Annotated in this window: 59 protein-coding genes (2 of these 59 only partly in view); 18 read left to right on the top strand and 41 right to left on the bottom strand. The window is 49.3% G+C overall.

The annotated features are described in order from the left end of the window. From C2M34_RS04525 to yacG, 5 genes are all read left to right on the top strand, one after another. A protein-coding gene (locus tag C2M34_RS04525; protein WP_105258170.1) for a type II secretion system F family protein crosses the window boundary here: on the top strand, positions 1–328 show its 3' portion. Its footprint begins 896 nt before the window's first position; 328 of the gene's 1224 nt are visible here — the last part of the coding sequence; its start codon lies beyond the left edge, outside the window; its stop codon occupies positions 326–328. Next, positions 329–1219: a prepilin peptidase gene (locus C2M34_RS04520; RefSeq protein ID WP_199878770.1), complete on the top strand. Its 891-nt coding sequence runs from the start codon at positions 329–331 to the stop codon at positions 1217–1219. Then, positions 1212–1847: a dephospho-CoA kinase gene (gene coaE / locus C2M34_RS04515; protein WP_105258169.1), complete on the top strand. Its 636-nt coding sequence runs from the start codon at positions 1212–1214 to the stop codon at positions 1845–1847. The genes C2M34_RS04520 and coaE overlap by 8 nt, the downstream gene beginning before the upstream one ends. Positions 1848–1921: 74 nt before the next feature. Next, positions 1922–3598, top strand: coding sequence for a type IV-A pilus assembly ATPase PilB (gene pilB / locus C2M34_RS04510; RefSeq protein WP_105258168.1), 1677 nt, complete (start codon positions 1922–1924; stop codon positions 3596–3598). 84 nt (positions 3599–3682) lie between these two features. Then, positions 3683–3922 carry a DNA gyrase inhibitor YacG gene (yacG, locus tag C2M34_RS04505; RefSeq protein WP_105258167.1) on the top strand — a complete coding sequence of 80 codons (240 nt, stop codon included), beginning with the start codon at positions 3683–3685 and terminating at the stop codon, positions 3920–3922. Between the two features lie 128 nt (positions 3923–4050). On the opposite strand, the gene C2M34_RS04500 is transcribed toward yacG, so the two are convergent. From C2M34_RS04500 to queA, 7 genes are all read right to left on the bottom strand, one after another. Next, positions 4051–4815, bottom strand: coding sequence for a YggN family protein (locus C2M34_RS04500; protein WP_105258234.1), 765 nt, complete (start codon positions 4813–4815; stop codon positions 4051–4053). 129 nt (positions 4816–4944) lie between these two features. Beyond that, positions 4945–6744 carry a bifunctional diguanylate cyclase/phosphodiesterase gene (locus tag C2M34_RS04495; protein ID WP_105258233.1) on the bottom strand — a complete coding sequence of 600 codons (1800 nt, stop codon included), beginning with the start codon at positions 6742–6744 and terminating at the stop codon, positions 4945–4947. Positions 6745–6962: 218 nt separating this feature from the next. After that, positions 6963–7907 carry a protein translocase subunit SecF gene (gene secF / locus C2M34_RS04490; protein WP_105200144.1) on the bottom strand — a complete coding sequence of 315 codons (945 nt, stop codon included), beginning with the start codon at positions 7905–7907 and terminating at the stop codon, positions 6963–6965. Between the two features lie 12 nt (positions 7908–7919). Further along, complete coding sequence (secD, locus tag C2M34_RS04485; protein WP_105200143.1) at positions 7920–9779, bottom strand: protein translocase subunit SecD; 1860 nt, start codon at positions 9777–9779, stop codon at positions 7920–7922. Positions 9780–9792: 13 nt separating this feature from the next. Then, on the bottom strand, positions 9793–10131 hold the full coding sequence (gene yajC, locus C2M34_RS04480; RefSeq protein WP_105200142.1) for a preprotein translocase subunit YajC: 339 nt from the start codon (positions 10129–10131) through the stop codon (positions 9793–9795). 79 nt (positions 10132–10210) lie between these two features. After that, entirely contained in the window at positions 10211–11335 is a 1125-nt protein-coding gene (tgt, locus tag C2M34_RS04475; RefSeq protein WP_105214796.1) for a tRNA guanosine(34) transglycosylase Tgt, read from the bottom strand. 346 nt (positions 11336–11681) lie between these two features. After that, a complete protein-coding gene (gene queA, locus C2M34_RS04470; protein WP_105214798.1) occupies positions 11682–12719 on the bottom strand; it encodes a tRNA preQ1(34) S-adenosylmethionine ribosyltransferase-isomerase QueA in 1038 nt (345 codons plus the stop codon). 468 nt (positions 12720–13187) lie between these two features. Here queA and C2M34_RS04465 point away from each other — a divergent pair, with 468 nt between their 5' ends. Then, entirely contained in the window at positions 13188–13391 is a 204-nt protein-coding gene (locus tag C2M34_RS04465; protein WP_105214800.1) for a hypothetical protein, read from the top strand. Between the two features lie 73 nt (positions 13392–13464). Here C2M34_RS04465 and C2M34_RS04460 read toward each other — a convergent pair whose 3' ends face one another. The 11 genes from C2M34_RS04460 to C2M34_RS04410 form a co-directional block, all read right to left on the bottom strand. After that, positions 13465–14346, bottom strand: a complete 882-nt coding sequence (locus C2M34_RS04460) for a hypothetical protein (protein WP_105258166.1) — start codon at positions 14344–14346, stop codon at positions 13465–13467. Beyond that, a complete protein-coding gene (locus C2M34_RS04455; RefSeq protein WP_158681388.1) occupies positions 14346–14954 on the bottom strand; it encodes a hypothetical protein in 609 nt (202 codons plus the stop codon). Before C2M34_RS04455 ends, C2M34_RS04460 begins: the two co-directional genes overlap by 1 nt. Continuing rightward, entirely contained in the window at positions 14935–15267 is a 333-nt protein-coding gene (locus C2M34_RS04450) for an RNA polymerase sigma factor (protein ID WP_105258164.1), read from the bottom strand. Before C2M34_RS04450 ends, C2M34_RS04455 begins: the two co-directional genes overlap by 20 nt. Further along, positions 15150–15413 (bottom strand): RNA polymerase sigma factor, encoded by a 264-nt coding sequence (locus tag C2M34_RS16075; protein WP_442792779.1) that lies wholly within the window; start codon positions 15411–15413, stop codon positions 15150–15152. Before C2M34_RS16075 ends, C2M34_RS04450 begins: the two co-directional genes overlap by 118 nt. Before the next feature lie 189 nt (positions 15414–15602). Continuing rightward, a complete protein-coding gene (locus tag C2M34_RS04440) occupies positions 15603–16517 on the bottom strand; it encodes a hydrogen peroxide-inducible genes activator (RefSeq protein WP_105200299.1) in 915 nt (304 codons plus the stop codon). A 99-nt stretch (positions 16518–16616) separates the two neighbouring features. Next, positions 16617–17885 carry an inorganic phosphate transporter gene (locus C2M34_RS04435; RefSeq protein WP_105200136.1) on the bottom strand — a complete coding sequence of 423 codons (1269 nt, stop codon included), beginning with the start codon at positions 17883–17885 and terminating at the stop codon, positions 16617–16619. Between the two features lie 72 nt (positions 17886–17957). Next, positions 17958–18635 carry a TIGR00153 family protein gene (locus tag C2M34_RS04430; protein WP_105200135.1) on the bottom strand — a complete coding sequence of 226 codons (678 nt, stop codon included), beginning with the start codon at positions 18633–18635 and terminating at the stop codon, positions 17958–17960. A 264-nt stretch (positions 18636–18899) separates the two neighbouring features. After that, complete coding sequence (phoU, locus tag C2M34_RS04425; RefSeq protein WP_105200134.1) at positions 18900–19601, bottom strand: phosphate signaling complex protein PhoU; 702 nt, start codon at positions 19599–19601, stop codon at positions 18900–18902. A gap of 59 nt (positions 19602–19660) precedes the next feature. Then, on the bottom strand, positions 19661–20485 hold the full coding sequence (gene pstB, locus C2M34_RS04420) for a phosphate ABC transporter ATP-binding protein PstB (protein ID WP_105200133.1): 825 nt from the start codon (positions 20483–20485) through the stop codon (positions 19661–19663). 29 nt (positions 20486–20514) lie between these two features. Then, entirely contained in the window at positions 20515–22164 is a 1650-nt protein-coding gene (gene pstA, locus C2M34_RS04415) for a phosphate ABC transporter permease PstA (protein ID WP_105200132.1), read from the bottom strand. Between the two features lie 16 nt (positions 22165–22180). Further along, entirely contained in the window at positions 22181–24412 is a 2232-nt protein-coding gene (locus C2M34_RS04410; RefSeq protein ID WP_105258162.1) for an ABC transporter permease subunit, read from the bottom strand. Between the two features lie 313 nt (positions 24413–24725). On the opposite strand from C2M34_RS04410, the gene C2M34_RS04405 reads away from it, so the two are divergent. The 3 genes from C2M34_RS04405 (at position 24726) to C2M34_RS04395 (ending at position 28888) form a co-directional block, all read left to right on the top strand. Continuing rightward, positions 24726–25226, top strand: a complete 501-nt coding sequence (locus C2M34_RS04405; RefSeq protein ID WP_105200130.1) for a glycine cleavage system protein R — start codon at positions 24726–24728, stop codon at positions 25224–25226. A gap of 109 nt (positions 25227–25335) precedes the next feature. After that, complete coding sequence (ppk1, locus tag C2M34_RS04400; RefSeq protein WP_105200129.1) at positions 25336–27414, top strand: polyphosphate kinase 1; 2079 nt, start codon at positions 25336–25338, stop codon at positions 27412–27414. Further along, positions 27401–28888 (top strand): Ppx/GppA phosphatase family protein, encoded by a 1488-nt coding sequence (locus C2M34_RS04395; protein ID WP_234398765.1) that lies wholly within the window; start codon positions 27401–27403, stop codon positions 28886–28888. Before ppk1 ends, C2M34_RS04395 begins: the two co-directional genes overlap by 14 nt. On the opposite strand, the gene C2M34_RS04390 is transcribed toward C2M34_RS04395, so the two are convergent. Further along, a complete protein-coding gene (locus C2M34_RS04390; protein ID WP_234398764.1) occupies positions 28885–29526 on the bottom strand; it encodes a paraquat-inducible protein A in 642 nt (213 codons plus the stop codon). The genes C2M34_RS04395 and C2M34_RS04390 overlap by 4 nt on opposite strands. Before the next feature lie 247 nt (positions 29527–29773). Here C2M34_RS04390 and C2M34_RS04385 point away from each other — a divergent pair, with 247 nt between their 5' ends. From C2M34_RS04385 to C2M34_RS04375, 3 genes are all read left to right on the top strand, one after another. Beyond that, positions 29774–30340: a PhnA domain-containing protein gene (locus tag C2M34_RS04385; protein WP_105187923.1), complete on the top strand. Its 567-nt coding sequence runs from the start codon at positions 29774–29776 to the stop codon at positions 30338–30340. 103 nt (positions 30341–30443) lie between these two features. After that, a complete protein-coding gene (locus tag C2M34_RS04380; RefSeq protein WP_105258159.1) occupies positions 30444–31229 on the top strand; it encodes an META domain-containing protein in 786 nt (261 codons plus the stop codon). A 187-nt stretch (positions 31230–31416) separates the two neighbouring features. Next, positions 31417–31983, top strand: coding sequence for an SRPBCC family protein (locus C2M34_RS04375; RefSeq protein ID WP_105258158.1), 567 nt, complete (start codon positions 31417–31419; stop codon positions 31981–31983). A 63-nt stretch (positions 31984–32046) separates the two neighbouring features. Here the strand turns inward: C2M34_RS04375 and C2M34_RS04370 are convergent, their stop codons facing one another. The 6 genes from C2M34_RS04370 to C2M34_RS04345 all read right to left on the bottom strand — a co-directional run bounded on the left by C2M34_RS04370 (position 32047) and on the right by C2M34_RS04345 (position 36488). Next, a complete protein-coding gene (locus tag C2M34_RS04370; RefSeq protein WP_105214824.1) occupies positions 32047–32823 on the bottom strand; it encodes a TIGR04219 family outer membrane beta-barrel protein in 777 nt (258 codons plus the stop codon). Between the two features lie 11 nt (positions 32824–32834). After that, positions 32835–33821 carry a DUF2333 family protein gene (locus C2M34_RS04365; protein WP_105200123.1) on the bottom strand — a complete coding sequence of 329 codons (987 nt, stop codon included), beginning with the start codon at positions 33819–33821 and terminating at the stop codon, positions 32835–32837. Between the two features lie 8 nt (positions 33822–33829). Next, the gene (locus C2M34_RS04360) at positions 33830–34318 is read right to left on the bottom strand and encodes a copper chaperone PCu(A)C (RefSeq protein ID WP_105200122.1); all 489 of its coding nucleotides are present in this window, start codon (positions 34316–34318) and stop codon (positions 33830–33832) included. A 101-nt stretch (positions 34319–34419) separates the two neighbouring features. Continuing rightward, on the bottom strand, positions 34420–34623 hold the full coding sequence (locus C2M34_RS04355) for a PspC domain-containing protein (RefSeq protein WP_105200121.1): 204 nt from the start codon (positions 34621–34623) through the stop codon (positions 34420–34422). 143 nt (positions 34624–34766) lie between these two features. Then, complete coding sequence (dusA, locus tag C2M34_RS04350) at positions 34767–35771, bottom strand: tRNA dihydrouridine(20/20a) synthase DusA (protein ID WP_105258157.1); 1005 nt, start codon at positions 35769–35771, stop codon at positions 34767–34769. A 108-nt stretch (positions 35772–35879) separates the two neighbouring features. Further along, positions 35880–36488, bottom strand: coding sequence for a MarC family protein (locus tag C2M34_RS04345; protein WP_105200119.1), 609 nt, complete (start codon positions 36486–36488; stop codon positions 35880–35882). Positions 36489–36601: 113 nt separating this feature from the next. Here C2M34_RS04345 and C2M34_RS04340 point away from each other — a divergent pair, with 113 nt between their 5' ends. The 3 genes from C2M34_RS04340 (at position 36602) to C2M34_RS04330 (ending at position 38156) form a co-directional block, all read left to right on the top strand. Next, a complete protein-coding gene (locus tag C2M34_RS04340; RefSeq protein ID WP_105200118.1) occupies positions 36602–37036 on the top strand; it encodes a transcriptional repressor in 435 nt (144 codons plus the stop codon). A 38-nt stretch (positions 37037–37074) separates the two neighbouring features. After that, a complete protein-coding gene (locus tag C2M34_RS04335) occupies positions 37075–37506 on the top strand; it encodes a secondary thiamine-phosphate synthase enzyme YjbQ (RefSeq protein WP_105214828.1) in 432 nt (143 codons plus the stop codon). A 101-nt stretch (positions 37507–37607) separates the two neighbouring features. After that, the gene (locus C2M34_RS04330; RefSeq protein ID WP_105258156.1) at positions 37608–38156 is read left to right on the top strand and encodes a hypothetical protein; all 549 of its coding nucleotides are present in this window, start codon (positions 37608–37610) and stop codon (positions 38154–38156) included. On the opposite strand, the gene C2M34_RS04325 is transcribed toward C2M34_RS04330, so the two are convergent. From C2M34_RS04325 to C2M34_RS04295, 7 genes are all read right to left on the bottom strand, one after another. After that, positions 38143–40791, bottom strand: coding sequence for a serine/threonine-protein kinase (locus C2M34_RS04325; protein ID WP_105258155.1), 2649 nt, complete (start codon positions 40789–40791; stop codon positions 38143–38145). The genes C2M34_RS04330 and C2M34_RS04325 overlap by 14 nt on opposite strands. Before the next feature lie 14 nt (positions 40792–40805). Next, entirely contained in the window at positions 40806–41786 is a 981-nt protein-coding gene (locus C2M34_RS04320; RefSeq protein ID WP_105258154.1) for an FHA domain-containing protein, read from the bottom strand. Positions 41787–41984: 198 nt separating this feature from the next. Beyond that, complete coding sequence (gene alr / locus C2M34_RS04315) at positions 41985–43064, bottom strand: alanine racemase (RefSeq protein WP_105200114.1); 1080 nt, start codon at positions 43062–43064, stop codon at positions 41985–41987. 5 nt (positions 43065–43069) lie between these two features. Continuing rightward, positions 43070–44449 (bottom strand): replicative DNA helicase, encoded by a 1380-nt coding sequence (dnaB, locus tag C2M34_RS04310; protein WP_105200113.1) that lies wholly within the window; start codon positions 44447–44449, stop codon positions 43070–43072. Between the two features lie 135 nt (positions 44450–44584). After that, on the bottom strand, positions 44585–45541 hold the full coding sequence (locus C2M34_RS04305; protein WP_105200112.1) for a DUF4097 family beta strand repeat-containing protein: 957 nt from the start codon (positions 45539–45541) through the stop codon (positions 44585–44587). Positions 45542–45550: 9 nt separating this feature from the next. Continuing rightward, complete coding sequence (locus C2M34_RS04300; RefSeq protein ID WP_199774396.1) at positions 45551–46060, bottom strand: hypothetical protein; 510 nt, start codon at positions 46058–46060, stop codon at positions 45551–45553. Then, positions 46047–46610, bottom strand: coding sequence for an RNA polymerase sigma factor (locus C2M34_RS04295; RefSeq protein WP_105258153.1), 564 nt, complete (start codon positions 46608–46610; stop codon positions 46047–46049). The genes C2M34_RS04300 and C2M34_RS04295 overlap by 14 nt, the downstream gene beginning before the upstream one ends. Before the next feature lie 1045 nt (positions 46611–47655). Here C2M34_RS04295 and yidD point away from each other — a divergent pair. The 3 genes from yidD (at position 47656) to C2M34_RS04275 (ending at position 49339) form a co-directional block, all read left to right on the top strand. Then, complete coding sequence (gene yidD / locus C2M34_RS04285) at positions 47656–48015, top strand: membrane protein insertion efficiency factor YidD (RefSeq protein WP_105258151.1); 360 nt, start codon at positions 47656–47658, stop codon at positions 48013–48015. Positions 48016–48034: 19 nt separating this feature from the next. Further along, positions 48035–48376, top strand: a complete 342-nt coding sequence (locus tag C2M34_RS04280) for a cupin domain-containing protein (RefSeq protein ID WP_105258150.1) — start codon at positions 48035–48037, stop codon at positions 48374–48376. A gap of 432 nt (positions 48377–48808) precedes the next feature. After that, entirely contained in the window at positions 48809–49339 is a 531-nt protein-coding gene (locus C2M34_RS04275; RefSeq protein WP_105200107.1) for an outer membrane beta-barrel protein, read from the top strand. 644 nt (positions 49340–49983) lie between these two features. Here C2M34_RS04275 and rplI read toward each other — a convergent pair. The 9 genes from rplI to hflC all read right to left on the bottom strand — a co-directional run. After that, entirely contained in the window at positions 49984–50436 is a 453-nt protein-coding gene (gene rplI, locus C2M34_RS04270; protein WP_105200106.1) for a 50S ribosomal protein L9, read from the bottom strand. A 35-nt stretch (positions 50437–50471) separates the two neighbouring features. Then, positions 50472–50699 carry a 30S ribosomal protein S18 gene (gene rpsR / locus C2M34_RS04265; protein WP_010386263.1) on the bottom strand — a complete coding sequence of 76 codons (228 nt, stop codon included), beginning with the start codon at positions 50697–50699 and terminating at the stop codon, positions 50472–50474. 11 nt (positions 50700–50710) lie between these two features. After that, positions 50711–51040 carry a primosomal replication protein N gene (priB, locus tag C2M34_RS04260; RefSeq protein ID WP_105200105.1) on the bottom strand — a complete coding sequence of 110 codons (330 nt, stop codon included), beginning with the start codon at positions 51038–51040 and terminating at the stop codon, positions 50711–50713. A gap of 18 nt (positions 51041–51058) precedes the next feature. After that, positions 51059–51403 carry a 30S ribosomal protein S6 gene (rpsF, locus tag C2M34_RS04255; protein ID WP_105200104.1) on the bottom strand — a complete coding sequence of 115 codons (345 nt, stop codon included), beginning with the start codon at positions 51401–51403 and terminating at the stop codon, positions 51059–51061. 187 nt (positions 51404–51590) lie between these two features. Next, a complete protein-coding gene (rlmB, locus tag C2M34_RS04250) occupies positions 51591–52325 on the bottom strand; it encodes a 23S rRNA (guanosine(2251)-2'-O)-methyltransferase RlmB (protein ID WP_105200296.1) in 735 nt (244 codons plus the stop codon). Positions 52326–52337: 12 nt separating this feature from the next. Then, positions 52338–54791, bottom strand: coding sequence for a ribonuclease R (gene rnr, locus C2M34_RS04245; RefSeq protein WP_105200103.1), 2454 nt, complete (start codon positions 54789–54791; stop codon positions 52338–52340). Between the two features lie 316 nt (positions 54792–55107). After that, entirely contained in the window at positions 55108–56424 is a 1317-nt protein-coding gene (locus C2M34_RS04240) for an adenylosuccinate synthase (protein WP_105200102.1), read from the bottom strand. A 125-nt stretch (positions 56425–56549) separates the two neighbouring features. Further along, the gene (locus C2M34_RS04235; protein ID WP_105200101.1) at positions 56550–56744 is read right to left on the bottom strand and encodes a DUF2065 domain-containing protein; all 195 of its coding nucleotides are present in this window, start codon (positions 56742–56744) and stop codon (positions 56550–56552) included. A gap of 75 nt (positions 56745–56819) precedes the next feature. Further along, positions 56820–57671, bottom strand: the 3' portion of a protein-coding gene (gene hflC / locus C2M34_RS04230; protein WP_105200100.1) for a protease modulator HflC. Its footprint extends 27 nt past the window's final position; only the last 852 of its 879 coding nucleotides appear in the window; its start codon lies beyond the right edge, outside the window; it ends in the stop codon at positions 56820–56822.

Raw genomic sequence — 57671 nt, 5'->3', positions numbered from 1 at the left:
GGGTGCCTCAGGTAACGCCGTATACCGCGACGCCATATTGGAAATTAAAGCGGAAGTGAGCTCGGGTAACCCAATGAACTGGGCCATGCGCAACTCCAATATCTTCCCGGATATGGTCATTCAAATGGTGGCCATAGGTGAAGAATCAGGTGCATTAGACGATATGCTTGCCAAGGTGGCTACCATCTATGAGCAGGAAGTAGACGATGCGGTTGATGGCCTTTCCAGCCTTCTTGAGCCCATGATTATGGCCGTGCTGGGCGTACTAGTAGGTGGCTTAATCATTGCCATGTATCTACCCATATTCCAACTAGGTTCCGTAATCTAAATGTTTTCAGAAGTACAAAGCTTAATGCAGGCACAGCCGTGGTTTTTTTATACCACGGCTTTTTTCGTGTCCCTAGCCATTGGCAGTTTTTTAAATGTAGTTATCTATCGCCTGCCGAAAATGATGCAAACCCAGTGGCAGGGCGAATGTCGACTTTTATTGGCGGATGAATTAGCGCAGAGCGATGCGCAGGAGCCCCAAGGTACCTTTAACCTGATCACTCCTAGTTCTACCTGCCCAAAATGTAAGAGCAAGATAAAGCCCTGGCAGAATATTCCCGTACTGAGTTGGCTTTTGCTCGGCGGTAAATGTGCCAATTGCAAAAACCCGATTTCGGTGCGTTATCCGGCCATTGAACTAATTACAGCAATGTTAGGTACAGTGGTTGCCTGGCAACTGGGTGCCAGCGAACTGGCACTCTTATACATTGCCGTAACCTGGTGTTTAGTGGCCCTGACCTTTATCGATATCGATCATATGCTACTGCCGGATCAAATTACCCTGCCGCTACTCTGGTTAGCGCTTTTGGCCAGCGTTTTAGGCATCACCATCCCCCCAGGCGAGGCAATTATAGGTGCCGCTGCCGGCTATTTAAGCCTGTGGAGCGTTTATTGGCTGTTTAAGCTGGTAACCGGCAAGGAAGGCATGGGATATGGCGACTTTAAGCTAATGGCAGTATTTGGCGCCTTGCTTGGCTGGCAAGCCCTGCCCATGATTATCCTGCTTTCCAGTGTGGTTGGGGCTGTGCTCGGCATTATCCTGCTGACAATTCAAGGACGGGATAAGGCTACCCCTATTCCCTTTGGCCCTTATATTGCCATCGCCGGCTGGATAGCCATGCTCTGGGGTGAGCAAATACAGGCAAGCTATATGAGTATGCTTCTTGGCTAACACACACCCTTGGGTCTTGGGTTTAACCGGTGGCATTGGTAGCGGTAAGTCCAGTGCCAGCAAGTTTTTTGCCGAGCTCGGCATCGAGGTTATCGATGCCGACTTAGTTGCCCGCCAGGTTGTTGAGCCCGGAAGCCCGGCCTTAAATGCCATAGTTAAGCGCCACGGGGAAAGCATACTCGATACCAATGGCGCCCTCGACAGATCTAAGCTAAGAGAAATAGTTTTTAGCGATAATAGCGAAAAACTCTGGCTTAATAACCTGCTTCATCCGCTTATCCGCACCGAGATGCTCGACCAATTGGCAAGAGCGCAAAGCCCCTATGTGATTTTAGAAGCGCCGCTGCTGTTTGAAAACGGACTGGAAAAATACTGTCAGCGCACATTATTGATTGATGTGCAATTAGAGCTACAATTAACGCGCACCTGCGAACGTGATAAACTGACATTGGACGCGGCACGAGCTATAGTTGCCGCGCAAATGAGCCGTAGCAATAAAGTGAAAAAAGCCGATGATATTATTAGTAATTCCGGCACATTAGCTGCACTTAAAAGCAAGGTGCAAGGCTACCATTACAGTTATTTAAAGCGAGTTAAGTTGCATTCTTGTGCAGATAAGCAACAATAACCATATAACCTGTAATAGCTTAGTTTGTCTAAGCTTATTATAATTACATCTAGCTTGCGTTATATCGGTATTTTATGAACATCAACTCTCCTCTGATCCGAAAGTTTATAACCTTGGGTCGCCTTGATAATGACAAGGTCAGGCTTGAGCAGGACCGTTGTCGCAGCGCCGCCGAACTGATTGTGCGCTGCAGCAATATGAGTCAAAACGAGCTATTAAGTCAGTGTGTCGAACTCTTTCGTGTCCCCTATTTTGATCTCAGTCAGTTTGATGAACAAAGCATAGATACAAACCTGCTAAAAGAGCGCTTGATCCGCCGTCACCACGTGCTGCCGCTGGCGAAAAAGGGCAACAGACTTATGTTGGCGGTGTCCGACCCCACGGATTACGGCGCACTTGAAAACTACGAGTTCAGTACCGGTTTGCAATGTGATGTGGTGCTTTGCGATTATCAGCATATAGATAAGCTTATTGAAAGCCTTTTCGATGCCACCCATGCCTTAAAAATCTCCGAGCAGGACGTTAAGGAACTGGGCCAAATTCAACATGATGACGGCCATGTGGCCGATGATCATGAAACCAGTGACGACGATGCCCCCATTATTGTCTATATCAATAAAATCCTCCGCGATGCCATTCATCGCGAGGCATCCGATTTACATTTTGAGCCCTATGATGGTGAATACCGTATTCGCTTTCGTATCGATGGCGTCTTGCATGAGATGGCCCACCCGCCGTTTAATTTAGCAAACCGCCTCGCCGCTCGTATTAAGGTGATGGCCAAGCTGGATATTTCCGAAAAGCGTAAGCCTCAGGACGGGCGTATTAAAATGAGCCTGTCACAGCATAGGAAAATCGACTTCCGTGTCAGCACCTTGCCGACATTGTGGGGTGAGAAAATCGTTATGCGTATTCTCGATGGCTCCACTACCCTGCTCGGCATAGACGTGTTGGGCTATGAGCCAGAGCAGAAGCTCCTCTATTTAGACGCATTAGCCCAACCTCAGGGCATGATACTGGTCACCGGCCCTACCGGCTCGGGTAAAACCGTGTCCTTGTATACCGGCCTCAGTATCTTAAATACCGCCGAGCGCAATATTTCCACCGCCGAAGATCCGGTGGAAATTAACGTTAAGGGTATTAACCAGGTACAGATTAACCCCAAGGCTGACCTTACCTTTGCCAACGCCCTGCGCGCCTTCCTGCGTCAGGACCCGGATGTGGTCATGGTAGGTGAGATACGTGACCTGGAAACCGCGGAAATCGCCATTAAGGCGTCACAAACAGGCCACTTGGTACTTTCTACCTTGCATACCAATTCAGCGCCGGAAACCATTACCCGACTGCTGAACATGGGCGTACCCGCCTATAACGTTGCCAGCTCGGTGACCTTGGTAATAGCACAGCGCCTGGCCAGAAAACTTTGCAAGCACTGCAAAGTACCTGAGCAGTTACCTGTGGACGAGCTACTAAAGCAAGGCTACAGCGAAGCCGAAGCCGCTAACTTGACCCTGTATAGGGCCGTTGGCTGCGATGAATGCACCGAAGGTTATAAAGGTCGTATCGGCCTTTATGAAATGTTACCGATTAGTCCGAAGATCTCTCAGGCAGTTATGAATGGCGCCACCTCTATAGAGATCGCCGCCATAGCCAAACAAGATGGCTTCACCACCCTAAGAGGCGCGGGCCTGCGTAAAGCGGCGGCTGGCATTACCTCTCTCACCGAGATCAACCGGGTTACCCTGATGTAGCCCGAGTTGAGGGTATATAACTTTCAATTAGCGTCCTGCTTAGATACACTTGCCCGCATCTAAGAAAATGCGGAGCGAGTGTAGATGCCTGCGAAAGTAAACTGCCCTACCTGTGAGCAAGGCGTTGAGTGGGGCCCCCAAAGCCCTTACCGACCATTTTGCAGCAAACGCTGCCAGCTTATTGATTTAGGCGAATGGTCATCGGAATCAAATAGTATTTCCACGCCCCTGAGCAATGAGCCGCAAGGCGCAGATGCCAGTGCCTTTATCGAAGAAATTGAGGCCATGCTGGCAAAAAGCGAAGATAGCTTTTTTAAAGATTAGTGTAGGTCGGTGCTCTGCGCCGACAAGATGCCAATAATGCCTTTTGTCGGGCGGAGCGACAATGTGCCCCTGCATTGCTCTCTTGTCAGGCTAAAGCCTGACCTACATGTATGGCGGCAAACCCCGACCTACATTTCAGATTTAATTTTTACCAGATCAAAGTCTGCTAATTCGGGGACCAGCTTTTGCAGCTTGGACTCTGTAGTATCAAGCATATTCAAGCAGTTGCAGTACTCTTCCGATTTCAGTGCCAACTGCTCGGCTTTCTTTTGCAGGGATTTGTCGATTTCTGCGGTAATAATTTCCATCCGGGTGCCCACATCACTGATGCGTTCCTCAATATTCCCCTCACGGGATTCGAGGGCATCTCCGAGTGCTATCAACATGGCTCCCAGCGATCCCTGAATTGCGGTATGAATCTTTTTCGATACTTCCTCAGCAAAGAAGTCATCAAGCTTAGAGAGGGACTGAGGGGCGATATAAAAGAAATCATCGCCTCGTTTGAATTTATTGCGCAGCGCCTGCTCCACATACTGGAGTTGCGCCTTAAGCACTTCGGGCTCTTTATCGGAAAGGCCTGTGACCACATTCTCAATGGCGCTCAGGCTGATATTGACCCCATCGGTAGCCAACTCCACCAATTCGGGAACGGTATCGCGGATCATTTGATTGTATTGCTCAAGAATTTCCGTTTCCTTGGCATCGAGTTCAATCCACTGACCTCGCACCAGCAGCTGATTGCCTTGGTTAATCTGCACCCGGGTTTGATTATTATCAACAATGCGAATGGTGTCCTGAGTGATGATCAGGCCATGGGTCAGCTCTACATCACAGTGCCCACGTGCCGCGCTGTGCTCGTCTGACACCTGTGCACTCACATCCATGGATGCCATTATTAACCCAACCGTAAACCCTAAAAAGCGCAGCTTCATAACAACCCTCGACTCAACTGCGGCACAGATTATCAAACGGCGGCTCATAAGCAAACAGCTAAATTTATGTACTAGGGACAGGTGAGCGCTTTAATTTCTCAAACTATGACGGTGGACACTCACATCTTGTTGATGCAAACGATACAGGGGCGCCGCGGGCTTGCGACGCTGGCAACAAAATACATAACTGCCCAGTTGGCACTTGGCTTCTTTTATCGCATCGGCAGCCAGAGCGGCAACCTGATGGCCGTTATGGCAGCAATTGATATCAGGGGAGACCAAACCAACGGCTAAAGACAGTAAAGGGATAAACTGACGCCTTCCCTGCCTGTCGCAACTCCAATAGCCTTTGGCCTTGATATGCTCGGTGCTGAAATAACCCGCGATCAGGCGATCAAAATCAGCGATAACCGCAGCACATATAGCCTGCGCCTTAGGGTCGTCGAAGACAACCATAAAGTCATCGCCACCTATATGACCAACAAAACAGGGTACTGTCTGAGTATGGCGACGAATAAGCTCGGCCACCAGCTTGATCACCCCATCGCCATTGTCATAACCATAGAGGTCGTTAAAGGGCTTAAAATGGTTGAGGTCAAAATAAGCCAGGGTAAAGGAGCTGCCTGTATGCAGACGCTGCTCAATGGCTTCATTGATGGCAATATTACCGGGCAACATGGTCAGCGGATTGGCATGTTGGGCATGACGCACCTTTTCCTCAGTTATATGCTTGAGGATAATTCTCAGTGGCACCACTCCCAGGTATTGCTGCTCGCGAGTGACAATGATATGACGACGAATATCAAGGTCGCCCTCGGTGATCTGATGACTGACGCTATCCAAGGTATCATTTTCATCAACCACAAGAAGCGAGCGTTCCATTACCGCACTGATAGCTTGCCTATCATAAAATGCATGCCCAGCGGGAGTCGAAAACAGCTCATTAAGCCGCTCTTTATAAAGCAGACCCACGGGGCGACGCTCGCTGTCTAACACCACCACACAAGAAGCATTATTGTCCTCGGCAAATACTTTTTGCGCCTCACTGCAGCTGGTCTGCTGGCACAACGCCTGTTTGGCCTGCGCTAAGTAACCTATATTTAAACCCTGCTCACGGCGAGCTGGGCCCGCTCTCCATGTCGATTCAGGCATATGATGATGCCGATAGTGACACTCGGGTTGTGCGCTTGGGCAGGCCAGCAAGTAGCCCTGAACATTGTCTATGCCCAGCCTGGTCAGCAGTTGAAATTCCTCAAAGCGCTCTATTCCTTCGGCGATCAATTGAGTATTGGTGGCCTTAGCCAAGTCGATAATGGATTTTAAGAACTCCCGTTTGACCGGGCTAAAATCACAATGGTCGATAAAATACCTGTCTATTTTGACTAGCTCGGGGCGTATTTCAGACCATTGCTTTAATCCGGAGTAGCCAGCCCCCAAATCATCAATGGCGATTTGAAAACCAAGCTCGCGATAATGCTCCACCGCTATTCGTAATAGCCTAGCATCCTCGACCTTATCCTGCTCGGTGAGCTCAATAACCACCTGCTCAGGTCCCAGGCTATATTTACGTAACAAGTGTAGCGTTTGCCCCTTTGGGTGGGCGGGATCAAGCAAAGTATTAGGGCTGACATTTAAAAACAGCTTACCTGTAAGTCCCAGCTTGGCAAAGGTGGCAATGGCCGTCTCGCGGCATAATAATTCTAATTCGGAGAGCCGACGCGCCTGTTGCGCACATTGAAACAACACGGCCGGAGCGTGCAAAGGACTGCCTTCAGGGCCTCGGCTCAAGGCCTCATAGCCAATTATTTGCTGGTGCGTAACATCGAAAATAGGCTGAAATAAGGTTGTGATCGACCGCTGCCGCAATATCAAGGTTAATTCTGCTATCAAGTCCGTATTCACCGGCCTACTACACTAAAAGCACAAACGGTGGCGCAGGGTATCACTTGAATATGACAAGTATATGAAAAGGTTTATTTTTCTCCTTTTTGATTTAAGTGTGGGTTAGTGCTCTCTTGTCGCTCTGAGAGGCTGACCTACAGGCGAAAAAAAATGCCGCTGAAAAGCGGCATTTTCTCTATATCGCACTACAATCGCAAGAAAGGCGATTAAGGCATGGCATCTAAGTCCGCACCTTCTTTTTCCACCTCTACCGGGATCAAATCCTCTTTACTTACACCCAGCGCCACGGCTACCGAGCTGGCAACGTACACTGAAGAGTAAGTACCGATGAACACACCAAATAGCAATGCCGTAGCAAAGCCGTGAATGGTCTGTCCACCCCATACGAACAAGGCAATCAATACCAAGATGGTGGTGATTGAGGTTACCAAGGTACGGTTCAGAGTTTGCGTCAATGAAATATCGATGATCTCTAAGGTGTCATCAGTACGCACTTTACGGAAGTTCTCACGAATACGGTCGGATACAACTATGGTATCGTTGAGTGAGTAACCTATTACCGCCAAGATTGCCGCTAAGATGGTTAAGTCAAACTCAAGACCGAGTAATGAGAACAAGCCCATGGTTAACACCACATCGTGGAAAAGCGCGAATACCGCACCCAGTGCGAAGCGCCACTCAAAGCGCATCGCCACATAAAGCAGGATACAGATAAGCGCGGTTAACATGGCCAAACCGCCCTGCTCTTTAAGGTCTTCCCCCACACTCGGGCCAACAAACTCGATACGACGCATTTGCGCATCGGCATCCGCTTGTTTCATTGCCGTCATCACCTGGTTACCAATCACCTCGGCCTTTACGCCTTCACCCTGAGGTGGCAAGCGCACCAAGACGTCTTTACTGGAGCCAAATAGCTGTACCGAGGCTTCGGCAAAGCCATTTTCGGCAAGTACTTTACGCACATTGCTTAGATCCGCCGGTTGTGAAAAACCTACCTCAACGGCGGTACCGCCGGTGAAATCCAAACCAAAGTTAAGGCCTTTAACGAAAAACGACGCGACAGAAGCAAAGATCAGCAAGATGGAGAAACCCATTGCCAATTTGCGTGCTTTCATAAATGGCAAGGTGCCTTTTACTTTTAATAATTGCATGCTTAGTTGCTCCTATATCGACAGCTTTTCAATGCGTTTGCCGCCAACGATCAGGTTGATCACCGCACGGGTACCGACAATGGCTGTAAACATTGATGTCAAAATACCAATGGCTAGAGTTACCGCGAAGCCGGCAATCGGACCTGTACCCACTGCAAACAGAATAACCGCGGCAATCAGGGTGGTAATATTGGCATCAAATATGGTGCTAAAGGCGCTGTCGTAACCGAAGTGAATCGCCTGCTGTGGGCTGCGGCCATCGGCCAGTTCTTCACGGATACGCTCGAAAATAAGTACGTTGGCATCAACCGCCATACCTACTGTCAGTACGATACCGGCAATACCAGGTAACGTCAGAGCGGCGCCAGGGATCATCGACATAACACCGACAATCATAATCAGGTTGGCAGCAAGCGCCAGGTTGGCAACCATGCCGAAACCCTTGTAGTACAGCAACATAAAGGCAAGCACAAAGGCAAAACCAAGCACAACCGCTGTCATACCCGCTTCGATGTTTTCCTGACCCAGGCTTGGACCCACAGTACGCTCTTCAACGATTTGAATCGGTGCAACCAGGGCACCAGCGCGAAGCAGCAAGCTTAGGTTATGAGCTTCAGCCGGGCTATCAAGACCGGTAATACGGAAGCTGCGGTTTAAACGCGCCTGGATGGTAGCCACGTTGATAACCTCTTCCACCTTGATCGGCGGCAGGGCTTTACCATTGGCATCCACTTCACCGGATGGCTTGTACTCAATAAATACCGTGGCCATAGGTTTGCCAATAGCGCGTTTAGTAAAGGCATCCATCTTGGCGCCGCCTTTGGAATCAAGCGAGATGTTTACCTGCGGACGCTGGTATTCATCCAGGCTCGATTGTGCACCGGTAATATGGCTCCCTTCTAAGATCACGCGCTTTTTAAGCACTACGGGACGACCCGTACGATCCATGATGATCTCTGTGCCCGGCGGCACACGACCCTGCATGGCAAGGCCTGGATCGGCATCTTGATCCACTTCGCGGAACTCAAGGGTAGCCGTAGCACCCAGGATTTCTTTGGCGCGCGCCGTGTCTTGTACGCCCGGAAGCTGGACAATAATGCGCTCAGCACCTTGGCGTTGTACGTTTGGCTCGGCCACACCGATTTGGTTAATACGGTTACGAATAATGGTTTCGTTTTGCTTGATGGCGTAATCGCGCAGCTCTTTGATACGCAGCTCGCTCATGGTTACCACAAAACCGCTGTCGTTGTTGCTATCGTCGCTAAACATATAGCCCTGATAACGGCCTTGCAGGAATTTCTCCGCCGCGCCTTTATCTTCTTCGCTGCGCATAACTACCTGCACCGAGTCGCTGCCAGCAACACGACGAATGGTACGATAACGTAACTTTTCTTCACGTAAATCCGAGCGGAAGTCCTGTTCCATCTGGTTCAGTGCATTGTCCATTGCGGTCACCATGTCAACTTCCATGGTGAAATGCACACCACCACTTAAGTCAAGACCCAGCTTCATTGGATTACCACCAATCGACTTCAACCACTCGGGCTGTGCCGGCGCCATATTAATGGCTGAGATGTAGTCTTCACTTAAGTTGTCGCGCAAGATGTCCTGAGCTTTTAGTTGTTCTTCTACGTTCTTAAAGCGAACCAGGATCTGCCCGTCTTCGAGCTTGCTCGATTTGGATTCAATTTTATTTTCGCTAAGGATGGTATTTACCGTATCTAGTGCGCTTAGGTCTGCGTCGGCACCTTTGGCGCCCGTTACCTGAATGGCAGGGTCGCGACCATAGATGTTAGGGGTGGCATATAGCACCCCTACCGCAAGCACTAAAAGCACGAGTAAATACTTCCATAAAGGATACTTATTTAACACGTATCTTTCCTTTTTATAGTGACTTCATGGTGCCTTTAGGTAGCACTGCAGAAATTGAGGCTTTCTGTACAGTCACTTCAGCTTGGTCGTTTAAGGCGATGGTTACGAAGTCTTTGTCTTCGGTTACCTTAGTGATTTTACCCACTAGGCCGCCTTGAGTAAGGACTTCATCACCCTTGGCTAGGGCGCTCATCAGGCTCTTATGCTCTTTTACACGCTTAGCCTGTGGACGGTAGATCAGGAAATAAAATACCAAGCCGAAAATGGCCAGCATGATTAGCATTTCATAACCGCCACCAGCAGGTGCGGCACCAGCTGTGCTGGCATGAGCGTTAGCAATAAATAAACTCATCAGGTGTTCCCCTTCAGTATGTAACTATTAATTTTAATGTCTTAATTTATACGCAAGCCCGCACAAGGCGGGCCAGCAGTTATTCTGTTTCAGCAAGTTCAGGAACCGGCAGATTACGGCGAGCATAAAAGTCCGCCACGAATGCGTCAAGCTCTCCTGCGGCAATGGCTTCACGCAACCCTTCCATAAGGCGTTGGTAATAACGCAAATTATGGATAGTGTTAAGGCGTGCTCCTAAGATCTCATTACACTTATCCAAATGATGCAGATACGCGCGTGAGAAGTTAGTACAGGTATGGCAATCACATTCGCTATCCAGTGGCGCAGTATCGGTTTTATGCACGGCGTTGCGGATTTTCACCACGCCATCGGTAATAAACAGGTGACCATTACGGGCATTTCGCGTCGGCATAACACAGTCAAACATATCGATACCACGGCGCACCGCCTCGACGATATCTTCCGGTTTACCCACCCCCATAAGGTAACGTGGCTTTTGCTCCGGCATCTTGTAGGCACAGTGATCCAGGATGTTGATCATGTCTTCTTTTGGTTCACCTACGGACAAACCACCTAGGGCATAACCGTCGAAACCAATTTCTTCCAACCCTGCTTGCGATTGCGCACGCAGCTCTGGATACATGCCGCCCTGGATAATACCGAATAAGGCCGACGGGTTGTCGCCATGACCTTCTTTAGAACGTTTTGCCCAGCGCAGCGACAGCTCCATAGAATCTTTAGCCTGCTTTTCGGTTGCAGGATACGGCGTACATTCATCGAAGATCATCACAATATCTGAACCTAGATCGCGCTGCACTTGCATCGCCTTTTCCGGGCTTAGCATGATTTTCTCGCCGTTCACCGGTGAGCTAAACAACACACCCTCTTCGGAGATTTTACGCATAGCACCCAGGCTAAATACCTGGAAGCCGCCTGAATCGGTCAGGATAGGCTTATCCCAGCCCATAAAGTCGTGCAGATCACCGTGCTGTTTGATGATCTCAGTGCCCGGGCGCAACATCAGGTGGAAAGTATTACCCAGACAAATATGCGCTCCCGTGCCTTTTAGCTCTTCAGGAGTCATGCCTTTTACCGTGCCGTAAGTACCCACGGGCATAAATGCCGGAGTTTCCACTACACCACGGTCAAAAATCAAGCGACCACGACGGGCTTTGCCATCGGTTGTATCTAATTCAAATTTCATATGAACCTCAATCGGTCGGAAAAACAGTCCAACTCTACTTAACTGTTGCGAACTTAGGCGCAATTTAACCGTCCGATTCTACCTTTTTTGGCACGGCAATACTATGAATTGGGGCAAATCGAAAAAATAAAAGGGGGGTGGGTTAGGTTATGCTCGCAGCTTCGCGTTTTGTAGGTTGGCCTTTAGGCCGACATGGTGGCAGTTGTGCATATTTGTCGGGCTGAAAGCCCGACCTACAGGCAGCAAGGGGTGTATGTTTGTAGGTCGGCCTTTAGGCCGACAAGGTGACAGTTTTGCATACTTGTCGGGCTAAAAGCCCGACCTGCAAGGAGTGAAAGACCTAGAGCTAACTTGTTTGCTTGGTTAAGAACATGGCATCGCCATAACTGAAAAAGCGATAACGCTCTTTGATGGCCTCGTGGTAGGCATCCATAATATGCGTTTGCCCCGAGAAGGCGCTGACCAGCATGATCAGGGTGGACTCTGGCAAGTGAAAGTTGGTGATCATGGCATCGACCACATTGAACTGGTAGCCGGGGAAGATAAAGATATCCGTGTCGCCAAAGTAGCTTTTAAGCTCGCCGCCACCGATTTTCGCTGCCGACTCCAAAGAACGCACCGAGGTTGTACCTACGGCGATAACTCGACCGCCACGCGCTTTAGCGGCCTGCACTGCGGCCACCACCTCTTCTGGCACTTCAATGTATTCCGAGTGCATATGGTGATCGGTAACGCTCTCTACGCGCACCGGCTGAAAGGTGCCAGCTCCCACATGCAGGGTGACAAAGGCCATCTCAACATTCTTGTCTTTTAGCTGCTGCATCAGGGCTTCATCAAAGTGCAAGCCAGCGGTCGGCGCCGCCACGGCACCGGGTTTTTCACCGTAAACGGTCTGATAACGCTGTTTATCTTCGTCGTTATCCGGACGGTCGATATAAGGCGGCAAAGGCATATGACCAATTTGTTCCAGGGTCTCCAGCACCGAACCCTCGCCTTTTAATTCCAGTTCGAATAACTCACCCTGACGGCCAAGCATTTCCATTTCTGCTTTGCCTTCAAGGAGCAGCATGGTGCCAGGCTTAGGTGACTTGCTCGAGCGTACATGAGCTAAAACCCGCTTATCATCCAATACGCGCTCAACTAGCACTTCCACCTTACCGCCGGAAGCCTTATTGCCGTGCATGCGCGCCGGGATCACCTTGGTATTGTTAAACACCAAAAGATCGCCAGGCTCGATAAAGTCGATAATGTCTTTGAAAATATGATGAGAGGTCGCACCGCTGTTACCATCCACCTTAAGCAAGCGGCTTTGGCTGCGCTCCTTTTGTGGAAAACGGGCAATTAACTCTTCGGGTAAATCAAAACTAAAATCGGCCACACGCATGTCGGGCTCTCCAGGGTGCTGAAAATCGCGCCAAGTCTAGTGATTCCCCAATCCGAAATCAAGCACACTAACCAGCCCGAGCTTTGGATTCGCTACAGACTAGAGTTCTGCCATAAAAGGGTGACCGCTTGATACCCCGAAGAAAATCAAAAAATATTTGCTGCAAAAACATCAAACTAACCACAAGTTGATTGTTTTTTAACTAGCGTGACTTTTGCTCTGCAACTGCTTGTCTATACTGAATAGTTCATGGTCTGTCTGAGCTTATCTGTGCCTTTGCCAAAGATACAAGCAAGACGGCTAATAGCAATTGGTATAAATGCGCTACCCGTGCCAACTAAGGTGGCACAACAAAAAAACTAATAATGGCCCAACAATGGAATGTGGCAAACCAGGTTACTGGTTCAGGAACTCCGCGTCACCGCCTGTGTTCAGGGGTGTGGAAGACTACAAATAAAGGAAATCGGCATGTTTTTTTTAGTTACTCTACTTTTGTGCGTCAACCTCTTTATAGCTGGGCAATGTTATATGCATGCCAAACGTAAAGGCTATCCGGTTAAGCTCTTTCTGGCCTTGGGTCTGGTGCCCTACTTTAATTTAGTGATCTGGGTGTACCTGCTGTTTCTACCAGCGCTGGAAAAACATCAGTTTGGCTCAAAAACAACCCTGTAGTGCACTACAGGGTGTTAAGCTTGGTACTGAGTCTGGGTGTACATCATTGATGTGTGCAACTCATACCCGCCTGCTATAAAGCGTATTGCTTCGCTCTGCTTAGCAAGTCTTTATGATCCAGCTTGCCACTTACGCAACGGTTGATATCCGATTTTTTAAACACCGCCATATGCTTATTACGCGCCTGACTAAATTGCACATTTACAAATTGCTCATCACTGATATCACGCATCCCGACACCATAATCGCAGAGACTGCGGGCTACACTGGTGAGTGCTTTTTGTAATTGCTCCTGCTGCTCTTGTTGTTGCTTTTCCTTTTGCTTTAAACGTTTCACCTTTACTTCTTTGACCAGCACCTTGTTTTTGGCATCGAGCGTGTCTTTTTCCTCGCGCAACTTGACGATTTCACGCTCTATTTTCTGCAATTGCTCGGTGAGCTCCTTATTGTCATCCTGAAGCTTGGATTGGATTCTCACTTCCCTTTGCTCGCGGTTAAGCTCGCGAAGACGATGCCGCAATTCCCTCTGCTGCTCAGCGCTGGCACGCATTTGCTCCGATTGCTCACGAATATCTTCCAACTCAATAATGATTTCCTTGGACTCTGTACCTACGACCTCACCATTTACAAATTCCATATGGCCATCATTCATGGTCACCGAATCTGCGGTGATCACGGCCTCAGGCGGCAGCGGCGGCAAGGGCATATCATCAAATTCGGTTACAAAGACAAAATGATTATCCAGACGAATTCGATACAGCACCCCCTGGTCGGCCAAATAGGTACTGGAAACCTGCACCGATTGACGCTCTAGATCCTGCTTTAACGCCGTGCTCAGAATATTTTCCACTATGCCAATTTGGCGCTGCACCTGGTCAAACTCACCGGCTTGCGCAACATTAGTAAAGGAAGCCACACCTAGCGCCACAGCGCTTGCTATAAAGTACTTTTTCATCATTGACTCTCTGTGTTGTAAGCCGTGCTATAAGGCGGCTGTTGTTCAATTTGTTCAGCAATATCATTGAGCTGCATGCGCAAATAAGCATTATCCTGGGCGCGCTGGGTATTGATGTAATCGACCAGAGTCGCCATCGCATCCTGGCGCTCACTGCGGGCGATATCCACAGTTTGTGTGGCTATATCCGCTAAGGCTTCCTTTTGCCACTGCGACTGTGCCACCAAGGCCTCGCTCAATTGCTGCATCTGCTGTTTTTGCTCGGCTAAGGTTTGCTCTTGCTGTTGAATTTGCGCCACCAGCTGCTGATTAGTGCCATACACCTGGTAACCGCCAAAGAGCATGGCAAAGCTCATAATGCTCGCAGCTACCCAGGGAAAATACTGGCTTGAGGCCGGCGTTGATGGAAATAATCGCTCAGCTTGCCAGCTTTGAGGGACATTCTGCGCAGCAAACTGCTCGGCAGCCCCTTGCCAATATTCGGCCTGTTTAAGCATGGGGCCAAACACAGGATCGCCGCTCAGCGCCGCCATTTCATCCGCACTCAACTGCTCGCCATCTAAAGCTCTGTCAAAAAGCGCTTCAAGATTATTTTGTTTGGCCATCATGAACCTCCAATTGCGGTTTTAATCGACCCAAAGCCGCATACAAACGTGTTTTTACCGTATTGGCCGATACCTCCAGCTGCTGCGCAATTTCTTCAAAGGTGCAGTGTTGGAAGAATTTCATCTCCACCACCACCCTTTGCTCAAAGGGTAACCTGGCAAGCTCGGCTAACAGCCGCTGATTTTGTTGCGCCTGCATTAAGGGGCGCTCCATATGCAAGACATTACTGCTTGGCTCTGCCACCTCATCCAGGCTCTGATGCTGGCGGTGGCGGCGAAAATGCTCCGCCGACTTGTTATAGGCGATACGAAACAACCAGGTATCAACTGACTTTGGCCATTAAACTGACCCAAACCCTGATAGGCACTGATAAAGGTTTCCTGCATCACATCCAGGGCATCGTCCGGGTGCTGAAGCAACCTTAGACACTGGTTATACAGCCTTTTCTCATGGCGTTTCACCAGGGTCAGCCAGGCTTTATTGCTGCCGCTTTGTGCTTTTGTTATTAGCCGTTGTTCTGAGTTAAAAATCACGTAATTAAGCAATCAATTGATTGTGTTATTAGGTTAGTTGCAAGGCAGTGGGAAAAAGTTTGGAAAAATTAAATTTATTTATAAAAAAAGCGGCCTAAGCCGCTTTCAACAAGACATTTATTCACTGCCAACCGTGCAGCAGGTGCGAAGGAATTCGCCGACCTTTTCACTGAACAAACGGAAGTCGCCGATACGCCCCGTGGTTTTACGCCAAACTAAGCCGACATCACGATGGGCATCCGAGTCCGAGCTCACCGCCAGCAAGGGCTTGGAGTCTAAAATCCCGGCATTGAGCGCCATTTGCGGTAAGAAGGTAACGCCCAGCTTGTACTCCACCATGGAAAGCAGGGTATGTAGGTTACTGGCCTCAAAAGGGTTAATACAGCTGGCTCGCTCTAGGTTACAGGCACTCAGGGCATGCCCCGTCATACAGTGCTCGCGCTCAAGCAAGAAGACACTGTGCTCCGGTAGCAGGTTGTAATCGACCTCAGAGTCAATCTGGTAATCCTTATGATGCACCAGATAAAACTTATCTTTAGCGAGGATCTGGGTATGAAAACGGCTGGTTTCATAAGGTAAGGCCAGCAGGGCAATATCTATATGGCCATGCTCGAGTTTATCGAGCAACTTATCACTGGTGTCTTCTACCAGCACCAGATCCAGCTCTTTAAAGGTGGCCTTACAATAGCAATGCAGCGGCGCGGCCACAAAACTAGCAATAGTAGGAATAATGCCAATAGTGAGCGAGCCACTAAGTGGATGCAAGTGACTGCGAGTAAGCTCTTTAACACTCATGGTGTCATCGATGATCTTCTTCGCCTTTTCCACCACCTCCTCGCCGATGGCGGTAAACATCAGGCTGCGATTTTCCCGCTCGATGAGCTGCACCCCAAGGTTCTCCTCAAGGTTCTGAATGGCGCTACTTAAGGTCGACTGACCTATATAACAGGCGCTGGCGGCGCGGCCGAAATGCTGATGCTGGTGTACGGCTAAGAGATACTGAAGCTGCTTAATACTGGGTAGGTTCGTCATATTTATGCCCATAAATAAAAAGACCCCAACACCTGGGGCGTTGAGATCTTTTCAAGCTAAAAGACTGTTTAGTCGTGGCAGGCGCTCAGCGCCTACGCTTTATACGCCAAATGCTGTTCGTAATACGTAGAAGATTACAATAGCAAGTGCGGCACCAACAGGCAACGTAATTACCCAAGAAACAACGATATTTCTTATTACGCCCATATTCAGCGCGGCAATACCTCGGGCCATACCTACACCCAATACCGCACCAACCAAGGTTTGCGTGGTAGAGATAGGCAGACCTGTACCTGAGGCGATAACAACGGTAGAAGCAGCGGCAAGCTCGGCAGCAAAACCACGGCTAGGCGTTAGGTGAGTGATACCTTCACCGATAGTTTTAATTACTTTCTTACCTAGTAGCGCAAGACCAACAACGATACCAATACCACCAAGAGGTAGAATCCACCAGGCCAGCGCCGCTTTCTTAGCGATTTCACCATTGTTCTCAACAATGTTTACTACCGCAGCAAGTGGACCGATGGCGTTAGCTACATCGTTTGAACCGTGGGCAAAGGCCATACAACAGGCGGTCAGAACCATTAATACCGCAAACACTTTTTCAACGTTGTTGAACTGCATTTTCTTGTCGGCTTTAGGGTCCATCTTCATACGTTGAATAACGATTTTACCGATAATGGCAATAACAACGGCGATACCGATAGAAAGCATATAACCTTCCACTGCACCCAAGTTAATGCCTATGTGCTTTAAGCCTTTTTTGATAGTCACAAGAGACATTACGAAACCGGCAAGACCCATATACATAGGCACGAAACGCTTGGCATTCTCAAGCGGCTTTTCGGTATCGAAAATCAGCTTTTGCGCGCTCATAAAGATAAGATAAGCGATAAAACCAGAGATCGCCGGGGTGACAATCCAGCTACCGACTATGCCTGCAACCTTAGTCCACTGAATCGCTTCACTACCCACGGCAACCAGGGCAAAACCTATGATGGCGCCAATGATTGAGTGAGTTGTTGAAACAGGCCAGCCCAGGAAAGAGGCAATTAATAACCAGCTACCCGCAGCAAAGAGCGCGGCAATCATACCCAGAACCATAAGTTCAGGGATATCAGCAAATGGGGCGGCATCAATAATACCTTTACGGATCGTTGATGTTACTTCACCGCCAGCCAAGTAGGCACCGGCAAATTCGAAAATCATCGCAATGACGATTGCTTGTTTGATCGTTAGGGCTTTAGAGCCCACAGAAGTACCCATGGCGTTGGCTACATCGTTTGCACCGATACCATAAGCCATGAAGAAACCTACCGCTGCGGCAACAAGCACTAACAGGGTACCGTAGGACGAAATAATATCCATCAGAAAAACCTTATTTTTTTAACTTTGTGTGATTTAACTCTGTACCTTTCACTGAGTTAAATCCGGGCAATGTTAACGGGCTAACAGCACTTCTAAACGAGCACCAACTCGTTCAGCGATATCTGCTAAATCACCCACCCATTCGATGATCTTGTATAAGAACATCACATCAACTGGGTTCATCGTGTCTTCGATGCGACGTAATTCATGACGCAATCTGATTTGCATGTCGTCCGTGTCTTGCTCAATGGCATCAAGCTCAACCAGCATTTTTTCCACCAGCACAACTTCGCGACCGCGAAAACCGGTTTCCAATAACTCGTCTAGCTCGTTAATTGCCTTTGATGCTTGTTTAGTTGCATCCACGCAGCGGGATAAATATTGCAAAAAGTCTTTTTGAATGGTCTCTGGGATTGTCATCTCACGACCAACAACACGACCGGCAATATCTTTTGCTTTATTAGCAATCTTATCCTGATGAGTGATCAGCTCAAGTAGGTCGGTACGCTCAACTGGAAGGAACAAACCACGTGGCAAGTTAAGACGGATTTCACGTTTTAACTCGTCCGCTTCACGTTCAAGTGAGCGAATTTTAAGGCGTAACTCTTCCGCTTCATGCCACTCTTTTTTAAACACATGTTCAAAAAATGGAATAAGCATGGCGCTGGCTTTGTGCACCTTTTTTATATGATCTTCGATTGGTTTAATAGGTGATTTTGCAAAAACCCCTAAAAACGCATTACTAGGCATAATTGACCCTTTGAATCTTAGTTTGCAATAAAATCGTCATAAATAAGTCACGGAAACGTCTTAGGATGACTCCTATAATCGCTACCAGTGTCAATTTATTTTCGATTTGCATCTTTATGCTTCGGGCGTGATTTTACCTTATTAATCACCCGAACGCATGAATTTTCATGCTCAATTCATCAATGTTTTGCCAACTCCAAGACGGTGAAAAATATGAACATAAAAAAGGGCAAAAGTCCTTTTGCCCTTACATCTTGCTACCGGTTAGATGGTCTTCGCAATCATATCCTGTGATACGTGGCGAATATCTTTACCCTTAACAAAGTAGATTACGTACTCAGAAATATTCTGACAACGATCACCTATGCGCTCCAGTGAACGTACCGACCAGATCAGCTCCATTACACGCGGAATTGAACGCGGATCTTCCATCATGTAGGTCATAATCTGACGCGTCAGGGCTTCGTATTCACGGTCGACCTTTTCATCGGCCTTGTGCACTTCAAACGCTTTTTGCGCATCCATACGGGCAAAAGCATCAAGCACATCGTGCAGCATTTTTGACACCAGGCGACCCATGTTTTCCATGTTCGCCAGCAAGCCCTGCTGATCCTTGGTGAAAGAATCCAAGGCTACTTTGGCGATACGCTCGGCTTCATCGCCGATACGCTCTAGATCGGCAATGGTTTTGGCGATGGCAACAACCAGGCGTAAATCGCTCGCCGCCGGCTGACGCTTGGCGATGATGCGCGTGCACTCTTCATCTATGTTCACTTCCATGGCGTTAACACGGTAATCGTTTTCTTTTACCTTCTTCGCCAGTTCGCCGTCGCCTTTGGCTACGGCGTCTAAGGCACTGTTTAGTTGCTGCTCAACCAAACCACCCATGCTTAGTACATGATTGCGCACATTTTCCAGCTCTTCGTTAAACTTACCGGAGATATGCTTATTAATATTGTGTTCCATAATGGCCTTCTTAATTCTTACCTAATAATGATAGCAAGCATTGCTACGCCCATCACAGCTTAACCGTAACGACCAGTGATATAGTCTTCGGTTTTCTTTTTACTTGGCGTGGTGAACAAGGTATTGGTATCTGCATACTCAATTAGCTCACCCATATACATAAATGCGGTTTGGTCTGACACACGGGCTGCCTGTTGCATGTTGTGTGTCACTATTACCACAGTGTATTTATCTTTTAGATCGCTGATCAGCTCTTCGATAACCAAGGTTGAAATTGGGTCAAGTGCCGAGGTCGGCTCATCCAGAAGCAAAACTTCAGGTTCAATCGCGATTGAACGGGCAATCACCAGACGCTGCTGCTGACCACCTGAAAGACCAAAGGCACTGTCGTGCAGTCGGTCTTTAACTTCATCCCACAAGGCCGCACCGCGCAGTGATTTTTCCACCACTTCATCCAGCTTACGCTTGTCTTTAATGCCCTGTAGGCGCAGGCCATATACCACGTTCTCATAAATCGACTTAGGGAAGGGGTTAGGACGCTGGAACACCATGCCGACGTTGCGGCGCAGGGCCGCAACATCGACACGCTTGTCGTAAATATTTTCGCCGTGCAGCAGGATTTGACCTTCGATACGACAGGTATCAACCAGATCATTCATGCGGTTAATACAACGCAATAGCGTCGACTTACCACAGCCAGATGGACCGATAAATGCGGTTACCTGACCTTTGGGGATATCCATGCTGACATTTGCCAGTGCTTGCTTCTCGCCGTAGTAAAGATCGAGGTTTTTAATCTGTAACGCTGTTTGCTCTGGGGTCAGATTGGTTAGATCCAACTTGTGCGTGTTTGCTGCGTTTACTTCGGTTGCAACTGTAATCATAACGTTTTTACCTATCTCAATTCTTTACATTAGTTGTCTAGCGCGCGGAACTTCTCACGCAAATGGTTACGAATACCAATTGCCGTGATGTTCAGAGCAATAATCACTGTGACCAGCAGGAATGCAGTTGCATAGACCAGTGGGCGCGCAGCTTCTACGTTCGGGCTTTGGAAGCCTACATCATAAATATGGAAACCCAAGTGCATAAATTTACGATCTAAGTGCACATAAGGGAAGTTACCATCCAGTGGCAGAGTTGGTGCCATTTTCACTACACCCACCAGCATCAGAGGTGCAACCTCACCGGCCGCACGGGCCACCGCTAGGATCAGACCGGTCATAATGGCCGGGCTGGCCATAGGCACCACGATGCGCCACAGGGTTTCAGCCTTGGTGGCACCCAGAGCCAATGAGCCCTGACGCACCTGACTTGGAATACGTGATAAACCTTCTTCGGTTGATACGATAACCACAGGCAGAGTCAAAATAGCCAGAGTCAATGCCGACCAGATCACACCAGGAGTACCAAATACCGGGCTTGGCGACGCTTCCGGGTAGAACAATTGGTCGATGCTGCCACCTAGCATATAAACGAAGAAACCAAGACCGAATACACCGTATACAATAGAAGGTACACCGGCCAGGTTGATTACCGCGATACGGATCATCTTAGTTACCGCATTCTTCGCCGCATATTCGTGCAGGTAAATGGCTGCAACCACACCAAATGGAGTCACAATCACTGCCATTAGCATAACCATAAATACGGTACCGAAGATGGCTGGGAATACCCCGCCCTCAGTGTTCGCTTCGCGAGGGTCGTCAGAAATAAACTTGCCCAATTGGCCGAAGTAATGACCCACCTTGGCAAAGAAGCCCATGTCGTTCGGCAACCAGAAATCCAGCACCTGATACAGTGGCAGGGTTACCAGCTCACCGCGCATGTCTTTTACTACAACCTGATCGCGCTTGGCGTCATCACGCAGTTGGAAAAGTGTTTTTTCCAGCTCTTTATACTGTTCACGCAAGGCCTTACGTTGGGCTTCAAGCTCAGCGGCACGCTCATGAGTCAACTCGTTATCAAGCTCATAGCCACGCTCTTTTAAACGCAGGCGCTCAAGCTCGTAGTTAATATGGCCAATGTCGCCATTTTGCAGGTCCAGCGCCTGTTCATTCAGGTCTACCGCACGCTCTACCAGCTCTTCCAGTTTTTCTTCCAGGTCGCCTTGAACCGGCTGACCGTTTTCGATCACCTGTTCGATATAACCATAGAAGTTACCGTTTTTAGAACGTTCGAACACGGCCAGGTTATGGGGCGTCGATTGGCTTTGGATGTCGGTTTCCAAAATCCAACGGAAATCCAACTCCACATATTCACGGTTACCGGTTTTTATCAGGTAACGGGTTAGTTCTTCCCCCTGGAAGTCACCCAAGTCTACGCCCGCTTGGCGTACGCGGCTGGCCGGCACAACTTCGTGGTCATAGATTTCACCTATTACCGTGTGCTGCTCTACCGAGCCCTGAATATGAAACTCGTGTACCGGTGAGGCCCAGAAGAAGCCCAGACCACGCCATGCGATCAAGGCCAGCAGGCCGATTACCGAAATCAAACTGATGCTTACCGCACCACCGGTCATCCAAATCCAAGGAGAACCAGACTTAAACCACTGTCTTATCATGTCGTTTCTCCTCTAATTACAGTGAGCTGTACTTTTCACGCAGGCGCTGACGAACAAACTCAGCAAGCGTGTTAAAGACAAAGGTGAAAATAAACAGCACAAAGGCGGCAAGGAAAAGAATACGGTAGTGCGAACTACCTACTTCTGACTCCGGCATTTCTACCGCTATGTTGGCCGCCAGAGTACGCATACCTTGGAAAATGCTCCAATCCATAATTGGCGTGTTACCTGTCGCCATCAGTACGATCATAGTTTCACCCACGGCGCGACCTAGGCCCATCATAATAGCCGAGAAGATACCCGGGCTGGCGGTAAGTAATACTACGCGCACCAGGGTTTGCCATTGGGTGGCGCCCAGCGCCAGAGAGCCGTTCGACAGGTGCTTAGGCACGCTGAATACCGCATCTTCGGCAATCGAGAAAATAGTCGGAATAACCGCAAAGCCCATGGCGATACCCACAACCAAAGAGTTACGTTGGTCGAAGGTCATGCCTAACTCGTTGGTGATGTACTGACGCACGTTGCCACCAAAGAACCAGGCTTCGAGGTTACCGCTCATGGCAAATGACAACCAACCGATAAACAACACCACAGGAATAAGAATAATCGAGTGTGCGCCCTCTGGAATACGGTGACGAATATGCTCCGGCAGCTTAGTCCATGCCAAAGCAGTAGCTAAGATACCTATAGGCAACAGTACCAAGAGAGCGACAATGGCCGGGAGGTTTTCCTCAATTAACGGCGCCAACCAGAGACCGGCCAAGAAACCTAAGATAACCGTTGGTAAGGCTTCCATAATTTCAACCGTTGGCTTAACCACCTTACGGAGCTCGCTCGACATAAAGTAGGCGGTGTAAATGGCCGCAGACAGAGCGATAGGCACGGCAAACAGCATGGCGTACATGGCCGCTTTTAAGGTACCGAATGAAATAGGCACCAAAGAGAATTTAGATTCAAAGTCATCACTGGCCGACGTTGACTGCCAGATGTAATCCGGCTCAGGGTAGCCTTCATACCAAACTTCTTGCCATAAACCAGACCAGGTTACTTCTGGGTGCTCGTTTTCAATTTCCAGCACGCTCACCTTGTTGTCGGCAAGAATTAACGCAGCATTAGCACGCGGAGCAACGGCAAAGTTCTTAATGGCTCCTTCGGCCACCTTGCCCTGCCATAGCTTGGCTTCACTGGTGGTGTAATACAGGCCTAGCTCACCGTTGGCACCGGTAGTAAAGAAGGTGCGACGGTAGAATTCAGAGTAAATATTAATGGCTTTTTGCTTTGAGGTTTCAAAGGCACGAATTTTCTTAAATTCCTTACCCTCATCGGTATTCACCTCAAACCACTGCGACACTTCACCGTTGTCATTGGCCAACATTAGCGAGTTGGCACCGGCAAGTAGTTGCGCAGAAACAATATTGGCGTTTTCTTCATTCGCCGCCAAAATCTGTGTCAGTTGCACATCATCGGCATAGCGGCTGTCGAAGATATAAATCTGGTTGGCCGAACGCACAAAAACGCGACTGCCATCGGGAGAGATCAACAGCTCATCAATACGACCGTCGATATCCAGCTCGGTTTGCTCCGCAACCCATTCGGTTTCGCCGGTCATAAAGTTTTCTTCACCCACATAGGCGCTAAATACCACGCGCTTATCGACGGTCAAAGCAACCACAACAAGCTTGCCTTCAGCTTGAGCAAAGGCGAAGCGCTTTATGGCGGCGCCCTGCTGGTCAACCGTTAACGGCTCACTGCCTAAGGGGTAATTAAGGACAGGCGTCATCTTACGCTGGTTGTTAGGGAAGGTAACCTGAAAGCTGGGCTTTACGATAACCACTTCACCGCTATCCAAACCATAGGCGTACAAGCCCTGGTGCGGCGCGCTGGTTGCAAAGCTGGACACTGCCGCTGGCAACTCTGCCGTCAGTTCGGTGATCTGCTTACCGAAATCAGTCCCCTGGATATTATAGAAATCAACGGCACCACTACGCTTAAGCAAGTAAGCGACCTCGGTTTGCTCTTCAAGGCCTAGACCTACTACTTCTTGCTGGTCTACGGTGAAATGTGCGCGCTCTTGAACTTCAGCCGATTCAAAAATTGGCTGTACTACATAGAGGAGATAGAAAAATATCAGCAACAGCGCCACGAGTACCATTACCCCACCTGAGGTAATACTAAACTGAGCTATTTTGTCTTTAAACAGACGGCTTCTATCCGTGCTAAATGACAGGTTTTGCGGATTGGAAGTCATCAACTTACCCTTAGATCTTGACGATGTACGGATTATATTTCATCAAAATGACAGTTTTGTTACATGGCTCTAAAACTGCTACGAAAAGCTGAATTTTAATCTTCTTAGCCGAGCAGACCCGGGAGTTAAAATCCTCACTGCAACAATTGGACAAACTTAAAAAAGGGGTCAATACTTGCTGATGAAGGATTTGAATAAATATTCAAACCTATTTAAAACTTTATAATTAACATTGCCTTAACGAATTCTCTGGGGTTTATATATGCTCCCTTAAACGGGCTTTTCACTCACAATAATAAAGAGACAGTAACCTATGCAGCAGTTAGTATTAACCGTAATCGGCCAAGACCGCCCCGGCCTCTTAGAAGACCTTGCTTCCGTTATTCTTAGTCACCATGGTAACTGGTTAGCCAGTAACCTTTCCCATCTTGCCGGTAAGTTTGCCGGTATCGTTCAGGTCGAAGTGGCCGAAGAGCACCTGCGCGAGTTACAAGATTCCCTCAATAGCATTGCGCATTTGGAAATTCGCGTCGAATCCGGCGACCTCACCAACGCCGCAACCGCCGAGTTAATTAACCTGGTGATCACCGGCAATGATCGCCCGGGTATAGTACAAGAGCTGGCAACCGTGATCCGTCATAAGGGGGCCAATATCACCCATCTGACATCAAAGCGACAAAGCGCACCTAACTGGGGCGTGCCTATTTTCAGCGCCATGGCGACCGTGTCCTTACCTGCGGGAATGAGTCGAGACGTGGTTATTGAAGCGCTAGAATCCATTACCTCGGATGTGATCGTCGATATCGAAGATTAGCGGCAAAAACTTACGACCGAAATAGGCAAGGCTGCGGCCCCTGTCATATTTCGGTCATGTTTCTGCAATAAATTAGCGCACTTAGCCAGCCCTTTATTCTGAGTGTGTTATGAACATGGAACAAGTCGACCTGCACGTCACCAGCTATTATCCCAAAGAGCTGAGTTGGTTATCGTTTAACGAGCGGGTATTGCAAGAAGCGAGAGATACAACTAACCCCATTATCGAGCGTATTCGCTTTTTAGGTATTTTCTCCAATAATCTCGATGAATTTTTCCAGGTGCGGGTTGCCGATGTAAAGCGCCGAATTCTTCTTAACAAGCTGCCAGACGCCAATTTTGACGAAGATGAGGCCTTAATGCAGCAAATTCAGGACAAGGTCTTAACCCTGGGTCATGATTTCAATGTCGCCTATGATGATATTCTTAAGACCCTGACCGAACACAATATCCATGTAAAACGCCCAGAGCAGCTCAGCCCCTTTCATCAGCAATGGCTGGGTGGTTTCTTTAAGGCCGAGGTACTTGAACACCTGTCACCTATTTTGGTGGACGAAAACAAGAATTACTCGGGCCATATCAACGACACCATGACCTATTTGTTCGTGGAAATGCAGGATGACAAAAATCACTACGCCCTGCTGGAGGTGCCGACCAATCGCCTGCCGCGCTTTGTGGTGCTGCCGGCAGAAAGAACCCGGCGCCAAAAGACCATAGTGCTGCTCGATGATATTATTCTTTATTTTCTTAAAGACGTATTCGGCAACTTTTTCGCCTTCGACTCCATTCGTGGCTACGCCATTAAACTGACCCGAGATGCCGAATACAATCTCGATGATGAAATCGAAGAAGGCGTATTGGACAAGATGTCCAAGGGCTTAAAACAGCGCCTGCGCTCCGAGCCGGTGCGTCTGGTATACGACCATACTATGCCCAGCGAAATGCACAAGGTGCTGCGTAAACGCTTAGGTATCAACCGCTTTGACGCCCTGATCCCAGGTGGCCGATACCGTAATTTCCGCGATTTTTTGGCTTTTCCCAATGTGGGTCGTCGCTATTTAGAAAATAGCCCGTTGCCGAGCCTGCGCTCTCATGCCTTTGAGCGCTTTAGCAGCGTGTTTGATGCCATCAGCCATGAAGACATCTTGCTCTATTACCCCTATCACACCTTTAATCACTTTTTGAACTATGTGCGCCAGGCCTCCTTCGACCCGGATGTGGTGCATATCAAGGTCAATATTTATCGTGTTGCCAGCCAGTCGCGCTTAATTGGCGCCCTGGTCAATGCCGCCAAAAATGGTAAAAAGGTGACCGTCATGGTGGAGCTCAAGGCCAGGTTCGATGAGCAGAACAATATTGAATGGGCCAAATCCCTGGACGAGGCTGGCATCAAGGTTATCTTCGGTATCCCTTCTTTGAAGGTGCATTCCAAACTTTGCGTGATCCACCGTAAAGAGCAGGGGCAAATCGTTTCCTATGCCCATATAGGCACGGGTAACTTCCACGAGAAAACAGCGAAAATCTATACCGACTTTAGCCTGTTCACCAAAGATCCTGCCATTTGTGAGGAATGCGACAACGTCTTTAAGTTTATCGAGCACAGCTACAAGCCATTTAACTTTGAACACCTTATGGTGTCGCCGGTCAATGCCCGCGAGCGTATCAACAGTTTGATTGAAGAGCAGTGCCAGCTTAAGCGTAACGGCAGCATTCTTATTAAGATCAACAACCTGGTAGATAAGGAACTGATCGACAAGCTCTATCTGGCTTCGCAGCAAGGGGTGAAGATACGCCTGATTATTCGCGGTATGTGCTCCCTGGTGCCAGGCATTAAGGGATTAAGCGAGAATATCAAGGTGATCAGCATAGTGGATCGCTTTTTAGAGCACCCGCGAGTCATGGTGTTCGGTAAATATGAACAAAGTAAGGTCTATATTTCCTCCGCCGACTGGATGACCCGTAACCTGGATCATCGCGTCGAAGTCGGGGTACCCATCTACAGCCCGGCCCTGCAGCAGGTGATCATAGATATTCTTGAACTGCAATGGCGCGACCGCAGCAAAGCCCGTATTATTGACGCACAACAACAAAATCACTATGTGCGTCGCGGTAATAAAAAGAAAATCCGCTCGCAGATAGCCATACATGATTATCTCAAGAAATGGGAAAGCAGCCGTGCAAACCAATGAGCCCACTACCTACGCCGCAGTTGACTTAGGATCGAACAGTTTTCACCTGCTGCTAGCACGTGAAGTCGATGGCCGCTTCGAGGTACTGCATAAGGAAAAACAACGGGTCTATCTGGCCGCGGGGCTGGATCACCGCTACTGCCTCAGCGATGAAGCCATAGACAGGGCGGTTGCTGTACTCAAGCAATTTGCCCTTACCCTGGCGGACTTTCCCGCCGCCAACGTTAAGGTGGTCGCCACCTATACTCTGCGCCGGGCCCGTAACGTTAAACGCTTTATGCAAAGAGCACGAGCGATTTTCCCTTTTCATATCGAGGTAATTTCCGGTCAGGAAGAAGCGCGACTTATTTACCAGGGCGTGGCTCATCATATGCATCATGAAGGCCGCCGTTTAGTGATAGATATAGGCGGTGGCAGCACCGAGCTGGTGATCGGCGAGCATCATCAGCATTTGGCGCTCAGCAGTCGAAATATGGGCTGTGTCAGTTATTCGCAGCAGTTTTTCGGCGATGGCCGGATCACCAAAAAGCGTTTTCAGCGCGCCATTTTACGCGCCGAGCAGGAGCTGGAGTCAATCACCACCAGTTATGGTCAACTAGGTTGGCAGCATGTGCTGGCCACCTCGGGCACCGCCAAGGTGTTGACCGCCGTTTGCCATCAGGGTGATCTGAACCAAGATCTGACTCTAGACGATTTATTACAGCTAATGAACAGCAGCTGCGCCGCTGGCCACTTCGATAATCTGCCCTATAGCGAGCTGGTGCCCGAGCGCCGTGGCACCTTTTGCGGAGGTTTAGCCATTATGATTGCGGTAATGCGCTCGCTGAATATAGAAAAGCTCAGTTATTGCGATTACTCGCTGCGTGAAGGCCTGCTGCATGAGCTTCATGACAAACTCACGGACAAGGATATCCGCGTTACCACCATCACCAACTTAAGTGCCCGTTATGTGATAGATACCGAGCACGCCGCCAATGTATGCGCTTCCCTGCAATGGCTTTTTCCTCATGTTGCCAAGCCGTGGCAATTAAGCGAAGAGGATTTGGCCGTTCTTAACTGGGCCGCACAACTGCATGAGGTGGGCTTGAGCATCAATTCCTCCGCACTGCATAAGCACAGCGCTTATATTATTGCCCACAGCCAGTTGCCCGGCTTTACTCAGGAGCAGCAACAACTGCTGGCGACCTTAACCCGTTTCTCGCGCAAGAAAATCAAGCTCAGAGAAATGCCCGACTTTATTCATTTGCCGCAGGCCACACTCTATCGGCTGATCGTCCTGTTTCGTTTGGCTGTCTTGCTTAACCGCAAGCGCCAGGCGCAGAGTAAACCTCAGTTTGCCATCACGGTCGATGGCCATTCATTGAACGTGGAATTTAAGGGAAAGTGGCTTAAGGAGCACACCTTGTTCGCCGCCGATCTGGAAGCGGAACAAAGGCAATGGCAGAAACTGGGCCTAAAACTTCAGGTGTTCTAGGCCCTATTCCATAGTTGGCACTGTCGATGTAACACAACACTGGTGATTATGGACACCAGGCAATAGCCGAGAAACAGCCAAAAGCCCTGGTGTAACTGCGCCTGCATTATAACTAATTGACCAAAGTGGCCATCGGCATTACCACCCAGATAGGTGATGATAAGCGCCAGCACAAACACATCGGCCATGCTCCATTTGCTCAGCATAGCAGTGACCCTTTGCAAACGCCCCTGCACTCGTCCAAGTCGGCTCCCAACTCTCGGCCCAGGTCCAAGCAGCAAAACAACAAATTGCAATGTGGATTTAAACAGGGGCACCACCACGGAAAACATAGCCACCAGCACAGCCACCAAAACATTGTCATGCTGGTACAACTCCATCACAGTCCCCCAGATGCTGCGCGTCTTGCCATAGGCTTCAATATGCCCTTCGAGTCGATCCAGGCCGAGCATTTGCGACAAGGTCTGGAGCATATATCGGCTTTGGCTGTCACCCTCCTCGGTAATGGCTTCAACGGCACTGCTTGCCAATTCAGACTTGGCAATTTTTGCTTCTATAGTCAGTGCCGGCTCGGTAACGGCAAAGGCCAGCAACACCAGAGAAAAAATAAGCAGTAGACTAATAAAAAAACGACGCACGGCATTCCTCCAACAGAGCCAAAAATGCACTTGCCATGGCCAAGCCAGATCGCAAGAGATTGTTATTATGACTCTTTCTGTGGTGCAAAAAAGCATTTTTGTACATTTATGTACACGAATTAATTAGGGACTGCCTCCCCTAAAGGTTTACTGTAAAGGCAACAGTTCCTAAAACAATACCTTTTGTGTGGGTATATTGGTTATAATTGGGCTTTACTTTACTCTACTCTATTAAGTACTGATTTTTATGAGCATAGAACAAACGTTACGCGATCGTAGCAACAACCAATGTGAATTATGTGCCAGCAGCGACAACCTAAGCGTGTACGCCGTACCACCGGAAGGTGAAGCCCATTCCGACAAATCCATCCTGGTATGTGGTTTTTGTGCCGAGCAATTACAAAACCAAGATCAGTTAAGCGACACCCATTGGCACTGCCTTAACGACAGCATGTGGAGCCAGGTACCTGCGGTACAAGTTGTGGCGTGGCGCCTACTGAATAAATTAAGTGCCGAGCACAGTTGGGCCGGCGATATGCTGGATATGCTATACCTAGATGAGCAAACCCAACAGTGGGCCGAAGCCGCCATTGCTGAAGACGAGGATGTGGTGCATCTTGATTCCAACGGTGTGCGTCTGGCCGCCGGTGATACCGTCACCCTGATCAAAGATCTAGATGTAAAAGGCAGCAGCCTGGTTGCCAAACGTGGCACAGCGGTACGCAATATCGGCCTGACCTCGAACCCTGAGCATATCGAAGGGCGCGTGGAAGGTCAGCGAATCGTTATTCTGACTAAATTTGTAAAGAAATAGCGACCGCCGTTTAACCGCGAGGGTCGCAGTATAAGTCCATGTATTAAGGTGTAATTAATACATATTTACTTAAAATACTGGCAGTATTAAAGGAGTTAATAATATGAGCAAAAAGATTACTTTTTCGGCCCTAGCCCTTACCAGCGTATTATTGGGTGCCTGTAGCAATACCGCGGATCAAGGCGCACAAACCGCCGCCGAGCAACAAATGAAAACCATGCAGGTGCAGGTTCTTTACAAAGACCGCAGCATGCTACCGCCTGGCTCGCAGTTAACCGTTACCCTTTCCGATGTCTCAAAAATGGATGTGGCCGCCGAAGTCATTGCCAGCGAAACCGTCACTTTAGATGGTGCGCCGCCTTATGATCTAGCCTTGACCTATGCCGCCGATGCGGTAAAAGAGCGTATGCGTTACAGCGTCAGCGCCAAAATAACCCATAATGGTGAGCTGCGTTATATCACCACGCAAAATAACGACCCCTTCGGTACCACGCAGACACAAAGCCCGATTAAGGTGATGATGGAGCGCGTTGCCAAGCCGAATGAAAACTTGGTTAATACCTACTGGAAAGCGATGAAAATCGGCACTGAGCAAGTAGTTGTTCAACAGCGTGAACCGCAAATCACCCTGCACCAGGACGGTCGTGTTAGCGGCTTCTTGGGTTGTAACCAGGTTATGGGTCAATACGTGACAGCTCAGCACTTTGGCTTACGCTTTAAGTCGTTAGCCAGCACCAGAAAAATGTGTATGGAGCAAATGGATCAAGAGCAAGCATTCGGCAAGGTGCTAGCCGATACCTTCTCATACCGCATTAATGGCGACACCTTAACCTTGAAAAATGAGCAAGGCGATGCCCTGGCCAGCTTTAAGGCCGTACACCTGCCATAAGGCTTTTTATTGCGGCGTCTTGGCGCCGCATTCTCCTTTATTTTTTCAGCTCTTCCCCTACCCCTTTATCCCTAGAAAACGCCTCTTTTGTTCCTATTACAAAAACAACAGCATGGTAAATTTGCCACGAACAGGATATTCTAATCCTTTATAATTATCCGTAACTTACGGTAAGAGGCCATATAGCGTGCTGACAGCCTTAGAAAAATCGCTCAAAGTCCTGGTGCTTATCCTACTTGTTATCGTCTTTTTTGGTCTGGTACTGACCCCCAGCTATCAGGTGCAGCGCAGTGTCGATATCACAAGTTCATCGGCGCAAATTACCCCCTGGTTACAGGATTTAAACAACTGGCCAAAATGGCTGGCGGTGCAACAAATCGAAGATCGCGCCCGGCTGCAGGTACATGGCAGAACTCAGGGCGTGGGTGCGCATATCAACTGGCTAGGTGACAGCTCCCGTGGTGAACTGAGCATTACCCACAGCAGTGCGGAGCAATTAGAATTTCAGGTGCTGGTAAATGACGAATACCTTTCCCGTGGCACTATCAGCATCCAAGGCTATGCCCAAGGCAGTAGGGTAACCTGGCAACAGCGGGGAGAAATCACCATCCCGGTACTTGGTCCTTATCTGGCTTGGCTTGCCGAGCATCAACTGCAAAATACCATCACCCATAGTCTGAATAACTTAAGAACCCTATCCGAGCTGCCCCAGCCAGAGCACGATAAGGATAGTGAGCAGCCCAGCGACCCCTAGCCTGCTTTTGGAAAGACACAAAAAAAGCGCCAAAAGGCGCTTTTTTGCTGCGCAGATCTGCGCTTAGAAGTGCACCTGCAAACCTGCGAACGGTCCAGATACATCGATATCCGTATTGATATCGTCGATATCATCAAGCTCGATCAGCATGCTGCGGTAACCGCCGCGAATAGCCACATCAACCGCTAAGTTATCGATCACTTCCCACTCAACACCAACCTGGTAGTCATGCACCGAGCTGTCATCAAGAGCGAACATGCTGCCTTCAGCAAACACGCTAAGACCTGTGAACGGCAGGCCAACCTGAGCACGGCCATAGGCTAGTGGTACAAAGCCAGAGAAGTCGGTACGCACCATGGCACCTGTGCTGGCGTTTTCACCACTCATGGTATCAATGATGTAAAAATCACCATCGAACTGCTTAGCACTTAGACCCAAGTCGATCGACAGGGTATCGTTATCGAAAATTTCGTAGTACAACACATAGTCGATATGAGTAAGATCGGTTTCGGTATACAGGTTCGTGCCGGCGCCAAAGTTAACGTCCTGGAACTCAAAACCGTCAACTAGGGTGGTGTCGCCGGTTACGTCCATTTCCGTGTAACGTAACTTTACGTTAGGGATAAGTGGTACTGGGTGCTCTAGGGCTACGTAGTAACTGGTTAAGGTTTCATCTTCAAACGCGAAATCCTGCTGGGCATTACCTTTACTACCAAAGCTGCCTTCCGGCTCTGCCTGCCAGCCTTCGGCACCTACGTATAAACCCAGTAACGTATCGGCCTGGGCTACTGGCGCCATGCTTGCTAACGATACTGCTGCCGCTAGAACGTACTTTTTCATTTTATCCCCTATTATCCTTGTGCGAGTAACTCGCTTAGTTCAATCAGTGCCGCATTGGCACGCGAAATATAATTAGCCATCACCAAAGAGTGATTGGCCACAAAACCAAAACCACTGCCGTTTAAGACCATTGGACTCCATACCGGCTCCTGCGTAGCTTCAAGCTCGCGGATGATCTGCTGCACACTCACCCTGGCATTTTTCTTCTCTAATACATCGGCAAAGTCATACTCAATGGCATTTAGAAAATGCAGTAACGCCCAGGTGGCGCCACGGGCTTCGTAAAAGGTGTCGTCAATTTTCCACCAGGAAGTACGCACCATTTGTTCATGAGGCGCATAGGTGGCCTGATGGGCTTCGCGATCGCCGGCTAAATCCGTGTTTAAGCGCTCCTGACCGACACTGGCACTGAGGCGCTGACTTAAGCTACCTAGGCGCTTTTCTGCTTCTTTAACCCAGGCGCGCAGGTTATCGGCACGGGCGTAAAACTGACTTTGGCGATCACCACTGTCGGCAATTTGCGAGCGGTATTCAATCAGCAGCTCTATGCCTTTTTGATACTCACCCTCGGCACTTGGCCACATCCAGGCGGTATTGCTGATGTTAAATTGTGGTTGAGCTTTTTTCAGCGAAGGATGCTCGGTTGACTGAGATTGCGAACGGCTAAAGTCTTTACGCATGGATAGGGCCATATCACGGGCCATTTCCAATGCGCCGTATTCCCAGGCCGGCATATTGTCCATCATAACGCTCGGCGGCATCATATCATTGCTGAGGTAGCCACCTGGTTTATCGAGTAAGGTTTGAGTCACAGTGATCAGCGCCGAGGTGGTCACATATCCTGTCACCAGTTGCTCGTTACGTTCACTGGCCTGCTGCTTAGCATTTTCGAGCACATCAAAGCGGTCTGGCTCTATGCTCCAATACACGGCAATTAAATAAAATAACAATAATACAGCTGCGATGGCCGCTGCGATCTTTCCTTTATGCTGTGACATATCAACTCCTAGTTGTGGTGGTGCTGGTGCTCACTGCCGCTGTCGCGCTTTTGCTCTTTCTCTATCAAGCTGAAAACACGCGCCTGGCCATTTACACGTTCGCCATCGGCGAAGATCAATGTCATTTTCAGAGTCTGATCGACGCTAAGGGCCTGCTGTGGCGAAAATAACATTAAGTGTAGCCCACCCGGCTGCAACACTATGCGGCTATTTGCGCCGATAGTGAGGCTGTCCAACTTGCGCATTTTCATCATGCCATCGCTGTGTTCATGGGTATGAATTTCCACGCGCCCCAGCGACTCTAGTTCAACGGCTTTAAGGGTGCGCTCACGCTCGGAATTATTTTCCAAGGTAAAATAGCCCACCGAGCTGCTGGCCGCCGGCAAAAACTGGCGAACCTTAGCCTCGCTGATCATTAGCCCATCCTGGGCGTAGCTAAAGGTACAAGCACAGAGGGCCGTTGCCGCAAGCAAGGCCCGATTGAAAATACGCAACATAATGCTTCCTTGAATTTATCCCTTGAAGGTACCCTAATATAACTTAATGACAACTGAGTGTCTTTAGTAAAATCAGCGACCTAACCCCCACTGGGGTGGGATTAAACCAGGATCTGCTCCTCAAAGAGCAGGTGGCAAACTAGGTAAAGCGCCGCCATGATAATGGGGGCATTGAGAAAGACGATGATCACCGCCAAACGAACCAGCCAGATTGGCAGATGGTGATGTTTCGCAAAACCGGCACATACGCCGGAGATTTTCTTATTCAGGGCATCGCGATAATAAGTGCTGCTTGATTTAGCCATGCTGTACTCCTAATTAGTGGAACTACTGCATGGCTCTCAAGTTATATGCCAAAACATAAGATGTTGAATTGAAAGGATTATAAAATCCAGTCGGCTAATTTTAATTAGCCGGACAGACTAATTTGTAGTGTATTTGCCTACTTCTAGCTGACAAAGCCCAATGCCTGTACCAGGGTTTGCGCCGTGGCTTCACTTTTATGGCCGTTCTCGGAAAGGTGGCGACGATAACCGCGCGCTCCCGGCATCCCTTGGAAAAGCCCCAGCATATGACGCGCCACATGCCAAAAGCGGGCGCCCTGGCGCATTTCATCGTCAATATAATCCAACATTTGCTCGGCCACCTGATGGCGCGTCAAGGTGCAGCCCGGCAGACCATAAAGCTCGGCATCCACCTGCGCCAGCAAATAGGGATTGCTGTATGCTTCACGCCCTATCATCACACCATCAACATGCTCTAAATGATGCTGACACTCGGCAAGGGTTTTAATGCCGCCGTTTATGCTGATATGCAGATGCGGATAGTCTTTTTTCAACTGGTACACACGAGGATAATCAAGCGGCGGGATTTCACGGTTTTCCTTCGGGCTCAAGCCCTGCAACCAGGCCTTACGGGCATGGATAATAAAATCATCACAGCCGATTTTATGATTGGCATCGATCAACGCCAAAAGGAACTCATAGCTGTCTTGTTCATCGATACCAATACGGGTTTTTACCGTAACCGGGATATCGGTCACCGCCTTCATCGCCGCAATGCCCTCGGCCACCAGCTCCGGCTGGGCCATCAAACAGGCGCCAAAGCGACCATTTTGCACCCTATCGGAAGGACAACCCACGTTTAAGTTAATTTCCGCATAACCGCGCTGGGCCGCCAGCTTAGCGCAATGGGCCAACTCCTCGGGGTTTGAACCTCCAAGCTGCAAGGCCACAGGTTGCTCATGCTGGTTAAAATGCAGGTAATCGCCCTTGCCATGAATAATGGCACCGGTAGTGATCATCTCAGTGTAAAGCACCGCCTCTTTGCTCATCAGGCGATGAAAGGTACGGCAATGACGGTCGGTCCAATCCAGCATAGGGGCAACGCTAAAACGGCGGAAAGTGTCTTGCTGCCAAGTGGGAGTCGGAGTATGAGTGATAGTATCTGTCATGGCTGATTACCTAAAAAACGCCTGCGGTCGTGCAGTACTAGTGTGCAGTAAGGGCGCGAATTATACGCAACTAACGCGTAAATTTCACGCCATCAAGCAATCCTCTTGCTAGAGAGCAAAATAATCTTTAATGCCGCCGAGGATATTGGCCACCGCCACCGAGCTTAAGATCAAACCCATAACCCGGGAAATAATACTGGCGCCACTGTCACCGATAAAGTTATGCACATAACGGGCAAGCAGCAAAAGCACGAGCACCAAAACCAGCACACCCAGCATCACAGCAGAAGTGATCGCCTGCTCGACCCAGGTAAACTCGGCATTACGGGTCATCAGTACGGCGCCCAGCATGGCCCCGGGGCTGGCAATGGAAGGAATGGCCAAGGGGAAAATCGCGGTTTCGGTGGAGTCACGCATGCTCTTGATCTCGGACTCAGGCTTACCCTCACCGAAGATCATGGTCAAAGCAAATAACAACAGAACGATACCGCCGGCAATTTGAAACGCGGCTAAGGGAATACGAATGGCGTTTAACAGCAGCTCGCCAACCACCACAAAGAATAATAACACCAGGGCTGAAACGGCGACGGCCTTATAGGCTACCTTGCGTTTAAAGGCGGCATCTTCGCCTCGGGTGACGGCGATAAATACCGGAATGGTGCCAACCGGGTCGATAACCGCAAAAAAGAAGATAAATGTGGCGATTAACTCGTTCACGCTAACTCCCAGTTATGAAAACAAAATTATACCGTTGGCGACAATTCAGAGATAGTAATTTTTCGCGACCATAGTATGCTATTAGGGGTGCGAGAAGATCAAAAAGGTAACCTATGAACGTTGATGCGCTGGTCAATAAAGCGAAAAGAATGTGTGATAGCAAGGGTGCGCGCTTCACACCCATTAGAGAAAAGGTTTTTCGCTTACTGGCGAGCACCGAAAGCGGTGTAGGTGCCTACGACTTACTTGAGCAGCTTAAGGTTACCGAAAGCAGCGCCAAACCGGCCACCATTTATCGCGCCCTCGATTTTCTGGCGGAGCAAGGCTTTATTCATAAAATCGAAAGCACCAATGCCTTTATGCTGTGCCATCATTTTGAGTCCATCCACCCGGTGCAATTGCTGATCTGTGATCAGTGCGGTCATGTGGCCGAGCTGCACTCCAGCGTGCTTTCCCATGAGCTAAGCGCTCTTGCCCTTGAGCATGGCTTTAGTGTCAGCGCCCAAACCATAGAGGCCCATGGCATTTGCAAGAACTGCCAATCTTAAGCGCCACAGCAGTACGTCAAAATGAGCCGTGATAACTTATGAGCTGGCAACAACATCAAGTCACCCTAAGCGCCAAAACGCGTGGTTTTCATCTTATCGATGATGAACTGGAGCGACTTTTGCCACAAATCGGCCAATATCAGGTCGGCTTGGTACACCTGTTACTGCTGCACACCTCCGCCAGTTTAACCATTAATGAAAACGCCGATCCCACGGTGCGTCAGGATATGGAAGCCCACTTCAACTGGGCCGCCCCCGAGCGCCAGCCCTTCTATCGCCACACCTATGAAGGGGATGACGATATGCCAGCCCATATCAAGGCCAGCACCTTGGGCTGCGAGCTGACCTTGCCTATTCGCGACGGGCATCTGGTGCTAGGCACCTGGCAGGGCATTTATCTGGGTGAGCACAGAGATATGGGTGGCAAGCGACGCATTTTGGCGACCTTTCAGGGTCAAATGTACCCCTAACAAAAACACCAAAAGTTCTTTTCTTACAATAGATTACAATTTTCCTTTTTTATTCAAACTATGGCTATAGTTAATAGACTCTGAATCAATAAGGAACAACAATGCTCACTCCAAATCATACAAATTTGATCGTTCCCTGCCTGCCCAATGACTACACAGCACAACAAAGCTTTATGCTCACCCCCAGCAGCTCACAACGCTGGGTAACCCAACTGAGCGACAGTGGTGAGCGTTTAGGCGACGCCAATAACGACGACTTCAACGTCACCTTCACCAATAATGCCGAAGATCCCAGTATTGAAAAGCGCCAGGAAGCCAGATTTATAGTGCATATTGAAGACCCGGATTGGGAATTTTTCGGCAATGGGGTGGAATATGTTAAGAGTGACAGCAATTGTAACTACAATGTCGACTCGCAGTTGAGCGAAGATAAGAAACAGCTCACCATAGTGCTGCGCCAGGTAGAACCCACGATTCGCTATGCAGGCAGTGATAACAGCCCTCTTGATAAGGTGATTGAGGTCACGCCCTCACCTTCGGCACAACCGCTAACCATTGGCTTTCGTTATACCGCCAAGCAATTGAGCAGCGGCCGTTTTTATATGTCTCAGGACCCGCGCATTATAGTCGATCGCCCTAAAGAGCAGTAACCGGGGCGTCATCACAAAGCCGTTGTGACTGGTGTAATCGCTGGGTAAATTGCGGATAGGCACATAACGGCTTGAACCAGGGGAGGACAAACCAGTTGGCGCCATACCCCGCCTGCATCGCCTTTTGCACGTAATACAGCGCCGAATGATTATCGCCGGTAGCAGCATAGACAATGGCTGCGGCATAATGGATATCCGCCAGCTCCTGCCCGAGCTCCAAACTGGTATTAATGGCGGTGGTTGCCCTTTGATAATCTCCCAGATGGGCATAGGCCTGGGCCCTGTCTGACCAGGAGTAAGCGGACTGCTGACCATTATTCACATCTATCACTCGCTGATAATACTCACGTCCCAAAGCCAATTGCCCCGCCAGGGTCAATGCATCCGCATAGTTTAACAGGATCCCCGAATTATTTGGCGCCAGGCTATGGGCTTGCCCGGCTATGATCTGCGCCTGCTGATATTGCTGCACATACAAATAGGCCAAAGCAAGATTAGCCAAGATGCTGGTGTTGGCAACATCCTTGGGATCTAAAGACTCCTTAATGAGCGCCTCATAATGGCGGATCACTGTCGCAAAGTCCCCCTGGGTGAGCGCCAGCACCGCCATTAACTGTAAGGCATCCTTGTCCAGTGGCAGCTTATTGAGCACATCATCGAGCAAGGACAGCGCCGAGTCGATGTCGCCCATGCTATAGAGCAAGGACGCCAGCTTTATTTGCACATTTAGATTGGGTCGCATCATCAGGGAACGCTCCAAGGCATCACGTCCCTTTTCTCGCTCTCCTTGAGCCAAATACCAGGAAGCTTGCAGGTTTAAATATTCCGCCTCTCCCCCACCTAGCCGGCGTAATTGCGCCAGGTCATGAGACGCATCTTCAACCTTTCCCTGGGCCAAGGACAGCAAGATACGGCTGCTAAAATAACTGGGCCGACGCTGATATTGTCGCGGCGCCTGCGCCAACAAGCCTTGCACCTGCTCTAGATATTCATCCTTGCCGGTGATCTCCTTCAGCTGCAGCGCCAATTCCCGCGCCAGCGTATAGCCCACATCAAAATGCGATTCTGTACTCAACAAAGCCATAACCTCGTTGAACAAGGGCTCACTGATCTCGTCATCATTATAATAACGGTTGTAATAATTGAAGATTTGCTCCTGAAGCGCCTGCTCATCCTGGATATTAAAGCTTGCCTCATGAGCAAACAGGCTGGCGCCATAAAAGCGCGCCGACTCATGCACATTGCGGGTGTCGACCAAATCCGACTGCCATTGCTTGGTGGCCACCAGCTGCCAGTCTGGCGCCTCTAAGCGGCTTATTTCAATGCTGCAATAGCGCTGTTGGCAAGAAGCCGAGCTGGTGATAAAAACGCTGGCTCCGGTGTAATCGGCCAGCATCTGAAAATAGGTTTTGGGGTCTTGTAAGCGCTCCGGCTCAACTCCCTTGGCCAGCATCTGCAGTTCCGTACGACTAACCAGATGCTCATTTTGCGATGCCAATTGTTGCCACAATGCACTTTGAATAGAACCGCTTAGCGTGCCCTGGTAGTAGGCCAACTCGGGCGCATCTATCTCTACCTGAGTGGGTAAAATAGCCACCACAGGCGCCTTGATAAAGTAATCGCGAAACAGATAGAGGCTCACCAGCAAGACAGCGATAAAGCCAAAGGTAAGGCCATAATACCAGGCTCGCAGGGTAGGTTTTGAGCTCGTTTTAGCCAGCTCTGAAGCTTCGGAGGCAGCCTCAGATGAAGCCATCTCATTTTGCTTGCCCTGGGCTGGAGCCTCTAGCGGCTCGGTCTGCTGCGCCATAATGGCCTGCTGTACCTGCAACTGCAATATTTGCTCAAGCTGAGTGCTCAACGCACCACGGCGTAAGTTAACACGCTTACCCGGCTCTACCGCCAAGCCCTGACTGAGTATATGGATAAGCGGCTGCGGCAAGTAGGCAGAAAACGCATTCAGATCAATAAACTGACCATCGCATATGGCCCGCGCCATATCTTTTTCACTACCTTGGCCTTGGCCGCCATAGGGGTGCTGTCCCGTCAGTAACTCGATGGCAAGCACACAAAAGGAAAACCAGTCGCTGTTATTGCTAAGAGGCTGACCAAGGATCTGCTCCGGCGCCATATAGCCTTGAGTACCGGCGCTGGCACCGGCCTTGGCATTTGCACCAATAAATTCGGCAATACCAAAATCGGCAACTTTTACCGCCCCCGATTCACTGATCAAAATATTGCTGGGCTTTAAATCCCTATGGATGATGCCGTTGCGATGAGCATGCTCCAGCCCTTTGGCGATATCGATCAACAGGGAGAGCTTTTGTTCCAGGCTGAGTAAATGCTGTTTTTGGTACTGCAGCAGATTTTTGCCACGGCAAAATTCCATTACCAGAAAATGCGTATCCTGATCTTCTGCACAATCAAATACTTGAATTATATTGGGGTGATTTAATCGAGCGAGAAAGCGCGCTTCACTCAGGGCTTCAGCACTGTCGGCGGCGCTAAGATCCGCCTGCGCCAACACCTTTAAGGCAACCGTGCGCTCCAACTTGGTATCGAACGCTTCAAAGACGGTCCCCATGGCACCTTGGTAGATCAGATGTTTAATCTCGTAGTGTGCTAACTTCTGCATTACCGCTAGCCCTACTAGTTAGAAGCGCTGTTGATTGCGCCCTCGAGTTGGTGACCCTTGTAAATCTCGAAGTTACTGGCGTTAAAGCGCACCTTGCGCAGCTTACGTTCAATAACATGATCCGCCCCTTCCACATGAGCCAGGGCATCGCTAAATTGTTTGCGGGCGCGATGAATTTGAATATTAAGATAGCGGGAATCTATGCCTAAGTCTTTGGCGATCACTTCGGTATCAACCCATCCCTGGCTTAGCTCATGCACGCCCTTAGCCGCGTCCTGCGCCCTATAGCGCGCCAAGTTCAGAGTAAGATAATGATGGCAACGCTCACCCAGGTCGACCTCTTCATGAGGGCCTTTAATCACCAGCTCCGCCGACTCTTCATCTAAAGTAAGGTTGAAAATAAAGTTAAGATCCGCCAGTTTCACGCTGGCCACATCACGCATGGCGGTTGCCGCCTCGCTATGGCTTAAGTGCAATTGATAGGTATGGCGACTGTCGCTCACCCTGTCATGCTCTATGATAATGGTGTGCTCAAGCAGCGGTCCGTCGAGGCGTTCAAAGCACCAAAAGCCGCTCTCACGCTGAATAAAAACGGCAATTTCCGGCTGCTCATCTGGGATCAGGTTATAGCTGCTCAGGGGGATATGTTGCTCGGTAGGCCGTTGCAATGAGTTGAGAATAATCAGCATATCTTCGGGCTTATCGAGATTGGCAACCCGATAACCGCTGCAGCTATTGCCGGGAAAGGTAAGCAGATCATTGCAATGCAGTATCTCTGGGCGATCTTTTTCCAAGCGCTTCGAGTTCAACCAGGTGCCATTACGACTTAGATCGCGGATCTGCCAATGACTCCCCTGCCACTCGATAATACAGTGAATTTTCGACACGCTGGGCTCAACAACTAGGGTGTCGACGCTATATTGAAAGCGACCAAAACTATGGTGGGCATGCAGGTAGATCACATTGTCCGTATCTAGTTCGATAAGGTAAGCCATATCCGCTCCCAGCACCTGTCCCTATAAGAATTGTTGTAACTGACATTTTGGGCTTTTTTTTAGAAAAAAGAAACAACTGCTTTACAAGTCGGCCACAACCCCACTGGGATAATTAGCTTTTCACTTATAAATCAAATTGATAGCTTATTTTTCATTGCGCAGGGCGGGAAAATAACAACAAAGGCGGCTTCTCACCGCCTAGTTTAGATACTGGTAGGTAACCCGTGGAGTGATATTGCACAGCAATTCATAGGGGATAGTGCTGGCGCAGGTGGCAATTTCTTCGATGCCGAGCTCGGCGCCCCACATGATGGCGTCATCACCCACCGCCACGCTCTGGTTATCGGCGCCTATATCTACGCTGATCATGTCCATGGACACCCTGCCCACCAGCGGATAGCGACGACCATTAATCAGCACTGGGGTGCCGTTTTCGGCATGGCGCGGATAGCCGTCACCATAACCTATAGCCACCACAGCCAACTGGGTATCGGCACTGGCCTGCCAGTGACCGCCATAGCCTACGGGTTCGCCCTTTTTCACCCGACGCACCGCAATCACTTCGCTGGTCAGGCTCATCACCGGCTGTAAACCCAGCTCAGAGGAGGTTTTACCCTGCACCGGCGATACCCCATAAAGCATCAAGCCGGGGCGCACCCAGTGACCATGGCTTTGCGGGTAATTGATAATGGCGGCGGAATTAGCCAGGCATAAGGGTGCTGGCTTATCGCTGACCAAGGTAGTAAAGGTGGCCAGCTGGGTTTGGTTATAGCTGTTTTCAAGCTCGTCGGCGCAGGCAAAATGAGTCATCAAATGCAGCTGCTCATGCACATTGGCACAGCGTTTAAGACGCTGATAAAACTGCTCAAACTGCTCCGGCTCAACGCCGAGGCGGTGCATGCCGGTGTCGACCTTAAGCCACACCTTGATTTGACCATTGAGCTGCGCCTGCTCCAGCGCTGCTAACTGGTACTCGTCATGGACTATGGTTTGGAAATTGTTGGCCAGCATGATGTCGATATCGCTGGCCTTAAAAAAGCCTTCAAGCAAGACAATTGGCTTGGTAATACCGCCGGTGCGCAGCGCCAAGGCTTCTTCAATGCGGGCCACGGCGAAGGCATCCGCCCCCGCCAGTTGCTGGGCTATGGGCACCAGACCATGGCCATAGGCGTTGGCCTTAAGTACCGCCATCACCTGACTGTTGGGCGCCAGCTCTTTTACCCGGGCGAGATTGGCTCGCAGTGCAGAAAAATCAATAGTTGCCGTAGCCAGGGCCATAATTATTAGTACTCATCTTCCATTGCCGGTCCGGCATAATTATCAAAGCGTGAGTATTGCCCCTGGAAAGTTAACCTGACCTTACCGATAGGGCCATTACGCTGCTTACCTATGATGATTTCCGCAGTGCCCTTGTCGTTACTGTCTTCGTTGTAGACCTCATCACGGTAGATAAACATGATCAAGTCGGCATCCTGCTCGATTGAGCCCGATTCACGCAAGTCCGAGTTTACCGGGCGCTTATCGGCACGCTGCTCCAGCGTACGGTTAAGCTGTGATAGCGCCACCACGGGGCACTCCAGCTCTTTGGCCAGGGCCTTAAGTGAGCGGGAAATTTCGGCGATTTCCAGGGTTCGGTTATCAGACAAACTTGGCACCCGCATCAGCTGCAGGTAGTCGACCATGATCATACTGATACCACCGTGATCACGGGCGATACGACGGGCTCGTGAACGCACATCGGTAGGCGTTAGCCCCGAGGCGTCATCGACATACATCTTGCCCTTTTCGATCAGTAGTCCCATGGTGGAAGATAAACGCGCCCAATCATCATCATCCAGCTGACCGGTACGTACCTTGGTTTGGTTGATACGTCCTAATGACGCCAACATACGCATCATGATCTGCTCCGAGGGCATCTCCAGTGAGAAGATAACTACGGGCTTATCTCGGGTCATGGCAGCATGTTCGGCCAGGTTCATGGCGAAGGTGGTTTTACCCATGGACGGACGAGCGGCGACTATGATCAGATCCGAAGGCTGTAAACCTGCGGTCATTTTATCGAGATCCGAATAACCCGTGCTGACACCGGTTACACCGTCTTGGGGCGACTGATACAACTCTTCGATTTTATCGACGGTCTTTTCCAAAATAGTATGGATATTTTGCGGACCTTCGGTGCTCTTGGTGCGCTGTTCAGCGATTTTAAATACTTTACTCTCGGCCAGATCGAGTAACTCATGACTGCCGCGCCCTTCGGGGTTAAAACCGGCTTCGGCAATTTCATTAGCCACACCGATCATTTCACGCACTACGGCACGTTCACGTACGATATGCGCATAGGCAGAGATATTCGCCGCACTTGGCGTATTTTTGGCAATTTCCCCTAAATAAGCAAAGCCACCTATGCCTTCCAGCTGGTTATTTTTCTCCAGCGATTCCGAAATGGTGATGAGATCTATGGGCTGCCCAGCTTCCACCAAACGTTCCATGGCCTCGAAAATAAACCTGTGCGTGCGGGTATAGAAATCCTGAGATACCACTATCTCAGCCACACGGTCAAAGGCTTCATTATCAAGCATTAGGCCACCAAGCACGGATTGCTCGGCTTCAATGGAATGCGGGGGTACTTTTAGGCTATCAACCTGTTTATCTATCTTTGCCATAGTTACTCAAAAGGGGAGCGAATTGCCTTATTCTATCGGCTTAGTATGGCAGTGCAACAATTGCGTCGTATTTTTAAAAAAGAAGCGGGCTAAGTGCCCGCTAAGTTGGGAGTTGTTTTTTGCTAGTCGCGTTAATTAGTCGTTTTTACGTAAGTTGGTGTTACCACTGATGGTGGTCACTTCCACCTCGGCCTCGCCCTGACCCAGGGTGAAACTTAGGCTCTCGCCCGGGCCGTACTTGGCTTTGACCGCCTTGTCTTTGCTCAGCTCATTGCGGATATCGCCACCGGCATGAGCGTCTAAGTCAAAGCGTGCCGATACACTCGTTGGCAGGTACAAGTCAAAGTCGCCGCTGACGCTTTCGGCACGAATCTGCGCATTCGCTTTAAGCTCTTGCACATACACTTCCAGCTCGCCGTTAACCGTGTTCAGCTTCAAGCTGCCCAGGGTTTGTGCGTGCAAGGTCAGATCACCATTGACGTTCTCAAAACGAATATCTTCTGAACTGGTTTTGCTGGTGACATCGCCGTTTACCAGGGTCATGCGCAGCTGGCCGGCAGAATTAACATCGTTAATATCGCCATTGACGGTTTGGTAGCGAATATCACCTTGCAGGTCGGTGCCATCAATATCGCCGTTAACGGTTTCAAAGGTCAGTTTGCCTTGTAATTTTTTAGCATCGATATCGCCGTTAACGGTTTCAATACGGCTGTCGCCACTGAGATCGCTTACATCTACATCGACATTCACGCCTTCCAGGCTTAGGGCGCTTTGCATCGGCATATAAATGGTGAGCTTGGAACCTTCACCCTCATCATCCTTATTGCCCCAACCCCAATTGGAGCTCTTAGGCATTTTGACAATAAAGTCGGTGCGTTGACCGCGTGTTTCCAGGGTGTAGCCTTCGGCTCTGTCGTCCAGCTCGCCCTTGATTTGCAGGCTGGCCTTATCCCAGCCCTTGATAATGATGTCGCCGCGCTGATTGTCGATAAAGATACGACCATCCGCAGGTACGTTGATCTGCTCGTCGATTTTCTCGCCCGCCAAGGCCAAACATGGAACCAATGCCAGGGTATACGCTAGTGCTTTCATCTTCTTCTCCTAAATATGCTGTAATACAGTGCCCTGCTTGGGCTGGTGCACTTTATTAATTAAATCAAGTTGTTGTTGGTATACTTGCGCTAACATGCCAAGTAGGGCGCGATTATTTGGGTCGTCTTCCAGCGCGGTTTTGATTGCCTTTTCCGCCTGCTCCAACTCTTCGAGTTGCTGTTGCCAGTTATCGGTTAACGCCGGTTGCGACTGATACTGCACCAGCAGGCTCTGCTTTTGTTGCTCAAATACATCGCTTATAAGCGCAAACTGGGGTTGTTGAGCGTCTTGCTGCATTGGCATGTTCAAGCCCACCACGGCCACCAGAATCGCTGCGGCGGCACTGCCGAATGCCGGCATCAGCCAATTGCGCTTTGCCTTGTTTTGGTTAGCGCTTTGCTGCAAGTTAATCGCATGCTCAATACCGGGCCAAAGGTCGCGGCTCGGGCTCACTTCTTTTTGTTGCGATTGCAGTTGCTCATCTAAAAACTGGTCGAAGTCTGGTTTACTCATTTTCATACCACTCCTTTAACAACCCTCTGGCGCGGTGATACTGGGATTTTGACGATCCCACCGCCATATTCATCATCTGTGCTATTTCTTCGTGGCGATAGCCTTCCACGGCGTGCAGGACAAATACCTGCCGGGCGCGCTCGGGCAAACGCACTATTAGTTTGTCGAGACCATTAAGCTCCTGACATTGCGCGGCTTGCTCGTGCTCCATGCCGGCATCTTCACTGCTCACCACCCGCTGAATCCAGTTCTTTTGCTTGCGCAGATAACTGATAGCGATATTGCTGGCCACGCGATGCAACCAGGTGCTGAATTGCGACTGACCATCGAAGCTATGTATTTTTTGCCACAATTGCACAAACACTTCCTGAGTCACATCTTCCGCCTGCGCCGGGTCGGCCACCAAGCGCAGACAGAGCGCATACACTCGTTTTACATGCGTTTGGTACAGGATATAAAAGGCATCTTGGTCACCCTGCTGGGCTTTCTCTATGCTTTGTAGTTCCTGCTGCGCCGTTTGTGTTTGTGAGAATGCCTGTTCGGCATTAACCAACATCCGCGTCATCCTGTTGTTGTTTATTTGCTTTGTTACTCTATTAGACGCACCCAAAAGTACAAAGGGTTTAAATGGTTTTAAAAAATTTTTTAATTTATTTTTCAAAGGGTCACAAAGGTGCCTTTGGCGTGGGGCTGAAAAGTTGGGTGATCGTAGTGACGATGGTACTTTGAATTGAGTTCTTGTCGCGGTGGCGACGGCTTAGAGGAAGTGATTGGTTCAGTGCGGTGCTAATAATTCGTCCCTGAAGCTGGGTTCCTGTCGGCATCCCTACCTCCACCTCCTCATGCTGCGACGATTATCAATCGTCGGTCATTCGTCGCCCCTAAGAACCCCGAGGCGCCCCGACATTGCATTATCTCCTCAACGCGCTACGAGAAGTGAACGTAACCAACATGCATAGGGCAGTCCCCCTCCTCGTAGAACTCGTCGCCTTCAAGCGGCGGGAGTGAAATTATTCACTCCCTTGTTTCCGCTTTCAGCCATTTCCTGGGCATGTTTTCGCCCTTAGTCCAAAGGGCGATTACTCTTCTCGTATCGCGTTTCGGATGCAATGTAAGGGGATTTAGCTGATACACCGAGTTCAATTATCGCGTTGTTTATATTGATAAAGATCTCACTATGAGGAAGTACATAAATTGGACTTTCTGTGCTAACAAGTTAATCTAGCCAACATGGGATGTGGTCTAAAAGTCATAATCACGAACGGCTTTAAGCAAGGATTGAGCATTTGGAAATTTTCTTTTCGCTACTATTTTTGATGTTGTTGGTTAATCTTGTGGTTATCAGCAAACTTAAATGCAAATACCCAAACGAAGTAAAGTGTTGGGACTCTCCATCTGGCTTGATGAACAGCGTAACAAACGCATCATTTCTATACGGCTATATTGGCACTAGACAGTTTCGGCGTATCAAGTTGGATGCAAATATTAAGATATGGTGTGAGGTTTTGTTTGTCATTGTTTGGGGTTTTCTTAGCTACTTCGGGTATATCCTGCTTCACGAACTTTACCCGTGGTAGCGAGTCAAGTATTAGGAAATAACGATGAACTTCCTCGCGGTAATTTTTATACGCTTCTATCAGCGCTTTATTTCTCCCTACAAAGGGTTTCGCTGTGCGCATGCCTGCCTGCACAAAGGAACGTCCTGTTCTACCGCAGTATTAGACATCGTCCAAAAAGATGGAGTCTGGCACGGATACCAAAAAATCAGAGCACGCATGTATGCCTGTAAAAGTGCCTATGCCACGCTGCAACTAAACACCCAAAAAGATAAGAATAAACGCAAAAAGAAAGACAATGGCTATGACTGCTGCGACCCATCCGCGGCCTGCGATGTCGCCAGCTGCGCGGGTAGAGGAAAAAATTGCGACCTACCCGACCTCCCTTGCGACTGCTGGCCATAAACACTTAACTCAGGAATAGATGAAACCCGTTAATACCGAAAATACAGAGCACTACACCTGGGGCGATAACTGCGATGGTTGGCATTTAGTAAAATCTACCAACCTCAGTGTTATTCAAGAATGCGTGCCACCAGGTTGCGAAGAAGTTTCTCACTATCATGAACATGCCGAACAGTTCTTCTTTGTCCTCAGCGGCATCGCCACCATCGAAGTAGACGGTAAAGAGTATGAATTACACCCTCAACAAGGCATCCACATCCCCTCCCAAACACCGCACCAACTCAAAAATAAACACGAAGAACACCTCTGTTTCATCGTCACCTCAACACCCCCAAGCCATGGAGATAGAGTGTTAGTTTGAATAGACTAGTCTTCACATCAGCTTAGTGTCTGCACTGAGCGAGGAGAAGACGCTCGAAGCATCTCATATTATCTATTTAAACGGTAATTACCGTCCATAACGGCTTTCCAACATCAATAACTCTGGCCCCATCACTTTTTCCCATTGTCTTTTAATACATTACCTTTGTGGCTAGGATGGTCGCTCTTGATGCAAATTCTTAAGAGAGCAACCTTGCCTGCTCGCTCCAAAACTTTCCAGATCGTGACGCTTCGACTACATTATTAACACTACCCACATGAAATTAATCACAAAAGTATGGAAACATCAGTGAGACACGCATATACAGGAAACCAATTTTACAAAGGAATGGGCGTGTTATAACTGTCCTAGTAAGTACAAATATACTTTGGAGTAACATTTACGCTATCTATACTCGACTCGGAGAAAGTAATGAAAAAATCGAAACTTAATGGCGCAATTTTGTTGATGTTGGGCATAACGGGTAATGCCGTCGCACAGAATAACTTCTACGCGGGGGCGAGCATCGGGCAAGCTACCATCGATGCGTGCAGCGGTATCACCAGTTGCGACGATGAGGACACCGGCAGGAAGATCTTCGGTGGTTGGGAGTTCTATTCGAACCTCGCGTTTGAGGCCGCTTGGGTGGATTTTGGTGAGATCGATGGTTCCATAGACGGTTCGAAAGTCAGCGCCGCAGTAGACGGGTGGTCACTCGCTGCGAAGGGCAAGCTACCACTCAATGAGCATTTTGGCCTGTTCGGCAAGTTTGGCATGATCACTTGGGATCTCGAAGGAGGCGGAGCTGCTTCCGGAATTGATGACGATGGCAGCGATCTTTTGTATGGCCTCGGCGCTGAATACATGTTCAATGACCAATTCAGTATTGTCGCTGAGTGGGAGTGGTATGATATTGACGAAGACGTTGATCTGTTTTCTGCCGGTGTACTGTTTAGGTTCTAATCTGAGCGAAACAATCAATCTAAATAATGCCCTTGTATGGCTTCGCGAGTCTGCATAGCGGGATTGATCGCTCAGGAACACTCTGCTCAATTGGGCGGAGTTGATGATTGCTCTACTTCCGAGTTTGGCACTTAGAGGCCTATAGGAAATCTCAAAACTAACAGGTATCGATCTCCCGTTTGAATTCGCGCTGTAGAAATCAGGTTTTGTTGTGGAGTGTGTCATTGAGAGCGAGGGCGACGGGTGACCGAAGCCTTGCTTCGCAGCTCACGGAGGTGGAGGCATGGATGCCGACAGGAGCCCAGCTTCATGGATGAATCACTTGCACCTAAGGTGATTTGTATCTCAAGTTGCCGTCCCCGGCCTCTCTCTGGCTCAAGGCGTTCGCTTGCTAAAAATAGTCCACCGGACTATTTTCTTAACGCGCTCACCCAACGCGACAAGATCTACCCACAAACATCTTTGTCGGCGCAAAGCACCAACCTACAACCGCATTGTCGGCGGCCCAACGACATTGTCAGGATGCTAGGTAACTGCTCCTGCGTTACCCTAGTACCGCCGTCCTTGGCGGCAAAGCCTGCGCTACAAACAGGCATAAAAAAACCGCGCCTTAGCGCGGTTTTTCACATAAAGCTAATCGACGATTAAGCTTCAGCAATAACGATCACTTTGATAGTTGCAGTAACTTCTGAGTGAACCTGGATTGCTACGTCGAATTCACCTGTTTCACGGATAGTACCGGTAGGTAGGCGAACTTCTGATTTAGCTACAGCGATACCAGTTGCAGAGATCGCGTCAGCGATGTCACGAGTACCGATTGAACCAAATAGTTTACCTTCGTCACCTGCTTTAGAAACAAGAGTCACTTCTGCAAGTGCTTCAAGCTTCTCAGCGCGTGCTTGTGAAGCAGCTAGCTCTTCAGCGATTTTCGCTTCAAGCTCAGCGCGACGTGCTTCGAAAGTTTCGATGTTAACTTTAGTTGCAGGAACTGCCTTACCTTTAGGGAAAAGGAAGTTACGTGCGAAACCAGATTTAACTGAAACCTGGTCACCTAGGCTACCTAGGTTTGCGATCTTGTCTAGTAGAATAACTTGCATGTCTCTACACCTTTTAAAAACAGTTAATCCGCTGCTTACTTGTGTAAGTCAGTGTATGGAAGAAGGGCTAGGTAGCGAGCACGCTTGATAGCGGTTGCTAGCTGACGCTGATACTTAGCGCTAGTACCTGTGATACGGCTAGGTACGATTTTGCCACTTTCTGTAACGTAGTTTTTAAGAGTAGCTAGATCTTTATAATCGATTTGTTGTACGCCTTCCGCTTTGAAGCGGCAGAACTTACGACGTCTGAAGTAACGTGCCATGAGTATTTTCCTCAATTAATTCTTTCAATTTGCTGAGCGTGTAGTACCAGTTGACTGAGGCCGTTTCGGCCCTGATGGCGATTTAAAAATCCCCTAACTCGTACCTGTTGCTCAACTTGCAAATACTGTGTTGCTGGTTGATGCTCATTGCCACTTGCGACCACTTGAATGCGAACATAACTTTGTCGGTTAAGTTGCGCTTCAACCTGTATTGAACGATGCTCAAGCACGAAAATACAGTGTGGCACACCGGCCGGGCTTTGACTGAATTTTGGGGCCTTACAAATAACGCCACCAAGTTCGACTAGGTTGAGCGCTTGCTCGCTAGACAGTTCAGCCATTACAACCACGCAGAACGATTAAGCTTCAGCAGCAGCTTCTTTTTTCTCTTCTTTAGCAAGAGGAGAAGCTTCAGTTACTGCATCTTTAGTGCGCATAACTAGGTTACGAAGCACTGCATCGTTGTAGCGGAAAGAAGTTTCAAGCTCGTTGATTACTTCAGTTGGTGCTTCAACGTTCATTAGAACATAGTGTGCTTTGTGAAGCTTTTCGATTGGGTAAGCCAGTTGACGACGACCCCAGTCTTCTAGACGGTGAATTTTACCGCCAGCTTCAGTGATAGAACCAGTATAACGCTCGATCATACCAGCTACTTGTTCACTTTGATCTGGATGAACCATGAATACGATTTCGTAATGACGCATGGGTATTCCTTACGGTTAATATAGCCTTCCACCGTTTCGACCACTCGGTTTAAGGCAAGGAATTAAAGTTAAAAGGTCGAAATGAGCGCGTATTCTACGCATTGCTGGCAAATTAAGCAACTTAATTTATCCGCCTTACGCAATAAAAAAGCCCGCGATAATGCGGGCTTCACGCTATTTCGATAAGTTAAGCGCGCTGTCTTAGCACTTCGAATAAACTGATGCCCGTAGCCACGGATACATTGAGGCTGGATACAGTGCCCACCATGGGGATTTTCACCAACACATCGCAGTGCTCGCGGGTCAAACGGCGCATGCCATCGCCCTCGGCGCCCATCACTATGGCGATCGGACCGGTCAGATTGGCTTCGAACAAGGTGGTGTCGGTTTCACCGGCAGTGCCCACTACCCACACGCCCGCGTCCTTGATTTCACGCAGGGTACGCGCCAGGTTGGTCACCTGCACTAAGGGCACGGTTTCCGCTGCACCACAGGCCACCTTACGGGCCGTGGCATTTAACCTGGCCGACTTATCCTTAGGCACCACAACGGCATGGACACCGGCGGCATCGGCGCTACGTAAGCAGGCACCGAGATTGTGCGGATCGGTAATGCCATCAAGCACCAACAAGAAGGGGGTTTGCTCGCGCTTGATAATATCGTCCAAGTCTTTTTCGCTGTACTGCTTACCGGCACGCACATTGGCGATAATGCCCTGGTGCTGTTCGCCCTTGGCCTTATCGTCCAGGGCCTTGCGCTGCATAAACTGGATTGAAATACCAAACTTGCGAGCCTGATTAATAACGTCATTAAGACGCTTGTCTTCGCGGCCCTTGAGTGCGTAAATCTCTAAAAAGCGCTCAGGCTCTTTGCTTAAGATGGCTTCAACGCTGTGAAAGCCAAAAATTAGTTCGTTGCTCACAAACACTCTCTACTATTTTGCTCTGGTGCGGGCATTTTTACCTGCACGCTGCTTTTTCTTTGCCTTCTTGGCCTTGGCTTTTTTCGCCACGGCCCCCTTTTTGTCTTTTTCACCAGCCTTTTTAGGCTTGTCCTTGCCTGCGGGTTTAGCGCCCGACCTTGAGCCAGATTTGGAACCTGACTTAGCTCCGGACTTGGCGCCAGATCTAGGCTTTCTACCTTTATCAGGGATCTCCCCTGATTTTAGCTGCTCGCGCACCGAAGGTTTAGCGCGGCGGCGACTATATCTGTCTTCAGCATCGCTGGCCAGCACCAGGTTAATGCGGCGCTCTTCAAGGGACACCGAGGCCACCTGCACGCGCACCTTATCACCCATGCGATACACCTTGTTGGTGTGCTCGCCCACTAAACAGTGCTTGGCACCATCATAATGGAAGTATTCATCACCTAAACTGGCAATATGCACCAAGCCGTCAATCTGCAGGTCATCCAGGCGTACAAAAATGCCGAAGTTGGTCACCGAGGAGATCACCCCGCCAAACTGCATGCCCACATGGTCTTGCATATATTCACATTTTAGCCAATCCGCCACTTCACGGGTGGCATCATCGGCGCGGCGTTCGGTCATGGAGCATTGCTCGCCCAGTTTATCCGCTTCATCGGCGCTGTATGCATGCTCGCCGCTGGTTTGCTGACCCTGAGATTTTAAAATGGCCTTAATGGCACGGTGCACCACCAAATCCGGGTAACGACGTATGGGCGAGGTAAAATGCGCATATGCCGGCAGAGCCAAACCAAAGTGGCCAATGTTGTCGGCCTGATACACGGCTTGCTTCATGGCGCGCAGCAACATGGTTTGGATCAGCTCAATTTCCGGACGCTCCGCCAGCTTATTGATGGCGGCGGTGATCTCACCGGGCTCGGGGGCATCACCAAAGGGATGCTCCACACCCAGCTCACCTAAGAACTCACGGAAATGTCCCAGCTTTTCGCTGTCCGGCTCATCATGCACCCGATACAGGGCGCTGGCTTCGTGTTTTTCCAACAAGCGCGCAGCGGCGACGTTGGCCATGATCATGCACTCTTCGATCAGCATATGAGCATCGTTACGCACCACGGGCACAATCGAGTCTATTTTGCGATGAGCATTAAAGACAAAGCGGGTTTCCAGAGTATCAAACTCAATGGCTCCGCGCTGCTGACGCGCCGCTTTTAATGCCATATACATTTGCTGCAGGTCTTTTAGATAACCCACTAACGGCTCGTACTCTTCGCACAGGCGCTCGTCGCCTTCTAAAATACCATGCACTTTGGTGTAGGTTAGACGGGCATGGGAGTTCATCACCGCTTCGTAGAAACGATAACCCGACAACTTACCCGCATCGGAAACAGTCATTTCCGCCACCATACACAGGCGGTCAACCTTAGGGTTCAAGGAACACAGGCCGTTGGAAAGCACTTTCGGCAGCATGGGGATCACCTGCTCGGGGAAGTACACCGAGTTACCACGGTTGATGGCTTCCATATCCAGCGGTGAACCCTTTTTCACATAGTGAGAAACATCGGCGATGGCCACCCACAGGCGCCAGCCACCGGATTTATTGCGCTCACAATACACGGCGTCATCGAAATCTCGGGCGTCTTCACCGTCTATGGTCACCAGCGGCAGATGACGTAAATCTACTCGCCCTTGCTTATCTTTTTCTTCAACAAACTCGCCCAGAGGCGCAACCTGCTGTTCAACGGCCTCCGGCCATTGATGGGGAATTTCGTAGTTGCGCAATGCCACTTCGATTTCCATGCCCGGCGCCAGGTGATCGCCCAGCACTTCGGTCACCTTGCCTACCGCATTCATATGGCGGGTCGGGTTTTGGGTGATCTCGATTTGCACCATTTGATTATGACGCGCACCCTTTTCTGCACCGGGCAGAACTATAATGTCTTGCGTCAGGCGCGGATCTTCCGGCACCACCACGGCCATACCGTGCTCAACAAAATAACGACCAATAATAGGCGCACGCTCGTTTTCCAGCACCCGAACAATACGCGCTTCCACCTTACCACCCTGGCCTCGTGAGCCAGCCTTGGCCAGCACCACATCACCATGGAGCACCAGATTCATCTGATGACGGGGAATAAACCAGTCTTTGGGTTCACCCTCAACCTGCAAGAAGCCAAAGCCGTCACGGTGGCCGATGACCTTGCCTTTCACCAGGGCGCTATCCTCGGGGATAACGTAACATTTGTGCTTATTAAAATGCACCTGACCTTCACGCTCCATGGCACGCAAACGACGCTTAAAAGCGATTTGACGATCACTTTCATAAACTTCGAGTTCGCCGCAAAGTTGGCTAAAGGTGGCAGGTTTAGAGCGTTTCTTTATGTGGTCGAGAATAAACTCTCGGCTGGGGACGGGATTGTCGTATTTTTGCTGTTCTCTATCGAGGTATGGATCCTGCTTGGTCATTCATTAACTTATACTATGATTTATGCTGTTATTTTAACCCATATAAGAAAAAGGCAACAGGGAATTACTGTTAAAGTTTTGGGTCGATTGGGCTTTTAAATAAAATTGAGGCTCTTTCCCGCAACAAGAATGCCGTGTGCAAGGTGCAACCTTGCCCAGGTGAGAGCTAAGCAAGCAACAAGCGGTACGTAAAAACGCCAACGCTGCTGTGACATTTTTCGCTTGGCGCCATTTAAAGGCAAAAGCAGTAACAAAATTTCAAAATTTGGGCACAAAAAAAGCTGCCGAAGCAGCTTTTTTCTAACGCATTTGGTAATTACTCACCGAATGGGTTGCGTACTATCATGGTCTCAACACGGTCTGGACCGGTAGAGATGATATCAACAGGTACGCCTGTGATTTCTTCGATACGCTTGATGTAGTCGATTGCTGCTTTAGGCAGGTCTTCAACACGAGTCACACCGAAAGTGTTTTCGCTCCAGCCCGGCATTTCTTCGTATACAGGCGTTACCTTCTCGTAGCCTTCAGCGGCAAGCGGAGTTACGTTGGTAACTGTGCCATCTTCAAGCTGGTAGCCAGTACAGATCTTGATGGTTTCGATACCGTCAAGTACGTCAAGCTTGGTCATACAGAAGCCTGAGATGCTGTTGATCTGCACTGCACGACGCATAGCCACGGCATCAAACCAACCAGTACGACGCAGACGACCTGTGGTCGCGCCGAACTCGTGACCCTTCTCACCTAGGTGCTTACCAACTGGGTCTTGCTTATCAAGGCCGTCGTAAAGCTCTGTAGGGAATGGGCCTGAACCAACACGAGTAGTGTAGGCTTTTACGATACCTAGTACGTAGTCCAGATTTAATGGACCAAAACCAGCACCTGTCGCCACACCACCAGCTGTGGTGTTTGAAGAAGTTACATACGGATATGTACCGTGGTCGATGTCAAGAAGTGTACCTTGAGCACCTTCAAACAGGATGTTTTCACCGTTTGCGCGCGCTTGGTCAAGCAGCTCGGTAACGTCAACAACCATAGCTTTAAGGATCTCAGCCACAGCCATAGCGTCATCGAATGTCTTCTGGAAGTCGACCGGCTCAACCTTGTAGTAATTTTCTAAAGTGAAGTTGTGGTACTCAAGGATCTCGCGTAGTTTGTTCGCGAATTGCTCTGGGTTGAACAAATCACCAACACGCAGACCACGACGTGCTACCTTGTCCTCGTAGGCAGGACCGATACCACGACCAGTAGTACCAATGGCTTTATCGCCACGTGCTTTTTCACGCGCAACATCAAGTGCTACGTGATAAGGCAAGATCAGCGGACAAGCTTCAGAAATTAGAAGACGCTCACGCACAGGTACGCCACGCTCTTCAAGCATGCCGATTTCTCTCATTAAGGCGTCTGGAGCAAGTACAACACCGTTACCAATGATACATTTAACGTTGTCACGCAGTACACCCGATGGGATCAAGTGCAGTACGGTTTTCTCACCATTGATCACTAGCGTGTGACCAGCATTGTGACCACCTTGGTAGCGTACTACTAAAGATGCTTTATCTGTAAGAAGGTCAACAACCTTCCCTTTCCCTTCGTCACCCCACTGGGTGCCTAATACAACGACGTTTTTACCCATTGCAAATTCACTTAGAAAAAATTAGGCGCAGATTTTACCAGAAAAGAGGGCCAGAGATCACCCCGTTTTGGCTATTTTTTCCGCTAATAGTTTTTTTACTTTTTACTCATAGGGCTAGCAAGGGATTAACCTGGTTGCACAAAGTGAAATAACACCGCGCCAATGAGTATTAAAATTATGCCGACCACCTTCAGAGTCCGCTCATCGGTCTGCACTATCTGCAGTAAATAAGCGCGCCACTGTTTTGGAAATAGCGCCGGCCCCAGGCCTTCAAATATCAGCATTAATGCTACGGCACTTAAAAATAATTGCCAGCTCATTTAGCCTCCCCCAGTTAAAATAATGGCAAAAAAAAGCCCCGAGACTAAATCTCAGGGCTTTTAAAAATGGAGCGATTACTGCGCCGAGGCGTTCTTCATGTATTTGAAGAATTCGCTGTTGGGCTCTATCACCATCACATCTTGTTTATTCTTAAAGGTGTTTTTATACGCATCAAGACTACGCAGGAAACCGAAGAATTCAGGATCCTTGTTGTAGGCATCGGCATAAATTTTTGCCGCCTGGGCATCACCTTCACCGCGCACAGAGCGGGCATTACGCTCGGCATCCGCCAGCATAACCGTCACGCGACGATCCACTTCGGCGCGCAGCTCTTCGGCTTTTTCCTGACCCTGTGAGCGGTGTTCTTTCGCTACCGCGGTACGCTCGGCGCGCATACGCTGGTAGATTGAGCTGCTCACTTCGTCTGGCAGGTTGATTTGCTTCACGCGCACGTCCAGCACTTCAATACCCAACTCGCGGGCACTTTCCGAGGCCTGAATTAAGGCATCCGCCATCAACTCGCTACGCTCACCAGAAACGATTTCACGAATAGTACGAGCACCAAAGTTGGTACGCAGGCCATTGTTTACCTTTTGCTTAAGCAGGGTTTCCGCATAGTTCTTATCACCGCGAGTACGCAGGTAATAATCACTAAAGTCTTGAACACGCCACTTCACGTAAGAATCAACGATCAAATCTTTTTTCTCGCTGGTTACAAAGCGATCCGGTGCACCATCCAAGGTTTGAATACGGGCATCCAGTTTGCGCACCTGAGCCACAAAGGGCACCTTAAAGTGCAGACCCGGCTCATACACCACGGCGTTATCGCTGTCGTCTTTTTGCACCTTGCTGAATAGCAAAACAATGGCTCTTTGTCCTTCCGGCACCACAAATACCGCAGAAAAAGAAAATACCACAGCAGCAAT

Origin of the sequence: Pseudoalteromonas sp. T1lg88 (assembly GCF_002964765.1) — a bacterium.
Classification (GTDB): domain Bacteria; phylum Pseudomonadota; class Gammaproteobacteria; order Enterobacterales; family Alteromonadaceae; genus Pseudoalteromonas.
This window is presented reverse-complemented; position numbering and strand designations above follow the sequence as displayed.

Coding starts and splice junctions, on each gene's coding strand:
- C2M34_RS04500 (WP_105258234.1), bottom strand. CDS start 4,815: ATGGCATCCATGGATGTGAGTGCACAGGTGTCAGACGAGCACAGCGCG.
- tgt (WP_105214796.1), bottom strand. CDS start 11,335: ATGAAATTTGAATTAGATACAACCGATGGCAAAGCCCGTCGTGGTCGC.
- ppk1 (WP_105200129.1), top strand. CDS start 25,336: ATGAACATGGAACAAGTCGACCTGCACGTCACCAGCTATTATCCCAAA.
- C2M34_RS04410 (WP_105258162.1), bottom strand. CDS start 24,412: ATGACTTCCAATCCGCAAAACCTGTCATTTAGCACGGATAGAAGCCGT.
- C2M34_RS04360 (WP_105200122.1), bottom strand. CDS start 34,318: ATGTTGCGTATTTTCAATCGGGCCTTGCTTGCGGCAACGGCCCTCTGT.
- C2M34_RS04460 (WP_105258166.1), bottom strand. CDS start 14,346: ATGAAAAAGTACTTTATAGCAAGCGCTGTGGCGCTAGGTGTGGCTTCC.
- pstB (WP_105200133.1), bottom strand. CDS start 20,485: ATGATTACAGTTGCAACCGAAGTAAACGCAGCAAACACGCACAAGTTG.
- C2M34_RS04335 (WP_105214828.1), top strand. CDS start 37,075: ATGAGCTGGCAACAACATCAAGTCACCCTAAGCGCCAAAACGCGTGGT.
- queA (WP_105214798.1), bottom strand. CDS start 12,719: ATGCGTGTGGCCGATTTTAGTTTTGATTTACCCGAAGAGTTAATTGCC.
- C2M34_RS04320 (WP_105258154.1), bottom strand. CDS start 41,786: ATGGCTTACCTTATCGAACTAGATACGGACAATGTGATCTACCTGCAT.
- C2M34_RS04305 (WP_105200112.1), bottom strand. CDS start 45,541: ATGAAAGCACTAGCGTATACCCTGGCATTGGTTCCATGTTTGGCCTTG.
- priB (WP_105200105.1), bottom strand. CDS start 51,040: ATGGCTGAACTGTCTAGCGAGCAAGCGCTCAACCTAGTCGAACTTGGT.
- C2M34_RS04240 (WP_105200102.1), bottom strand. CDS start 56,424: ATGGGTAAAAACGTCGTTGTATTAGGCACCCAGTGGGGTGACGAAGGG.
- rnr (WP_105200103.1), bottom strand. CDS start 54,791: ATGACCAAGCAGGATCCATACCTCGATAGAGAACAGCAAAAATACGAC.
- C2M34_RS04330 (WP_105258156.1), top strand. CDS start 37,608: ATGCTCACTCCAAATCATACAAATTTGATCGTTCCCTGCCTGCCCAAT.
- C2M34_RS04365 (WP_105200123.1), bottom strand. CDS start 33,821: ATGTCACAGCATAAAGGAAAGATCGCAGCGGCCATCGCAGCTGTATTA.
- C2M34_RS04300 (WP_199774396.1), bottom strand. CDS start 46,060: ATGAAAATGAGTAAACCAGACTTCGACCAGTTTTTAGATGAGCAACTG.
- pilB (WP_105258168.1), top strand. CDS start 1,922: ATGAACATCAACTCTCCTCTGATCCGAAAGTTTATAACCTTGGGTCGC.
- dnaB (WP_105200113.1), bottom strand. CDS start 44,449: ATGGCAAAGATAGATAAACAGGTTGATAGCCTAAAAGTACCCCCGCAT.
- yajC (WP_105200142.1), bottom strand. CDS start 10,131: ATGAGTTTATTTATTGCTAACGCTCATGCCAGCACAGCTGGTGCCGCA.
- rpsR (WP_010386263.1), bottom strand. CDS start 50,699: ATGGCACGTTACTTCAGACGTCGTAAGTTCTGCCGCTTCAAAGCGGAA.
- C2M34_RS04440 (WP_105200299.1), bottom strand. CDS start 16,517: ATGACGAACCTACCCAGTATTAAGCAGCTTCAGTATCTCTTAGCCGTA.
- yidD (WP_105258151.1), top strand. CDS start 47,656: ATGAACTTCCTCGCGGTAATTTTTATACGCTTCTATCAGCGCTTTATT.
- C2M34_RS04280 (WP_105258150.1), top strand. CDS start 48,035: ATGAAACCCGTTAATACCGAAAATACAGAGCACTACACCTGGGGCGAT.
- C2M34_RS04405 (WP_105200130.1), top strand. CDS start 24,726: ATGCAGCAGTTAGTATTAACCGTAATCGGCCAAGACCGCCCCGGCCTC.
- yacG (WP_105258167.1), top strand. CDS start 3,683: ATGCCTGCGAAAGTAAACTGCCCTACCTGTGAGCAAGGCGTTGAGTGG.
- C2M34_RS04340 (WP_105200118.1), top strand. CDS start 36,602: ATGAACGTTGATGCGCTGGTCAATAAAGCGAAAAGAATGTGTGATAGC.
- C2M34_RS04465 (WP_105214800.1), top strand. CDS start 13,188: ATGTTTTTTTTAGTTACTCTACTTTTGTGCGTCAACCTCTTTATAGCT.
- C2M34_RS04435 (WP_105200136.1), bottom strand. CDS start 17,885: ATGGATATTATTTCGTCCTACGGTACCCTGTTAGTGCTTGTTGCCGCA.
- C2M34_RS04355 (WP_105200121.1), bottom strand. CDS start 34,623: ATGGCTAAATCAAGCAGCACTTATTATCGCGATGCCCTGAATAAGAAA.
- C2M34_RS04275 (WP_105200107.1), top strand. CDS start 48,809: ATGAAAAAATCGAAACTTAATGGCGCAATTTTGTTGATGTTGGGCATA.
- rplI (WP_105200106.1), bottom strand. CDS start 50,436: ATGCAAGTTATTCTACTAGACAAGATCGCAAACCTAGGTAGCCTAGGT.
- C2M34_RS04380 (WP_105258159.1), top strand. CDS start 30,444: ATGAGCAAAAAGATTACTTTTTCGGCCCTAGCCCTTACCAGCGTATTA.
- C2M34_RS04295 (WP_105258153.1), bottom strand. CDS start 46,610: ATGTTGGTTAATGCCGAACAGGCATTCTCACAAACACAAACGGCGCAG.
- C2M34_RS04325 (WP_105258155.1), bottom strand. CDS start 40,791: ATGCAGAAGTTAGCACACTACGAGATTAAACATCTGATCTACCAAGGT.
- C2M34_RS04520 (WP_199878770.1), top strand. CDS start 329: ATGTTTTCAGAAGTACAAAGCTTAATGCAGGCACAGCCGTGGTTTTTT.
- C2M34_RS04385 (WP_105187923.1), top strand. CDS start 29,774: ATGAGCATAGAACAAACGTTACGCGATCGTAGCAACAACCAATGTGAA.
- rpsF (WP_105200104.1), bottom strand. CDS start 51,403: ATGCGTCATTACGAAATCGTATTCATGGTTCATCCAGATCAAAGTGAA.
- C2M34_RS04430 (WP_105200135.1), bottom strand. CDS start 18,635: ATGCCTAGTAATGCGTTTTTAGGGGTTTTTGCAAAATCACCTATTAAA.
- C2M34_RS04235 (WP_105200101.1), bottom strand. CDS start 56,744: ATGAGCTGGCAATTATTTTTAAGTGCCGTAGCATTAATGCTGATATTT.
- dusA (WP_105258157.1), bottom strand. CDS start 35,771: ATGACAGATACTATCACTCATACTCCGACTCCCACTTGGCAGCAAGAC.
- C2M34_RS04455 (WP_158681388.1), bottom strand. CDS start 14,954: ATGATGGCCAAACAAAATAATCTTGAAGCGCTTTTTGACAGAGCTTTA.
- pstA (WP_105200132.1), bottom strand. CDS start 22,164: ATGATAAGACAGTGGTTTAAGTCTGGTTCTCCTTGGATTTGGATGACC.
- C2M34_RS04370 (WP_105214824.1), bottom strand. CDS start 32,823: ATGAAAAAGTACGTTCTAGCGGCAGCAGTATCGTTAGCAAGCATGGCG.
- alr (WP_105200114.1), bottom strand. CDS start 43,064: ATGGCCCTGGCTACGGCAACTATTGATTTTTCTGCACTGCGAGCCAAT.
- secF (WP_105200144.1), bottom strand. CDS start 7,907: ATGCAATTATTAAAAGTAAAAGGCACCTTGCCATTTATGAAAGCACGC.
- phoU (WP_105200134.1), bottom strand. CDS start 19,601: ATGGAACACAATATTAATAAGCATATCTCCGGTAAGTTTAACGAAGAG.